The sequence below is a fragment of the Acidithiobacillus sp. HP-11 genome, assembly GCF_015100075.1.
GTDB classification, from domain to species: Bacteria; Pseudomonadota; Gammaproteobacteria; order Acidithiobacillales; family Acidithiobacillaceae; genus Acidithiobacillus; species Acidithiobacillus thiooxidans.
In genome coordinates this window covers 1-57357 of the sequence record NZ_JACKYY010000014.1, presented here as the reverse complement: position 1 = coordinate 57357, position 57357 = coordinate 1, and the positions used below count along the sequence as shown (strand labels likewise).

Genomic DNA, 57357 nt, shown 5'->3' with positions numbered 1-57357 from the left:
TGCTGGTGGTGATTATGCCGCAGTATGCCTCTTCCAGTCGTCCTTTTGTGACTCCGCCCACCGACGAAGTCGGTAAATTCTTCATGGATGCCCGTGCTGCACTTCCAGAAACCCCGGTATTGCTGGGTTGTGCGCGGCCATCAGGCGTTCATCGTTCCATTACCGATACCTATGCGGTCATGGCAGGTCTCAATGGAGTGGCCTTCCCCTCCGATGGCATGTTGGCATTGGCCAAGCATCTCGAACGGGATGTGTTCGTGACCCCGTCCTGCTGCTCCATGATTGTCGGCGAAGAAGTGCTCAGCATGGGTGATGAGTCGACGACCATGCCTCTGGATTACGTGCCTGCTGCTCCAAAGCGCCGCACCCAACTGCGCGATATTCCCATCGTCTTCACGGCCTGAGCAATGTACGTAGTACTTGTGAACAGCTTGCCGCAGCATCGGGTTCACCCGCAATGAACCCTGTTGTTCAGGCTCCCTGGCTGGTCGTGGATACGGGTTTGCGTCCAGCCGATGAAAACATGGCGCTGGATAAAGCCTTGCTGCAGGCCATGGCCGATCAGGCCATTCCCAATATTTTCCGCTTTTTGCGCTTTGAAGAATCAGCGCTGGTGGGTTACCACCAGTCTCCGGATCAGGAATTGAATCTGGATTTTTGCCGGGAAGAAGGCATTGCTGTGCAGCGTCGGCTTACTGGTGGTGGCGCGTTGATTTTTGATCCGACCCAAATTGGCTGGGAACTGGTCTGCCATCGGGATGCTCTGCCCAAAGGCGATATGGCGGCAGTCTCCCGGCAAATTTGTCTGGCGGCTGCGGCAGGTTTGTCGAAGCTGGGCGTCAATGCCCGTTTCCGTCCACGTAATGATATTGAAGTGGAAGGCAAAAAAATCTCGGGAACGGGCGGTATCATGGACGGCGATGCTTTGCTTTTCCAGGGTACCGTGCTGGTGGATCTGGACATACCCAGAATGCTGCGGGTCCTCCGGGTTCCAGTGGAAAAGCTGGATGCCCATGCCATAGCATCCGTTGCCGATCGGGTCACCAGTTTAAGAGCTTTGCTGGGCGAAGCGCCGGAGCTAAGTATGGTTCAAGAGGCCTTGCTGGAAGGTTTCCGCTTACACCTGGGGCTGTGTTTTGAAACGGGAGAAATGCCGGAACCGGTCATGACCTTGCTCCCCGAGATGTTGACTGAAATCCGCGATCCGGAATGGTTGGGTGTGAACAACCGTGCCCGCGACGGTATGCCACTGCGCAAAGCCAGTCTGCGTGCGCCGGGAGGAACCCTGCAGGCAGAAATCCTCTGGGATAGCTTTGGTAATCGGGTGCGTCAGGTGCATTTCAGCGGGGATTACTTCATCCAACCCCGCCGCGCCATCGTCGATATGGAAGCCGCCCTTCGTAATGTACATCTGAATGACGTGGATACCATTCTGACGGAGCTGTTTGTGCAGCAACATATTGATGGTTTTGGTTTGCAGGCTGAACACTTCGCCAGTGTGCTGCGTATGGCAGCGGAGCAGCCATGAATAAAGTCAAGCTGGATCTGCTGATTGTCGGTGCCGGTCCGGCGGGAACGGCCGCTGCCCGTGCTGCCGCCGATAAGGGGCTGCGGGTACTGTGTGTGGATCGTCGGGCACAAATTGGCCTGCCGGTACAATGCGCGGAATTTGTCCCCATGCCTTTGTTGCGTACTGTTCATGAGACCCGGGCGCGGGTGCAGGATGTGGCAGGGATGATGACTGTTCTTCCCTCCGGCTTAGAACATCATAGTGTCTTCCCTGGTATCATGATTGACCGGGGACGTTTTGATCAGGGGCTGGCAGAGCTCGCTCAGGCCGCTGGTGCTGAGGTGAAAACACGCAGCACCTTTCTTGCCTGGGATGGTCGCCGCGCTCAAATCAAGCTGTCTTCCGGTGAGATTCAAGCGGTTGAACCCTTGCTGATGGTTGCCGCCGACGGTCCGCACAGCCCGGTGGCTGAAGCGATTGGGCTGCCGCATCAACAGGTGGTTTATACCCGGCAATACACGGTACCCTTGAGTCATCCCTATGCGGATACGGATATTTTTCTGTCTGATGCTTTTCCAGGTGGTTACGGCTGGCTGTTTCCGCGTGGACCTGTTGCCAATTTGGGTTTGGGGGCTGATAAACGCTTTGAGGATAATCTCAAATTACCGCTGGAACATCTCCATCAGCAGATGGTGGAGCGCGGCATTATTGGCCCAGAAGTGCTCGGTAGAACCGGTGGCGCCATACCCGTTGGTGGATTGCGTCCCATGATTCACGGTAATGTTTTGCTTTGTGGAGATGCTGCCGGATTGACGCATCCCATTACCGGCGCGGGTATCCCTGCGGCGGTCATCAGTGGGGAAGCCGTCGGTTTGGCCGCTGCCGCTTTTCTGTCCGGCGATGAAGATGCACTGGAAAGTTATGAAGAAGACATGCAGGATCAGTTCGGTCCCGCTTTGCGCCGGGCTGTGCAGCGCAGAACATCTTTGGAAGCTGTGTGGCGCAAGCCTGCAGCCCGGGAAGACCAGGTAATGCGATCCGCCTGGATCGCTTTTGATGAATACTTTGCCGCTTAAGGCAGATTGACAGGAGGAACGTCCATGAGTGCGGTAGTCGAAGAAAATTCTCAGACCCTAAATTTTTATCGCCCGGATTATTTCGTCAAAACACCGACGATGCGTTCCCCGGACTATGTGCAGTTAAGTACGGCGGCAGCCATTACCCTGGGTTTGGTGCCCGGCGTGATGCATCGCACCTCCTGTACCAACTGCCTGAATCTGCTGATGACCTACCCGGAAGGTTGCCGCGCCAACTGCACCTACTGTGGTTTGGCTCGCCATCGTGAAGAAAGCCGCGATTATGCCGACCGCAACTTCATTCGGGTGGACTGGCCGACGGTGCGGGTGGACGAGATGCTCGAACGCATTGCCCAGAACAGCGACAAGGGTGATTTTCAGCGCATGTGCATCAGCATGATCACCCATCCTGATTCGGACAATGATACCATGACCATGCTCAAACGCTGGATGGAAGTTGCCCCCCATATTCCGGTATCCATTCTTTCCAACCCGACCACTATGGAAAAGCAGGATCTCATCAACCTCAAGGAAGCCGGTGCGGACATTTTCACGGTAGCTTTGGATGCCGTGACCCCGGAAATTTTTGAGCGAACCCGTGGCAAAACCGTACAAAGCCCGCATTCCTGGGATAAATACTGGCAGGCCATTGAATGGGCCGCAGAAATTTATGGGCCGGAAAAATTCGGCGCCCATCTGATTTGTGGCATGGGCGAAACCGAACAGGAAATTCTTGAAGTCTGTCAGAAAATGAAGGATATGGGCGGTCATAATCACATGTTTGCCTTTTTCCCGGAAAAGGGTTCCATGATGGAAGACTGGGATCCGGTTCCTCAGGATCATTGGCGCCGTGTTCAGTTGGGGCGCTTCCTCATTGATTATGCTGGTGGCCGCTACGATGACATGAAATTCGACGAATATGGCCGGGTAGTGGACTTCGGCTACCCCGAAGCAGAGCTGGAAGACATTATCAACTCCGGTAAGCCTTTCCAGACTTCCGGCTGCCCCGGCAAAGACGATGAAGAAGTCAGCGCCTGCAACCGTCCCTATGGAGATTCTTCGCCCTCGGATATTCGTTCCTTCCCCTTCGCCCTCAACAAGGAAGATGTGGAAATCGTGCGTCGGCAAATGCGTTTGCAGGATCTGCAATTCCCAGGCTGACAGGCTTTCGGGAAGAATATTCAGCCGATTCATGATAAATTGGTTGAAGGGAAAAAGGGGCTTCGGCCCTTTTTTTAATGGGGATTCCCTAAAATCCAGTAATATTTATTGTTGCTAATATACCCATATTTTAAGCGCTGATAATTGGATTAAAAAATTGATAGATCAATGTTCTTGCAACACTGTTCCCGTTAAGACACAATCATCGTGTCATTAGCGACACAACTGTGGGCGGAGGATACAGATGAAAAAATCACGGATTTTAGGGGTAGCAGTAGCAGCAACTCTGGCAATGGGCATTTCCAGCAGCGCCTTTGCAACGGATGGTTATCAGTTGATTGGTATTGGTCAGTACGCGATCGGTATGGGTGGCGCGGTTGTCGCCGCGCCTGATGATCCTTTGTCTGCAGCGATCAGTAACCCTGCAGGTTTGGCCAATATGACGCCGCAGGCAGCTTTTTCTGCAGAAGTGTTTAATCCAACACGTAAGACCAATTTTGGAGATGGTGAAATTGGAAGCCATAGTAATGTTTATGGTGTTCCTGCTATCGGTTGGGTGGCCCCAGCTTTTGGGGATGGTATTGTGTTTGGTGGCGGGGTATATGGCACTTCTGGTTTGGGAGTGAATTATATACAGCAGAATGTAAATGGCCCTGCATATAATATGAGAGCTAATCCACCTTCTCAGGGCTTTGCTCCGGGCACTATTACTGCTTCCAGTAGTATCACTTTTATCCAAATGGCTCCATCAATTGCTATGAAGGTCAATCCTCATCTGTCAGTTGGGGCATCATTGAATATTGCGGCAGAACAGGGTTCTTTTAGTCAAATGTTTACGCCTAATAATAATGCGTTTTTTGCTAGACAGTCGAACGCATATTATACAAGTGGAGGAATAAATTTATCTTCACCATCATGGGCTTATGGTGTCGGTCTTACTTTGGGGGCTCTTTACAAAGTCAACGATATGGTAACCTTGGGTGCAGCCTATAAATCTCCTATGATTTTCACGCCAATGACTTGGCAAGAAACTGCTCAAGTTGGTCCCGGTAACGTACAAGGATCGGCTGGTCAGTATAGTGGTCATCTCAATTATCCGCAGCAAATAGCCCTTGGTATAGCAATTCGACCTATTTCCCAGTGGCTGATCAGCGTGGAAGGGCAGTGGATAAATTGGCATAACACCATGAATAACTTTACTATTTATGGGCCATGGAATGGTGTCGGCAGTGTGCCATTACACCTTGGTTGGAGTAACCAGTGGGTTGCCAATATTGGAACACAGTACGATGTAAATAATTGGTTGCAGGTCCGAGCAGGTTACACCTATGGATCTAATCCGATTAGTGCAGATAACATACAAAACAATCTGATTTTCCCAGCGGTTGTTGAGAATGCCATTACTTTTGGCGCTACTCAGAAGTTGGGAATGGGTTGGAAGCTGACGGAGGCTTATATGCACGCTTTTGCGAATACCGTCACAGGTTCTGCAGGCTCCTCCCCTTTCTACGGTGCTGATCCAGCCAGCGCCACGCTTGCCGAAAACTCCTTCGGTCTGCAAGTAGGTTACGACTTCTAAAACCATATCCCTCCTCAGGGTACGTGGGAGACGGGCAACCGTCTCCTTTTTTTGTGTTCAGGTTACGGGGCCGCGTTGGCGGCGCAAAATCCCTTACCTTGCACCGCAGGGGGTTTTTGCGCGAAACTGGCCTGAATCCGATCAGCAAGGAATCTAAGGAAACTCATGAAGTCCATACCGATTACTGATGTCAGTAGCCTCAAAAATGAACTCAACAAATACAAGATGGGGAAAAAGCTGGAGATTCCCCGTTTCAACCAATTGGCGAGAATGGCCTATATGGGTCGTTTGGTCATGACGCCACTGGATCCCGAGGATCCTGCCTGCAAGTCATTTCTGGTGCATGTGCAGGAACCTCTGGGCATGGCCGCGCACTTTATCGAGTTGGATGAAGATTTGCAGGATACCATCCTGATTCTGGATAGTGAGCAGTCCATGGCCATGGCGGGTATCATGCAGGCGGGTGTGGAAGAACGCGTGCGCTGGCATGAAGCCCTGAATGAGCGGGATTTCTATTTTTCGGCCTTTTACCGCCCCAAGGACAAGGAAACCCGGGAAGAAAACGCCTGAGTTGATGACCTTCGGCTATCTTCCGCTCCAGTCAGGACAGCTCTGAGGGATGCAGTTACGCATCATCTCCTTGGGGGTGTTGTCTCCGGAGTTACTCCACAAAACCTATGTGGGGCTGGCAGAGGCGCAAAGTGACAGTGATCTGCCCATTTTGCTGCTGGTACAAAGCGCTGCGCATCTGAGTCCGGGTGCGGCACAATCTGCCGGAGCGGAACTCGACCTGCTGGCCTGTAAAAAGCTAGGGGTCCCGGTGCTGCAAAGATCCCTGGGTGGCGGGCTGGTCTGGGTGGATGGCGGACAGCTCAGTTACTTTTTTATTTTTCCGACGGCGTGGGGTATGCGCCGTGCTCCTGAGCTTTTTGACTATATCGCGCCCTGGATAGTGGCTCTTTATGCCCATTTTGGGGTGCTCGTTGAGGCGCGCGATGGGCACGACTTCTGGTGCGCCGGGCGTAAAATCGGTGGGACCGGAGCGGCCAGTATCGGGCGCAGTCTGGTGCTGGGCGGCAGCATCATGCTCCATGTGGACTGGCAGGGTTTTGTCCGTTGTGTGGCAGCCCCTTCGGAAGCGTTTCGTGCCTGGCTCGCAGAGGCCCTGGAGGACAGTGTCTGGAGTTGGTCGCAACTGTCCTCCTCTCCACCCACGCCCGAGGCTCTCCGCGCGGCTTTTCCTCTGGTGCTGGAAAAGTTTGGAGTGCAAGCGGTCATCGAGATGGTGCTGAGTTGTGATGAGCAGCGCGCCGTGGCAGAAGCGGAACTGGAAGAGCCGGAATGGGAAGACCGCAGAAGCCGCCGCGTAGCTGCGGGCATTAAGATTAAAGCGGGCGCTTTTTTGACAGAACGCCAATGGCCGGAAGGACAATATTTACGTATCTGGACAGAAAATGGCTGCTTTCGTAGGGTGAAAGTCTCGTTGTGGGCCGAGAGCGAGACGCAGATATTCAGCGGCTTGCAGATGGATTCCCCCGCCTTCAACGCCGCCTTGCAACAATTGGCTGGTAACGAATACGATCTTTGGGCGGCACGATTTGCCGAAACGGCTGTCTGGAAAGATTAAAAATCCGAATCCAGAATGACAGGAGATGACGAATGCCCAGTATTGATGACCGGATGCGCAAGCGTTTTATATTGATGAATAGTGATGCGGCATTGCGTCAGGCGGTGGAGTCTTCTATTCCGGAAAAGTGGGAAATGACGGAAGCCACTGATCTGGATGCTTTTGATGAATGGCAGGAAATTCTCTTGCACCGCTTTATGCTGCTGAATCTGGAAGACCCGCAAATCAGTGATCCGGTGGAGTTGATAGACATGATCCGCCGTGAGCACCAGTTGAATATCCCTATTTTCTGTTTGGGTGGGAGCCGCGAATTGCGTGATCAGGCGCGTTCAGCGCGGGCTGACCGCTTTTTTGATCGGGAAGAAGGTTTGCAACGCTTGCCGGAATTTTTCCAGCAGTTTGCCTGGTAATAAAAAGCACCAAAAAATAGCGCCGCTGGCTTTGCTCAGCCGGACGGCGCTTGCTATACCGCTTGACTCGCTGCTTCAGCCGACCTTGGCGTGGGCTTCAGTATCCAGCAGCAGATCATGGCTTTCGCTCTGGCCTTCGGCGCTGACGGTCAGAGTGGCAATGCGAATGCCGGCATCCTTGAAGGTGACTTCGTAGGAGAAAATACCCGGCAGTTCCAGGGTGCTTTCTTTCAGAGTCTTGCCTTCACAGGTTACACTGACTTTGGCGCTGCCCTGACCTTCGAGCATGGCCTGAATCCGGAAAGGATGTCCGGCGACGCGACGGTAGACCTGAGGATCGCGATTGGCGTTGTATTGCAGGTTGTTCAGTTTGACCATCTTGACGAGTTTGTTGCTCATGGTTGCCCCTTATTAATCACACTATAAAATGAATTATACACGCATTTAGCTAAAACTCTTTTATCCTAGACGAAAATCTCCCGGAGTGGTAGCGGGTTTCGCCGAAAAACCGATCAGGAGTGATGATGACCGAGTCAACACAGTTAATTACGGCACTGGATGCCGCCCATGAACGTATTGAAGCGCTAGCCAAACAACAAAGCGCAGGAATGCCCTTGCCCGAATTGCTGGCAGCGGGCATTGCCGAATCGCAGGCCATGTTGCGCATTATGCTGGAAAACGAGCATAAGCCTTATGCCAGTGATGCGGATTTGCTGGAATTGTGGAAAACCCTGGTGAAGGGCAAGCCCCACTGGAATACCATTCGCGATAATTGTCGTGAACTGATTTACTACCAGAATTGTCTGAAAGCGGAGCGTCAGGATGCACTGCCCGCCCAGCCTGAGCGGATGGTGATTCATACCCTGCGTCACATATTTCTGTATTTACGTAGTCATGCCGAACAAAATCAAGAGGGTTGAGTAATGAGTGAAATGATTATCCAGGAACCTTTTTACCAACCCGTAGCCAATGAAGTCGGGGTGTTTATGGCGGCCTGGAGCCGCCGTTTGCCGGTCATGCTCAAAGGCCCGACGGGCTGCGGCAAAACCCGCTTTCTGGAACATATGGCCTGGCGCCTCAAGCGGCCCCTGATTACCGTAGCCTGCCACGAAGATCTGACCAGTTCAGACCTGGTCGGGCGCTTTCTCATTGAAGGAGATGCCACGGTCTGGCAGGACGGACCCTTGACCAAGGCGGTGCGTGAGGGGGCGATCTGCTATCTGGATGAAATTGTTGAAGCGCGGACCGACACGACCGTCGTGATCCATCCCCTGACGGACCATCGCCGCCATCTGCCTATTGAAAAACTGGGCACGGAAATCAATGCGCATCCCGATTTCATGCTGGTCATTTCCTACAATCCCGGTTACCAGACGGTTTTGAAAGATCTTAAACCCTCGACCAAACAGCGTTTTGTGGGTATGAATTTTACCTATCCCCCGGCCGAGGTGGAAACCCGGATTGTCATGAAAGAGGCGGGGCTGGATGAATCCCGCTCCAAGGCCCTGGTGGCGGCAGCAGATAAAGCCCGGAATCTCAAGGATCAGGGTCTGCAGGAAGTGACTTCGACGCGCGCGCTGATTTACGCTGGAGCGTTGATGGTGGCGGGACTGGAATCCCTGGAAGCCTGCACCATGGCGATCATCAACCCGCAAACGGATGATCCGGAGTTGAGCGAAGCCTTGCTGGAAATTTTCCGGACTTTTTTCCCGGAACGTTAAGGAGCTTTCATGTCGGAAGCGACCGAAGAAATCCTCGAGCATCTGGCGGCCATCAGTTTTGTGGCCGGACGGGATGCCCGCGAAGCCTTGCCCGCAGTGGCGCCGCTTGGGGAAGCGGCTGCCCTGCGCTTTCTGGAAACAGGCCGAGACCTGTTTTTTTATGACCGGGAAGCCGGTAAGGCCTATTTTCATGCCACGGCCAACATGGTAGCGGCTTTTGGCGGTCTGGATCCCTGGCTGGAACAAGCGCGGCAGTTTCTGACTCAGCGCGGAACCTTTCGCGCCGTAGTCGGTTTTTTTGCGCAGGCGGCCATGGTGCGTAAAAACTGGGGGGCCGAAGGTGAAGCGCTGTGGTTCAAGCTGGGGGCGGCCTGGGTTGATCGTCATGTAGATAGTGCTGCGGCTTATTTTCGGATGCCGGTGGCGATGCTTTTTGGGGATAACGGTACCACTGGCCTGACTGCCCTGCTGCAGCCTGCTGACAGTCTGGCCAAGGGCCGTCTGGGTCTGGGGACTTATCTGGATGGCGCCATCAAGGTGCGCGGCATCTGTGGTCTGGACGGTGTAGCGGAATGGGCGCGACGCGGGGCAGATGTGCTGGCTGCCGGTCGGATTCGGGGTGAGGCCTGGTTTCGTCTGGAAAGTGATGAAGCCCGCAGCTTTCTGCTGGAGGTGCTGCCCGGTTTTCGGATGGGAACCCACAAGCGCTTGTTTGGTTTATTGCTGCAGGCCTGGACCGGATTGCATTTGCCTTTGGAAGAGGGCGACTGGAGTCTGGAAGGAGGCCGCAGTTTTCTGGAAACCGATGGCCGCAGTCTGTTTGTACCAGCGGTCATGCCGGATCGGGAAGAAGCCCTGCTGGCTTTTTACCATACGGGTGCGCATCTGGCTTATGACAGTTATGAGCAGGACGCCATCCACGCCCTGTTTGCGGAAATTGGCATGGAGCATCCACCCCTGGACCCCGATCAGCGCATTACCTGGCGACCGCTGTTTGCCCAGTTTGGCGAAGACCTGATTCGTTTCCAGATGATTTTTGATTTGTGTGAAGACCTGCGCGTAGATGTAGCGCTGGATCGGGAAATGCCAGGGTACATCTCCCGGGTTGTCCGGGCGGCCCGCAAGCACGGACTCCCTGAGGGTGTGGCTGCTGTCTACTATGAACAGGCCCAGCGTTATCTGGAAGATTACCAGCAAGGTCGCTTGAGCTCTGATCTGGCGGATCTGACCCGTAGCGAAGCCGGTATTGTGGATGCCTTCCGGGTGGCTATGGCCTTGTATGCCACAACCACTCTGCCGCCTTTGACCCTCACGGAGCGTGCCCGTGCTTATTTGCCCGGCCATTCTCCCAATGCCGCAAGGCCCGTCTATCCCCGGCAAAAACACGGCAGCGATGGACCGGAAGTAGAGGGTGACAGTGCCCTGGGTGCGGCGGGTCATCAGGAAAAACCCAAGGAAACTCCACAGGCCGCCGAGGGGAATGACCCGGATATGGAAATCCCGCCCGAAGATATTCAGGGTACGGGCGGGCGCGTGGGTGTGGGTATTCCTTTGCCGGCCAAGGTGGCGGGCAGTGGTCGGGGGGTGAAAGGCCCCAAGGGCGGCTGGCCCTACCGCGAGTGGGACTACCGCCATCAGCAGTACAAAATGGACTGGGCGCGGGTGCACGAGCGTAAGCTGCGCGAAAAAGATGAAGCCAAGGCCATTGAAATAGCGGCTGAATATGATGGGACTTTGCGGCGTCTGAAGCGCGCCTTACAGGCCCAGAAGCCGACCCGGATGTCTCCCCGTCGTCGTCAGTATGAAGGGGAGGAACCGGATCTTGAAGCTGCTGTGCAGTTTCTGATTGAAAAACGTGCCGGACGTTCGCCCAAAGCCAGCGTGTATTTGCAACGTCGTCCCCAGCAAAGGGATACGGCGGTGCTGCTGCTGGCCGATCTTTCCACCTCGATCATGGCCGAAGCGGGAGATTCCGGGGTTCGGGTGGTGGACCGGCTGCGTGCAGCCATGCTGCTGTTTGGCGAAGCGTTGCTGGAAGTGGGAGATCCCTTTGCGGTCTATGGTTTTGCGAGCAAATATCATGATGAGGTGCTGATGTATCCCATCAAGCGCTTCACCGACAGATTTGACGCACGGGCCAGGGCCCTGCTGGGAGGCTTGTCGGGGCGTCTGGCGACGCGCATGGGCGCGGCTATCCGCCACAGCAGCAAACTGATGCTGCGCAGCCCGGCCCAGCGCCGCCTGTTACTGATTCTTTCCGATGGTCGTCCGGCAGATTATGATGACGGGGGAGATGCCCGCTATTTGCAGGAAGATACCCGCATGGCGGTGCGGGAAGCGCTGGAACTGGGTATTCACGCCTTCTGTATCAGTCTTGATCCCCAGGGTGGAGAATATTTGCCGCAGGTTTTCGGGCAGGGACATTATCTGGTGCTGCCGCATCTGGATAGCCTGCCGGCGCGCTTGCCCGAAGTGTACCTGCGTCTGCGGGGGCATGGCTGATGAATGAAAAGGAATTATTGCAGCCACGACTTGCGGCTACGCGTCCGGCCCGCTTTGTTGGCGCTGCCCGATATCGCCGCGCCAGTTATGGCAGCAATCATCCGCTGGCGATTCCGCGCGTTTCCCTGACTCTGGATCTGATCAACAGTTATGGGGCTATTGCTCCCGAGGAGTATTGCCTGGGACGTCCGGCCAGTCATCAGGAGCTGTTTGGCTTTCATACCCGCGATTATATCCAGGGCTTTGAACGCGCCCAGTTTCGCGGTAATGTCCGCGACACAGATCGTAAGCAATATCAACTGGGTACCTTGGAAAATCCCTATTTTCCCGGTTTTTTTGATACGCCCAATCTGGCTACGGGCTCCAGCATATTGGCTGCAGAGCAGGTATTGCAGGGTTTCACCGCTTTCAGTCCGGCAGGAGGCATGCACCATGCGGCACCCGGTCAGGCGCGCGGATTTTGTTATCTGAATGATCCGGTACTGGCTATCCAGCATCTGCGCAGGGCCGGGCTGCGCGTGTTGTACTGGGATATGGACGCCCATCATGGCGACGGGGTAGAGGCGGCTTTTCATGCGGATCCTGATACCTTGACGGTTTCCCTGCATATGGACACGGCTTATGCTTATCCTTTTCAGGGGGGCGGGCTGGATGACCATGAAGGAATGGCAGTCAATCTGCCCTTGCCCGCAGAAATCAACGACACGGAATACGCGGCAGTTTTCGAGGCCCTATGGCCCCGGGTCATGGGGCAGTTTGTTCCGGATGTGGTGGTCTTGCAGGCGGGTACGGACATTTTGTCTCCCGATCCGCTGAGCAAATTCCGGATATCCAATGGACTGTTCTGGCAGGTGATTCGGCGTCTGCTCGCCGAAAGCCCGCGTTTGCTGGTGCTGGGTGGAGGAGGGTATCATCCCATTGCTTTGGCACGCTGCTGGACCGGGGTCTGGGCGATTTTGTCCGGGCGGACGCTGGATGAAAATCTGCCCGAGTCAGGCCGAGCCCTGCTGGAAGGCGTGGAATGGGATCTGGACGATGAAGACGCCCCCGATTACAGCCGTCAATTCCAGTATCTGGATGATCTGCCCTTGCCGGGTCCCTTGCGAAACGAAGTGACCGATCGTCTGGAGTATCTGTTCCACCATCATCCCCTTTTTGCAAACAGGAGAAACGCTGCGTGAATGCTGCGGATAACACATTGATTCCCGGAGCCGCCAATAGTGTCGGCAGTAAGGCCTATGTAGCGCGTTTTGCAGAGACTCTGGCGGAAGAACATTTCAGTGATTTTCTGAATACCCGGATCAAGCTGTCCTCCTTGGGGGTCGGCACATTCCCCGGCGCCGTGGATGATGTGACGGATCTGGCCGTGGCGGCCATTGTCGCTCAGGCCCTGCAGTCCGGGATTAATGTGATTGATACTGGTGCGAATTATCGTTTTGGCCGGGCTGGTCGGGCGGTGGGGGCGGGTATTGCCAAGGCCATGGCGGCGGGAATTCTCCGCGAGGAGTTTTTTGTGGTGGGCAAGGGCGGGTTCCTGACCTTCACGGGCGGGCGTCCCGAAGATCCTCTCGCCTTTTTTCGCGAGGAAGTGGTCGCCAAAGGCCTGGGCAAGGAAGAAGACCTCGCCCAGAATGTGCATTGTCTGAGCCCCGAATATATTGCCTGGCAACTGGATGATTTACGCAGCCAAACCGGTCTGGAAACCCTGGATGTGTTTCTGGTGGATCAGCCGGAGGTACATATTCCGCTGATTGGCAAAGAACGCATGTACCAGAAGTTGCTCCAGGTCTTTACCGTGTTGGAACAGGCGGTCAATGAAAACAAAATTCGTTATTATGGCATCTCTACCTTCAACGCCTGTCGGGTGGAAACCGATCACACCCTGTTCCAGTCCCTGACCAGTCTGATTGGGCTGGCCGAGAAGGCAGCCGGTGAAGGCAACAGACACCATCTGCGGGTAGTGGAACTCCCCTTTAATGCCCTGATGCCCGAAGCCTACACGCGCTTCAGTCAGGTTACCGGGCAGGGAAATATTGGTTCGACCATTCAGGCCGCTTTTCAGCTCAAGCTGACCGTCATGGCCAGCCATACCCTGGGCAAAGGATTGCTGGCCCGGGAAGAAATCCCCTCCTTGCAGGAAGGAATTCCCGAACTGGCCAATGCGGCGCAACGGGCCATTCAGTTTGTGCGCTCGACGCCGGGCATTGGTGTCACCCTGGTGGGAATGAGTTCACCCCTGCATCTGGCAGATTTTTTAGCAGTGGCCAAGCAGCTCCCCTTACCCAAAGAACGCTATCTGGCGATGTTTGAAAAGGAAAAGTAGTGTTGAGCGAACCGGGCTTTTCTGGTTTTTATGCGGAGGACCGTTTGCTCTGATGTTAATTCTGGATTGACAGAGGAATAAAAATGCCAGAGAAGTTTTACGTCACTACGCCGATCTACTATGTCAACGACGTGCCCCACATTGGCCATGCCTATACGACGATTATCGCCGACATTCTGGCGCGTTACCATGAACTCAAGGGGGCGCATACTTTTTTCCTTACAGGAACGGATGAACATGGCCAGAAGATAGAGCAGGCTGCCCGCAGCCGGGGAAAAACACCTGCCGAGTACTCTGGCACGATCATTAGCACGTTCCGTAGCCTTTGGGATCATTTCGGTATTCGCTATGACCGTTTATTTTGAATTGAAACAGGGGAACTCACGGCGAGCATGTACCACGTTCACGATCTCTATGCAGGTGGCCGTGACACGATGATGTAGTCTATGATGGCGGCCAGATCGGCGTCGGCCGACTCAAGCCAGAAGATGGGTAGCATCATCAGGGCGTCTTGCGCTGTCTGAGCCGTGCTAGTCCCTCGGCCATGCGCCTCTCAATCTCATCGTGCGGGATGCCCGGGCGCTGGTCAGCTATGCTGGCGGCCGTCTTGGCCTGCAGCCAAGCCGTGTAGCTGGCCTCCTGCTCGGCGGTTTCAAACTCGGAGATGATGGATGGTAAAATGGCATTCATCCTAGGTTGCTCCTTGGTATCTATCATCAGAGAGGGTTTAACGCCCTCATTTGGCCAACCATACGGCCCTTAAAGGCTATATTAGGCGCTTTTCGCTCTTGCCGGAACCATCCTAACGTCCAGACCCACCTAATGATCTTTGGGTTTTTCGCCTTTGGGGGCACTGGCAATTTCCCGCAACAGTTTTTCCTGTTCCGCAAAAGACATGCGTCTTTGCCCCGGGGCAAACCCTTTGTTGGCAGGATTTTGTGCAGCAGGATGCCCGGCCCGTTCACTTTCCTTGGTGGCTGTATAGTTTTGTAACTCCCGTTGCCACTGGGCAGGCGCCTCACCCGTATCCGTGCGCCCCTGATAACCAGCAGGTGCGGCAGGGGTTTGTCGGGCAAACCAGCTGGCCTTGCGCAACTCCTTGTTATAGGTGCTGATCCAGTGGCTGATGCGGCTGAGATCCCAAAGAGCGAACGCCAGCATCAGGACGGCCACAACAATGGCCTCCCAGAGTAACCCTAATACGGCCAGAACCACTACGGCGGTCGTCACCAGCGGAAATACCCAGGCCCAGGACTCTTCCAGATAAAAACGATGGGCGCCAGAGGGGAACAAAAACCAATATAGATAGGCCCATAGAGGTTTTTTCTGGAGTTTTTGCAAGCGAATTTGTAAACTCTGTACCCCGGCGCCTTGCAGATCGAGCTTTTCCCAAGCCTTGGGCATGGGTTATCCTCCTTAAATACTGTATTGAAGCGCTCAGATATTACCCCTAAACTCATTAAAAGTCGTGGGTGACTAAGGATTTTCATGGCAGATCGACGGTTACAGGTTTTTCACACGGTGGCAAGGATGCTCAGCTTTACCAAAGCGGCAGATACTTTGCACATGACGCAGCCTGCGGTGACTTTTCAGGTGAAGCAGCTTGAAGAGCAATTCAATACACGGTTGTTTGACCGTACCCATAATCGCATCAGCCTCACTGAAGCGGGCCTGGTGGTGTACGAATACTCGGAACGCATCATTTCCCTGTACACGGAAATGTCCAATCGGGTTGGAGAAATGACGGGAGACTTGCGTGGTCATTTGCTGATCGGAGCCAGTACCACCATTGCCGAGTATATGCTTCCCCGTCTGCTCGGTGATTTCAAAATGAAATATCCGGACGTGCAGGTACGCCTGCATGTAGGAAATACCGACAAAATTGTCCACATGATTGAAGACAACAGCATTGATTTGGGACTGGTGGAAGGTGTGGTGACCAATAAAAGTCTGGCCACGCTCAAATGTTGCATGGATTCCATGATTGTCATCGCCCAGCCTGATCATGCCCTGGGTCTCCATGAAAGCGTGTCTGCTCAAGAGTTGCTGGATTATCCTTTTGTTTCCCGCGAAGAAGGTTCCGGCACCCGGGAAGTCACCATGGAATATCTGCATCAGGCCGGCATAGATACGGATGATTTGCATATCACCATGGAATTGGGCAGCCCTGAGGCGGTCAAGGGCGCGGTAGAAGGGGGGCTCGGCGTGGCCATTGTCTCTGAGGCCACAGTGCTGAAAGAACTGGCCCTGGGGACCTTGCTGGCCCGGCCCTTGAGCCCGGCCCTGGCAAGGCCGTACTTTTTTGTGTACCAGAAACAAAAATTCCGCAGCCTGGTTATGGATGAATTTCTGGAGTTTGCCAAGGAACGTTGCAGCAAGGACATGTTGGCCATGCCGGTGCGTCGCGAGGTCTAATCAACGAGAAGTTTTGAGGAGTATGAATGAAGCATTTTGCAGTCGTGCAGCACAGTTATTCCGAATTTCTGGGAATCGTGGAAAGCCAACTGGAAAAGCGCGACATCGGTTTCAGTTATTTTCGGGTTTTTTTGAGTGGTGAATTACCGGGGAATGCCCTGACTTTTGATGCCCTGTTTTTGTTGGGTGGGCCGATGTCTCCGCTGGAAACAGAAAAATACGAATGGCTGGAGCAGGAAATCAAAACCATTGCCATGTTCCGTAAAAACCGCAGACCGGTAGTGGGTTTCGGGCTGGGGGCGCTGCTGCTGGCTAAATATGAAGGCGCTGAATTACAACTCGAACCTTACCATAACGCTTATTTTACAACGGCGCATGCCACGGAAGCGGGTAAAAACGATCCTCTGGCTCAGGCTGTGGACGGTGCCAAAGTGATGGTCTGGTCGCCGGGAACCGCCATTTTGCCGGAAGGCATCCAGCCTCTAGTAGTAGATGATGAAGGCCGCTGGATTGCTTTCCGCCCTGAAGAGGGTGCGGTAGGTCTGCTGTTTCGACCGGAAATGAAACCGGGTCTGATTGAAGACATTCTCATGGAAGAGGATCGCGAACCCCCTGAAAATGTTGGTGAGTTACTGGAACAATGCCGCAGTCTCTGGCCGGAAATGCAGAAAACCACTGACCGCGTGATTGTTGCCCTAGTTCGCGAGCTGGCGCTGATGACCGAAAAGCGTAAGCCTCCGGTATTTTCCCTGAAAGTGGATACGGGTAGTGATGTATGAATAGTCGTGAGCGTCAGTTCCTGAAAGTGATGCGCAAACTGGATGCTGCCGGGCAGGAACAGGTAGTGGCTTTTGCCGAGTTTATGCGCAGTCGCCAGAAACCTGAAGCGCCGCAGGAAAAAGTGATTGAAAAGCCCAACCTGTTGCCTGCCCGCGAAGGCGAAAGCGTAGTGGGTGCCATCAAGCGGCTGCGGGAGAGTTACAGCATGCTGGATGCCAAGGAAATGCTCAATGATACATCCAGCCTGATGTCCAGGCATGTCATGGGCGGGATAGAGGCAGAAACGGTGATCGCCGAAATGGAAATCATGTTTGAGCGCCACTATCAACGCTACTGCGGAGTTTCGGAAGACAGCTGATGTCGGATGTTCATCACTTGCTGCAGATGCTTCTGCACTTTGACCATTACCTGCTTTTGTTTTTGCAGGAGTACGGGGCTTGGGTGTATGCCCTTCTTTTTCTGATTCTGTTTGCAGAAACGGGGCTGGTCATCATGCCCATTCTTCCCGGGGATTCCATGCTTTTTGTGTGTGGCACCCTGGCCGGAGTGGGAGCCATGAGCGCACCCTGGCTACTGTTTTTGCTGGTGACAGCGGCGGTACTGGGAGATGCAGTCAATTACTGGGTGGGCAAGCGCTGGGGTGTGCATCTGTTTGGCGGTAAGCTGTTGAACATCCGCCATCTGGAAACCACCCAGCGTTTTTATGCCCGGCATGGCGGAAAAACAGTAGTCATCGCCAGGCTGCTGCCCATTATCCGCACCTTTGCACCCTTTGTCGCCGGTATTGCCGCCATGCCTTATCGGCGTTTTGTCATCTTTAATCTGACCGGGGCATTTCTCTGGGTGGGCGGACTGCTCGGTGCTGGCTATTTTCTGGGTAGCTTCCCCTGGGTGAAAACCCATCTGAACCTGGTTTTGATCGCCATCATTGTGATTTCCCTGTTGCCAGCGGGTTTTGCCTGGTTACAACAGCGTCTGCAGCCCGCCGGTAATCCTGCACCCTGAATCTGTGTAGAGTTCGGCTGAAGCCTGCAAGATTAACCGTTCAGCTCTTGTTTTCCTGTCGTTCGATGGTCCGCACAATGCGGCGCTCGGCACGTTTCACCAGCCAGTTGAAAAGCGCCTGCTGATGGGGATCACCAGCGGCAGTATGTTCCGGGTGCCACTGTACGGCGAAAATATCCGGGTTGTCGGGCATGTCCACGGCCTCAATCACGCCATCTTCGGCGATGGCGTTGATACGCAGGGACGGGGCCATGTTGGCAATAGCCTGATGATGCCAGGAAGAAATTTCCAGGGTTTCCCGACGAACAATGCTGCCCAAAAGGGTATCCGGCAGGACAATGACTTCATGCATGATGGGATCCCCGTCATTGTTGCGATGACAGATGCGGGTACCAATATTTTTGGGTAAATCCTGCAGGAGGTCACCCCCCAGCGCGACATTGATGATTTGCAGGCCACGACAAATACCCAATACCGGAATGCGGCGGGCGATGGCTTCCCGTGCCAGGGCAATTTCTGCTGCATCGCGATCTGGATGCACCATGTACACACTTTCATCACAGGTAGCGCGATAAAACTCCGGGGAAATATCTCCACCACCCGTCAGCACCAGGGCATCGCAGCGCGACAAAATAATCCGGGCTTCCGGACATTGGGGTGGAAACAAAACCGGCAGACCTCCCGCCTGGCATACGGCTGCGGCGTACTGGGGCGCAAGGGAAAAAGGTTCGCCGTTCCGCTCATAAGCGCTGAGGGCGATGACCGGGGGTTCCGGAGGTAAAATCTCATCCATCGGAAGGGTTTCCATCCAGGCTGAGGATGGGCGCGTACAACTCCGGGCGGCGATCCCGGAATAATCCCCACTCGGCCCGTTGTGCCGCCAGTTTGGATAAATCCAGATCAGCATAGAGGATGCATTCCTCCTGGTCAGCCTGGGCGAGCAGGGCCCCGGTCGGATCACTGATAAAAGAGCCGCCATAAAAGGTGATGCTGCTTTCCGCGCCTATTTCGTGGCCGATCCGATTCGCCGCTACGAGCGGGACCAGATTGGCAGCGGCATGTCCCTGCATCACCCGGGTCCAGTGCCCACGACTATTGATTTCCGGGGCACGGGGTTCGGAACCGATGGCGGTGGGATAAAACAGGATTTCCGCCCCTTGCAGTGCCATCACCCGGGCGGCTTCGGGAAACCATTGGTCCCAGCAGATGGCGACGCCAATTCGGCCATATTGGGTGTCGAAAATTTTGAAGCCGGTGTCGCCGGGACTGAAGTAAAATTTTTCCTGATAGCCGGGACCATCGGGGATATGGGCTTTACGGTACAGCCCCAGATCCTTTCCGTCGGCATCAAAAACCACCACACTATTAAAAAAGGCGTTGTTGGCGCGCTCAAAAAAACTCACGGGCAGGACCAGATGCCGGTCTTTCGCCAGCTTTTGCAGGGCGAGTAATGCGGGATGGGAGCTGCGCGGCTGAGCCAGTGCCAAAAAATCCGGGTTCTGATCCTTGCAAAAGTAGGGTGTGCTGAATAACTCCTGGAGGAGGATGATGTTCGCTCCAGCATCTGCAGCACAATGTACCTGCTGCAGTGCCTTGTCGATGTTTTCCGCTTCGTTGTCGCCGACTGCCATCTGAATGGCAGCTACTTTTACCTGCATGATGCACCTCTGTCCGCAAACTTCTGGCCGATTCTCCAAATTGGAGTATAGAGGAGCCACCGGGAGGGGCAAGAGGGCCTGATGATCCGAGCAGTTTTCGGGATTTGGCTGAACTCAGGGATGTTGTGGCGGGTGAAAAGTCATGACGCTACCCGCAGAAACTTCGGACGGGTCCCGCCAACGCCAGGCTTGCAGTGCCGCATTTTGTGCTGGGCTGGCGCAACTGCTGCAACTTCCAGACTGGCACGAACTCCCACAGCTTTTAGCTGAAGAGAGTGAAACAGCCTCGACGCGCCCCCGGCTTTGCCAGTAAAGCAGCATATCTTCTACCGTGCTTTTGGGCAGGTTCAAAATTACGGCAATCTGGCTGCTGGTCAGCAGAGTGTGATCACGCAGGCTGTCGCGCACGGCAAACAATGTGCTCATACCGCAGCCTGCTTTTTGATGCTGGCTGCGGGACTCGCTTCCTGGCGTCGCCCATAAATGCGCAGGGCAATGATCAGCAGTCCGAAGCTCGTCAGAATCCCGGCTATCCAGGCCAGTGATGCAGCAGGGTGGGCGACGAAAGTTCCTGCCTGAAAAATGAGCGTACTGGTACCCCAAGCGAGACCGGTGCCGTAAAGCAGGGAAAACCCCATCCATCCCCAACCGACTTCCCGGCGCAGGGCTCCCATGGTGCTGGCGCAGGGTACATAGAGCAATACAAACACCAGGTAAGCAAAAGCCGAGAGCGGCGTAAAGCCTGCGGCAATGGCTTGCAGGGTGGCGCTTTCTGCGCCGGAGGCCTGCTCCGTTTCAGTGGTGGAAGTCATGGCACTCAAGCCCAGAGGATCGTCCAGTGTGCGTATAAAGGTCAGGGCATTAGCCGGAATGGTCATTAGCGCATCCCGCAGTTGGCCGATAATGTCGGGCTGCCGGTAATCCGCCATCAAATCCGCCGCATTTTGGCGTTGATAAATACCATTGAGGGTGCCGATGACGATTTCCTTGGCTGCCGCACCGGCAATGAGGCCGGATACGGCGGGCCAGTTGTCAGTCTTGATGCCCATGGGTGCGAATATCGGAACCAATGCCTGACTGCCTTGGGCCAGCAGGGAGTGATCAATGTCCGTGCTGCGCAGTCCCTGACTGGTCCAGCCGATGCCGGGCAGGATGAAGAGCACCAGACCGATGACGGCGATGACCTTGCCGACCCGGAAAATAAAGACCTTCAGGCGCTGCCAGCTTTGCAGGACGGCGCTGCGGAAACTGGGCAGGCGGTAGGGCGGCAGTTCCATGACAAAAGGCATGGCTTCACCGCGCAGGGCCGTTTTCCCCAGCAACCAGGCCGTGAGCAGCGCGACCACTATGCCCAGAACATATAAGGCAAATACGACCTGACCACCATTGCTGCGGAAAAATACGACCGCAAAAGCCATGTAGATGGTGAGACGCGCCGAGCAGGACATGAAGGGTTGCATCAACACGGTCAAAATGCGTCCACGCGGATCCTCGATAATACGCGCACCCATAATGGCCGGAACATTGCAGCCAAAACCAATGACCATGGGCACCAGCGCGTTGCCGGGTAAGCCCATGCGTCGCATCAGGCGATCCATGGCATAGGCGGCACGCGCCATATAGCCGGAGTCATCCAGAAATGCCAGAAAGAGAAAAGTAAGGCCAATGGGGGGGATAAAGGAAATCACCAGATTGAGACCGCCGCCAACCCCGCCGGCAATCACTGAAATCAGCCAGTCCGGTAAACCCGTCAGCAACAGGAGATGCCCGGTTCCATGGATGAGCAGAGCCGCAGAAGCCTGATCAAAAAAATCCAGGAAAATATTGCCGCCACTGAAACTTACGACAAACACCAGATAAAGAACCAGCAAAAATATCGGTACACCCAGCCATTCATTGAGCACAATGCGATCCAGATGGTGATTGATTTTTTCACGCAGACCCTTCTTCCCGTGGTCTTGCAGGGCAATACCCGCCATGTCGTGAGCCCAGGAAAAACGCCGGTCCATGACCAGGTCAGCGGGATCCTCATCACTGATCAACTCAATATGCCGGCGCAAGTCTTTCAGGATTTTCGCGTTCTGCTCTGAAGAGGGTTGCGCAGAGCCATCCAGCAGACGCAGAGCGTCCACCCTGGTTCTGGCCGTATTTGGTCCGCTTATTGCTGTCCCCAGTGTTTGCAGTGCTTCTTCCACAGGGACCGGATAAACGATTGGATGACCCTGCGGCTTTTTTTGCAAGGCTTCAATCATCCTCTGGAGTAAATAGTCCCGTCCTTTGTTTTTTCGCGCTACCATAGGCACTACGGGAATTCCCAAAGCATTTTCCAGCTCAGCACAATGTAACTTCCAGCCTCTGGCTTCTGCCTCGTCCGTCATATTCATGATGAGCAGCATGGGGTGGCCGGTTTCCAGCAATTCGGCGGTCAAGGCGAGATGGCGTTCCAGATTGGAAGCATCAACAATGTTGACAATCAGGTCTACCGGGGTATCCAGCAGAAAATCCCGGGCGACCCGTTGATCCTCTCCGCCACCACCCATCAGGCTGTAAACGCCGGGAAGATCGATAACCGAAACTTTCTTCTTGGCAAGCTGCAGGCTGCCGCTGCGTTTTTCTACCGTGACCCCCGGCCAGTTGCCGACCTGCTGGTGAGCGCCGGTGAGCAGGTTGAACACCGTGGTCTTGCCACAGTTGGGATTACCCGCAAGAACAATGCTTTGTTCGGACAGGACTGGGGCTGCTCTTCCCTGATTTTCATGACAGGCGCTCATGCGGATAGCTCCGTAACCCATATTTTCTGAACCATGCTGTTGCCGATGGCAAAACGCGCCCCGTTGATTTGAATGACTACCCCACGTTTGTTGGGGCCGTGGACAATATGCAGTGCGACGCCCGGACGAATACCCAGCATTTGCAGACGTTGCTGCATGTTCCGATCACCAGCAATTCGGTCAATGCGCGCGGAGGCAGCGCCGGGTAACTGATCGAGGCTGCGTGAAGGATTTTCAGAAGTAAGATTGTGCATGTTCATGGATGAATAGGCTTCCTGATTCAACATTCAAAAAAATTCGAGGTGCAGACGCAAAATACCGACCAGAGCATCCGGGTAATAACCGGAAGGATGCTGGATGTATTGCAAATCCGGCTGAATATTGATGTGCTCCGTTACTTTTGCCAGATAAGTGAGTTCATAGCTGGTTTCAGCGGGATGGATGCTGGCTGGTTCCACATCCAGTCCCGCAGCGACGGCCTCAGGGCGTAACCAGGCTCTGGCCATACCAATGGAAATGCTGTCGTCCGGGCGGTCTGCAAAGGGATGCCCGAGCCGCAAGCCCACGCCCAGGTACCAGGGGACGGGATTGAAGTTTTGCGGCGCTGCCCCGGCCTGCACAAATGCGCCGAGCTGGCGTTCACCCGGCAGTGTCCAGTTTCCTTCGACGATGCCATAGGCACCAGCGGTGCTGGGTGATAAGCCATAAAGTTCGGGGTTGGCCTGCTGGTAGTGCCAGGCACCGATTTTTAATTCATATTGGCCATATTCATCGGTATTGTCCTCCATGTCTTCGTCGGCTTTGTGACCCCAGTGCAGAGCGCCTTCCCACAGGGCCATGTAGCCTCGTTCAAAAGCAGAAGTCTGATGCTGTGGGTCACCCTGAAAAATTGCTAATTTGTTACTCACATTTTGCGTGTGTGTGCTGACCAGCAGGCCGAGGCCGGAATAGGGATAGGTGGCAGTGCCGGGGACGTTGACCGTGATGGTGGGCGATATGCCAAAAGAGCTGTTGATCAATTGCAGGGCATTGGCGGCAACATCAAAATAATAGTTGACGTCCATATAACCGACCCGGGTGTTGAGCCAGTCATTCCAGCGTTGCCGATAGGCGGCATCGTAAAAACGGACGGCATTGGGCGCCCAGATATTACTGGCAGTCTGAATATCACCACTATAGTTTTGCTGAATGCCACTACTGTAAATGCCCATCAGGGAGAGGGTGAATTTGCCTCCCTTCCAGAGCCCGGCTTTGTCGGTGTCATATTCAGCCCCGATTTGTCCGACAATATTGCCTTCACTGCCTTGCTTGATTCCTCCCGAAAAATTGGAAAAAATCTCGCTGTCCAGATGTCCCGCCCAGGATAGCCCGTTGCCGATGTGGGAGTAAGCAGGTAAGTACTTTGCAGAAAGTCCGGGGGTGTTGGGTATGGAGGATTCCGGGTTGCTGTCAGCAGCATCAGCGTAACCGATTACTGGACAGCCCAGAAAAGACGCCGCACAAAGTGCAGTCGCCAAGGAAAAAGACAGGCGAGACATTGCAGATACGCTCCGTTATTAGAATATTAACGATAATGATTCTTAATATTATAGAGGCTGTTGGCAATGTCAATATTTTTGGATTATTTTTTTGCGGGAAGCTGGAGCCGATGCCGGGCTGGGAAGCTTTTTGCTCCAACGCCCCTTGCCTGTTGTTCTAAGGCTCATCCTGCTGTCAGGAGAGAACTCGCCCTTTGGGCTCAGACAGCTCTCCTGACGGGCGCAGGATTTCACCAAGAACAACAACGGCGCGGGCCAAAGTCGCTGCAAAGCTTCCCAGTCCGGCATCGGCTCCAAATTTGGCTAGTGAAGTCCCTTTAGGGTCTGGGCGAGATTTTTAGCATCCAGAACCTGCCAGACAATTTGTGGCTGATTGTGGCTATCCATGTAAAGCATGGTAGGGACAGTTTTCTGGCCGGTGGCTTCGAGTATGCTCAGGTTGTTTTTCAGTGCTTTTTCAGTTGCCGTACTGGGCAGAATTTCCCGGATGGCACCATCATGACCTTTTTCCGTAAACCCTTTTTCATTTTCCCATAGGGCCTTCAGTGGGTTTTTCGCCTCCAGAATCGCGGCAGCTTTGCCGGTACTGGAAGGTTCCAGAAAGCCCACGGGAACATAGCGTATGCTGAGTTGATCGGGTTTGATCAGAGATTGCAGTTCCTGGATGAGAAGATGGCAATAGGGGCAGTTCGGATCAAATATCAGATAAATGATGTGTGGCCCCGAACCTTGGACGAACCAGCGGGCATGATTGAGTCGCTGCCAGATCTGTGCAGAGCTGGCCACTGTGCGCTTTGGGGCAAAACTGGCTGCCATCTGGCCCAGCGTCGAGGCTTGGCCAGACGGGCTGAAGCCGCTTGTCATGAGGGTCATGGAAAACGCTAAGCCTATAGAATAAAGCCAACTTTTTTTGCTCATTAAGACAGAAGAGAACATGCATGCGCTCCTTGATTTTTGCTATCTCCTTGTATTAAAGCAATACTCAGGCCAGTTTTAAGTATTTTTCGGAAATCAGGAAAAAAATTGCTTTTCAGACCTTGCCTGTCCCGGCAATTCCACCTATATTCCCAAATACGGACTATGGAGCATCGATTTTACTAATGGCTAATATTCGAATTGATTCGGGAGAAGACTGTCTGGTTATTTGGGGCTTGGCGCCCCAAACTGCCGGCAGTTTTGATTCGGTGTCGGCCCGCGTGTTCCGTAGTCCGGGTAATTCTCATCGAGCCGAACCAACGTTCGGCTTTTTTGTTGGGTTCAGGGGGTAGCCTCGAAGTTTCTCTTTCAACTTTATGAGAAATGGCAATGTCTCTGCATAATCAGCCCTTGGGCAGATTACGCAGCGGCGATTCCCAGGTGATTCTGGAGATAAGAATGAAGAAGAAGCATCGCTGGCAGATTGCTTTAGCGGTATGTTTGTGTACAGGAGGTGTTGCTGTGGCTCAGGCCGCGCCACATCATGTTAAGACGGCAGCTCATCGAGTGGATGCGCATCGGTATCATCGGGAGACCTCTCCCAGGCATCTCTATTCGAGACGTTATCATGCCGTCAAATCGGTCCGAAAAGTTTCGCATAGGCATAAGGCTTTACCAGTCGAAGCAGCCGATTATACGGCTTTGACGCCAACGGCCCTGCAGTTGATGCATCTTTCCCCGGTGGAATTTGCGGGAGTAGGTGCAGCACCTCAGCCGGTAACAAATTACCAATTTCCTGTTCATTCGTTTCCGGATGCCCCTGACAATTCGGTCACCAGCCCCGACTTTGTGGATCAATCCCTGGTGCTGGTGAAAACCGGTCTCGCAGCCAGCACGATGACTACAGATTCTCCGGCCAAGCCAGCGGCAGCCCCGGTGGATGCAGTGGTCGCCACTTCCGCGCCGGAACAGTCACATCTGCGCATTGCCCTGGAAATGTTCGCCAGTCAGGCCTATCACTGGGCCCGTCATCCGCTGCAGGCTTTAGAGTCCAGCGGCGACGCCGCCAGCGGGCCTCAGGCTGCTGCTGAATTGGCAGACGATATGGCCCAACAACAGGCGGATCAAACTAATACCGGGAGCAATGCTTCGTCGTCCTCGGGCGATTCCTGGCTTTCGCCCCGGGCCATGGTGGTTTCGGCCTTGAAGTTTATTGGTGCCCCCTATCGCTGGGGCGGGATGAGTCCGGCTTCAGGTTTTGATTGCAGTGGCTTCGTGAAATACATACTGGCCAAATTTGACATTCAGGTGCCGCGCACTTCTTATGCCCAGGCTGCGGAGTTGCACAAGGTGTCCCGGGAAAACCTCAAGCCCGGAGATCTGGTGTTTTTTGATACCATGCATCGGGCTTATTCTCACGTAGGTATATACATCGGTCACCAGCGTTTCGTCAGCGCCCAGACACCCAGCACTGGTGTCCAGATTGGCAGCCTGAATGATCCTTATTGGGCAGCGCATTATGACGGCGCGCGCAGCTTGCCGGTAGCCAACTCTTATTAAGTTTGCTTTACCGACAGAGCATTGCACAAAAAACCCGCAGACTTGAAGCTGCGGGTTGTGCTTCTTTGATGTTTGGCTTTACGGTTCATCGTAAAGGCGGCCGTGGGCCGGGAAGCTTTTTGCTCCAACGTCCCTTGCCTGTTGTTCTAAGGCTCATCCTGCTGTCAGGAGAGAACTCGCCCTTTGGGCTCAAGCAGCTCTCCTGACGGGCGCAGGATTTCACCAAGAACAACAACGGCGCGGGCCAAAGTCGCTGCAAAGCTTCCCGGCCCACGGCCGTCTGTCTGACAATTCAGAGTTTGCCGTAGGAGTGCAGCCCACCCAGGAACAAGTCGACGCCGATGAAACAGAAGGTAACGACGATCAGGCTGATAAATGCCCACCAGGCCATGGGGCGTCCTTCCCAGTTGCGCTGACTACGGGCGTGCAGGAAGCCGGCATAATTCAGCCAGACAATCAGAGCCCAGGTTTCCTTGGGGTCCCAGGACCAGAATCCCCCCCAGGCCTTGGCAGCCCAGACTGCACCGAGAATGGTGCCGACCGTAAAAAACAAAAATCCGAAGGCGATGGTTCCGGAAAAGGTCTTGTCCAGTAATTCCAGGCTGGGCAGGCGATCACGCAGGAAGTTACCGCTGCTGATGGCGCGTTCTTTCAGCAAATAGGCCAAACCGGCCATGGCTGAAATGTAAAAATTGGCGTAGGCAATGAACATGGAGGGTACATGGATTTTCATCCAGAAACTCTGCAATGCCGGAATCAGTGGTTGAATACGGTTCAAATGATAAGCCGCACCCACCCAGATCAGAAAAATATCAGCGACCAGCACCAAAGGCAGAACAAAAGCCCCCAATCCCCGGTTTTCTGTGCGATTTTCGTGAAACAAGTAAAACAGGATGGTGGTCGCACAAAATAACACCATCACATCATATATATTGCTGACGGGAATATGTCCCCAGGATGGGTGGCCGATATAGGTTTCTCGCCAGCGAATGGCCAGACCGGTAAAGCCCAGAACAACGGCAATCCAGGCCAGGCGATGCCCCCAGTTGCCCGCATTCTGGTTACCGGCAAACAAATACAAATAGTAGCCGGCGGCACTGAGCAGAATCGCGCCACTCATCCAGTAAAACATTGCATTACTGTGGAAAAAATAACGTATTGCGAGGCTGTTGTGCGTTGTGAAACCCCATTGATAAAGCCCTACTCCGGTGCCGGCAATGGCCATGACGACCAGAAACAAAGCCCGGAAAGCCGGCCATTTCAGACCAAACCACATAAGCCCGGCATACCACATACCGAGGATGATGAATTGCCACATCCAGAATTCGGCACGAAATACGGCCCAGGTGGCAACGGCGCCGACGCTCAGAAAAATGGCCCAGGCAATACGCTGAGCTTTGGAGTTTTCTATGGATGCGGGCTCTTTGAGTGAAAAATAGGGTGATTGGAGTTGCGCTGACATCTTGTTGGCTCCTGTTTCGCGGTAGTGTTTGGCATCTGTTTACAATTTTATAAGGGCTTTAAGCAATAATTAAGCCCGAACAGTCAGGGCTTTTTATCTATCCGCAAGGGTCAAGATGCTCGCTTTCAGAATGCGCTAACTTACACATAATTTTAAACTTTTGGGCCTAATCGAACAATCGGGACAATACGCCTGGTTCCGAAAGGGCCAGCTTGTTCACCCGGGCTCAGGCTTGCGGCGGTGTACTTTGATCCAGTCTGGCCAGTAAGCGAAAACCGCCGATGACACCCAGAATGCGTTCTCGCAGGTTATTTTCAGGATCCGTGGAGTAAACTGGCCAGAATTTGCATTGGGTATGAGTTGCCCGTTCCAGATCAGGGATCCCATCACAGTCCAGCGCAATAATAAGATCGGGCCATAAGTATTCTGCCGAATTGGCTTTGGCGATCAGCCACTCACCGCCAAGTTCAGCGGCTAACTGGGCAGCATATTGGGCCTTTTCAGGTTGGCTCGGATGCCAAAAGAGTATGTGTGCACGTCGTTTATACATGAATGCCCTATTTATGGCGGAATTGTGTAAAAATAGCAGGACAGAGCGCGCAGCGGGAGTAGGCATGAAATTCAGGCGTTGTCAGTGACAATAACAGACTGGTCAGAAAATCTGGGACAAAATGGGGCCTTGGCACAACGCTTGCCGCAGTTTCGGGCGCGTGCCCAGCAGCAGGCCATGGCCGCGCAGGTTGCCCAAACCTTGCAGCAGGGTGGGGTTGCATTGATTGAAGCGGGTACGGGTACAGGTAAAACGTTTGCCTACTTGTTGCCCGCCATGCTTTCCGGACGCAAGGTGCTGGTTTCCACCGGGAGCAAGGCGCTGCAAGACCAGATTCTCGAAAAAGACATTCCCTTGCTCACGGATGTGGTGGGTAAGCCGATGCGCGTCAGCCGTCTCAAGGGGCGATCCAACTATCTTTGTCTGCACCGTCTCCAGCGTTTCAGCAGTGAGGGCGTTGCGCCATTGCTGGCGGCTCCTCTCGCCAAAATTGTGGATTGGGCGGGGCGCACCCGGGAGGGAGATATAGCGGAAGTCAGTGGGGTCCCGGAAGACTCGGCGGTGTGGCCGCTGGTGACTTCAACCCGGGATAATTGTCTGGGTAGTGAATGTCCTGATTATCAGCGTTGTCATGTCGTGGAAGCACGGCGCAAGGCTCACGAAGCCGATTTGCTGGTGGTGAACCACCATCTGCTTTTTTCCGATCTGGCACTCAAGGCCAATGGCATGGGCGATCTGCTGCCCCGGGTGGAAGCGATGGTGCTGGATGAGGCTCATCAGGTTTTTGACCTGGCGGGCCGCTACTTTGGGCGGCAACTCAGCAGTCACCAGTTGTGGGACTGGGCCAGGGACAGTCGTGTGGAAGCCCTTGGTGAAGCGGCAGATGACGCGCTCCTGCTGCAGGCCGCTGCCGAACTGGAGACGGCGACCAGTGCCTGGCGCACTGCCCTCGGGGCGGGTGAGGAACGGATTCTGTGGACCCTGACACCGGGTTCTCCCGAGGAAGCGGCTTTTATCCATTTACGTCAGGCCGGAATCACCTTGCTGCACGCCCTTCATCAGGCCTCCGCCCGAGGCAAGGGGTTGGAACAATGTGCGGCACGGGGCGTGGCGCTGCTGGCCAGCGTCGAGTTTTTTTTGCTGCATAATGCCCCCGAAATGGTGTTCTGGCAGGAGAAGAGAACGCGTACTGTGCAGTTACACGCCACCCCCCTGGATGTGGCTGGACCGCTGCAAAAATATCTGCTGGAGCCTATTGAGGCACTGGTGTTGACCAGTGCGACCTTGCGGGTGGGAGACAGTTTTACGGTCACCGAGCGGGCGCTGGGTCTTAGTGGCGCACAGACTTTCAATGCCGCTTCACCTTTTGATTATGCCCGCCAATCTTTACTGTATTTACCCTCTGGCCTGCCTGAGCCCAGTCATCCAGGTTATACGACAGCCTGCTTGCAAGCCGCCATACCAGTGATTGAGGCCAGTGCCGGGCGGACTTTTATCCTGTTTACCAGTCATCGCGCCCTGCAGGAGGCCGCATCCTTTCTGCCCCGCCAACTGGGGTTTCCCGTGCTGGTACAGGGCAGCATGCCGCGTTCGCGCTTGCTGGACCGGTTCCGCAGTCTAGGCAATGCCGTGTTGCTGGGCGCGGCGAGTTTCTGGGAAGGTGTGGATGTGCAGGGAGAGGCTCTGTCCTCGGTCATTATTGATAAACTGCCTTTTGCCAGCCCATCTGATCCGATTTTGCGCGCGCGTACCGAACAATGTCAGGCAGCGGGCGGCGACCCCTTTCGCGAACTGCAAATACCCCAGGCCGTCATTGCCTTGCGCCAGGGCGTAGGGCGCCTGATACGCTCAGAAACTGATCGTGGTGTGCTCATGCTCTGCGATCCGCGTCTGCGCAGCAAAGCTTATGGCAAGATTTTTCTGGAAAGTTTGCCACCCATGCGGCGCGTGAGCGATCTGGAGGCCGTGCAGCAATTCTGGAAGGCATCGCTGTCATGAGTGATCCGATTATTCTCGCGATAGATACGGCTACCGAAGCCTGCTCGGTCGCCGTGAATGGCGTTGCGGAGTGTCAGGTGGCGGCAAACGCCCACAGCCAGATCTTGTTGCCGATGATCAGCAGGGTATTGCAGCGTGCCGGACTGGTTCTTGCCGATCTGGATGCGATCGCCTGCGGAGTAGGACCCGGCGGCTTTACTGGTGTCCGTATTGGGGTCAGTACCGCCCAGGCTCTGGCGATGGCGCGGGGGTTGCCCGTATATCCGGTTTCCAGTTTGCAGGCGTTGGCGGCAGCGACCGTCCAGCCATCAGTTTTGACGGCCCTTGATGCGCGTAAAGGCGAGGTCTATGCCGCCGTCTATGTGCAGGATGAGCGTACCGGGCTGCCAGTATTGCAGGGCGAGGAGCGCGTTTGCCCGCCCGGGGCAGTGGCCTGGCCCCATGAGGGCGGGTATTGGGGGCTGGGTAGCGCTTGGCCCCTGTATCATTCTGAATGGCAGCAGGATAACGTCCTGGGGTGGACGGAAGACGCCTATCCGCAGGCAGAAGCGGTTCTGCGTCTGGCACTGGCCCGTCATCTCAGAGGCGAAGACGGTTGTCGTCCTGACCAGCTCGAACCCCATTATATCCGGCCCTTTCTGCCCCAGGACCAACAAAAATGAAGTTGCGACCGATGCAGGCGGAAGATCTGGATGCGGTGGCGGCACTGGAGTCGCACATTTCCCCTGGACCCTGGACGCGGGGCATATTCCGGGATTGTATGCAGGCCGGATATGATGCCTGGGTGCTGAAGGATGAAACGGATCTCCTGACTGCCTTTGGTGTCTTGTCTACCGGAGCCTCTGAAGCGCATGTGTTGAATCTGGGGGTGAGTCCGGCACAGCGCCGCCGGGGGTATGGGCGTAAAATGCTTATGCACCTTTTGTCGCGTGCCGGGCAACTGGGTGCAGAACGCGCCTTTCTGGAGGTCCGGGTATCCAATACGGCCGCCCAGCAGTTGTACCGCTCGGCGGGTTTTCATGAAATCGGGGTGCGCTTGAATTATTATCGAAATACCGAGGGTCGCGAAGATGCTCTGGTTTTGTCCATGTCTTTGGTTCGTGATGTGCATTTTTTCAAAGAAGGTTAAAAAAGCTTATGTCTTCCTCACCTGAAGCACTGGTTCCGTCAGTGGATGCCTTTCTGGAGGCTATTCAACGGCGCCGGACTTTTGCGATTATTTCCCATCCTGATGCGGGTAAAACTACCCTGACGGAAAAACTGTTGTTGTTTGGCGGTGCCATTCAACTGGCAGGGACCGTCAAGGCGCGTAAAAGTAGCCGCCATGCTACCAGTGACTGGATGGCTATTGAAAAAAATCGCGGTATTTCCGTGGCGAGTTCGGTGATGCAGTTTGAATATGCGGATCATGTGATCAATCTGCTGGATACGCCCGGTCACCAGGACTTCTCCGAAGATACTTATCGGGTGCTGACGGCCGTGGATTCAGCCCTGATGGTCATTGACGGCGGTAATGGTGTGGAAGCCCAGACCATCAAATTGCTGGAAGTGTGCCGGTTGCGCGATACGCCCATCATCACCTTCATGAACAAGTTTGACCGCGAAAGCCGGGATCCTACGGAACTGATGGATGAAGTGGAGTCGGTGCTGGGCATTCAATGCGCCCCCGTCACCTGGCCGATTGGTATGGGCAAGCGTTTTCGAGGGGTCTACCACCTGTTGCGGGATGAGGTGCTGGTGTTCGCCCCTGGTGAGGAAACCCGTGAGCATCAGCTGGAACGGATTGCCGGTCTGGATAATCCGGAGCTGGACCGGCGCTTTCCTGAGGAAATGCCCGAGTTGCGGGAACAGGTGGAGTTGCTGCGAGCCGCTTCCAACCCGTTTTCACTGGAAGATTTTCTGGCTGGACAGCAGACTCCGGTATTTTTCGGCTCCGCCATCAACAATTTCGGCGTCCGGGAATTACTCGGAGCCCTGATTGACTGGGCACCCTCGCCGCGTCCAAGACCAACGACTGGCCGTGCGGTGCAACCCGATGAACAGGCTTTCAGCGGCTTTGTATTCAAAATACAGGCCAATATGGATCCCCAGCATCGCGATCGGGTAGCGTTTTTGCGGGTTTGTTCCGGTCATTTTCAGCGTGGCATGAAAATCAAGCATCTGCGTATAGGGCGTGATATTCAGGTGCACAATCCCATCACTTTTCTGGCCCAGGAAAGAGAACTGGTGGAAGACGCCTATGCTGGGGACATCATCGGCCTGCATAACCATGGCAGCATTCAGATTGGTGACAGCTTCAGCCAGGGCGAGGCGCTGCAATTTACGGGAATACCCTATTTTGCGCCGGAATTGTTCCGGCGGGTGCGGCTGCGCAATCCGCTCAAGGCCAAGCAACTGCAAAAAGGCCTGCAGCAGTTGGCAGAGGAGGGCGCGACCCAGGTTTTCAAGCCACTGCAGGGTGGCGATATGATTCTGGGGGCAGTGGGCGTGCTGCAATTTGATGTGGTGGCAGAGCGCCTGAAAACTGAATACGCGGTGGAAGCCATTTTTGATCCGGTTACCGTCCAGACGGCCCGCTGGATTCAATGTGAGGATGCCAAAATCCTCGCAGAATTCACCCGTAAGCATGAAGATCATTTGGCTGAAGATGCGGGGGGGCGCCTTGCCTATCTGGCCCCCTCGCGGGTGAATCTGGATTTGACCATGGAACGCTGGCCGCAGGTCATCTTCCATGCCACCCGGGAGCATGCGGATACCTGAGATTATAGACAAAAGGAGATTGCACGGATGAAAAAATCCACCCTGATGGTCCTGATGCTGCTGATTTGGCCCCTGGCAGCGGCCGCCCAGGACCTGGAGTCATTGCGCAATCAGGCCGAGTCTGATCCGGCCACTTTAGCACAGTTGCAGGCGCTCGCCCGTGGGCATGATGCCAAGGCGGCATTTTATCTGGGGACCCTGTATTCACCGCTGATCACCCGTAAGGAAGTCACCGTCCATAAAGGCTGGCCAGAAACCCTCCATTGGTACCGTAAAGCTGCAGGATTGGGTCTGGCTCGTGCTGATTTTGACCTGGGTCTTGCTTACGAAGAAGGCCTGGGTGTGCGCAAAAATCCGCAACAGGCCAAGGCCTATTTTGCGCGCATGGCCCATATTGCCCAGCTTGAAACAGCCCTGCCAGCCGCTGCTCAGCTTCCCGCAAACCCGCAGGAGTCAGCGCGGCAGGATTGATGGTTGTTGTGACTGGTCGTATCGCTCATTTGCGCGTCAACAGAAAAACCACTATCCCGAAAAATACCAAGCCTCCTGATAAAGCCAGTAATATTAAAGGATTGCTTAAGCCTGCGAAGGGACTGGCACCGTACATGATCGCTCCTCTGATAGTAAATGCGGAAACTGACCTATACTGAATTTTATCACAGAAGCGCAAAGCATTTGACAACGATTTATAATTAGTCTAAATATATATTTAGTTTTATTTGTGATCTGGGTAATGTGTCGAGGTTCGTGGCTGTCTGTCTATATCAATAAGGAGGATGTGATATGTCTGAAGAAATGACTTGTCCGTTTCGTAAAACCATGGCTACCGGTGATTTACAGTCAATTCGCGATTGGTGGCCAGAGCGCTTGAATCTTGGGCTCCTGCGTCAAAATTCGGCTTTATCCAACCCCATGCCAAGCGATTTTGACTACGTCAAAGCGTTTCAGGCGTTGGATCTGGAAGCAGTCAAGGCAGATCTCCGTACTTTAATGACAGAATCCCAGGATTGGTGGCCAGCCGATTTTGGTCATTACGGACCTTTTTTCATACGCATGGCCTGGCATTCAGCGGGTACTTATCGTACGGGTGACGGGCGGGGTGGTGCGGGTGCTGCCCAGCAGCGTTTTGCCCCCATCAATAGCTGGCCGGACAATGTCAACCTGGACAAGGCCCGGCGTTTACTTTGGCCGGTCAAACAAAAATATGGGCACAGCATTTCCTGGGGTGATCTCATGATGCTGACCGGCAATGTGGCTCTGGAATCCATGGGCTTTAAGGTATTTGGTTTCGGCGGTGGACGTCGGGACGTTTGGGAGCCTGATGAATCGGTTTACTGGGGTGCAGAAAATACCTGGTTGGGCGATCAGGATCGTTACACCGGCAAGCGAGACCTGGAAAATCCTCTGGCAGCGGTGCAAATGGGCTTGATTTATGTGAATCCGGAAGGTCCGGGAGGCAATCCAGATCCGGTGGCAGCCATTGAAGACGTCCGTGAGACCTTTGCACGCATGGCCATGAACGATGAAGAGACTGTAGCATTAATTGCCGGCGGGCATTCTTTTGGGAAGACACATGGGGCCGGACCGGCCACCCATGTTGGTCCGGAACCAGAAGCCGCACCCATTGAAAATCAGGGTTTGGGCTGGAAAAGCAGCTTTCGCAGTGGCAAGGGAGAAGATCAGATTGGTAGTGGTCTGGAAGTCACCTGGACGAAAACCCCCACGCAGTGGAGTAATAATTTTTTCGAAAATCTGTTTGGCTTCGAGTGGGAACTGGAAAAAAGTCCAGCGGGGGCCCATCAGTGGGTTGCCAAAAATGCTCCCGAAATCATTCCCGATGCCCATGATCCATCAAAATTTCATCGTCCAACCATGTTGACGACGGATCTCGTCCTGCGCTTCGATCCCGTTTACGAGAAAATTTCGCGGCACTTTTACGAGCATCCGGAAGCTTTTGCCGATGCTTTTGCGCGCGCCTGGTTTAAGCTGACGCACCGGGACATGGGACCTAAAAGCCGGTATTTGGGGCCTGATGTGCCGCAAGAAGATTTGCTTTGGCAGGATCCCATACCGGATGTGAATCATCCATTGGTGGATGATCAGGATCTAGTTGCTCTGAAGAGCAAAATCATGGATTCAGATTTGACGGTTTCGGAAATGGTGACAACCGCCTGGGCATCTGCCTCAACTTTTCGTGGGTCTGACAAACGTGGTGGTGTAAATGGAGCGCATATTTGTCTGGAACCGCAAAAGCAATGGGAAGTCAACCAGCCCGTGCAATTGATCAAGGTATTAAATACACTTGAAGGTATTCGTGCCGACTTCAATGCCAAGCAAAGCGGGGGCAAACAAATATCCATGGCAGATCTGCTTGTTCTTGCAGGTAATGCAGCGATAGAAGACGCAGCCCGCCAAGCTGGTCACCAGATAACGGTGCCGTTTACTCCGGGACGCATGGACGCTACCCAGGAGCAGACGGATGTGGTCTCCTTTGCCGTATTGGAGCCAGTCGCAGACGGTTTCCGTAACTACCGCAGTGCCCGTTGTTCCAACATCCCAGCAGAGGCTCTGTTGCTGGACAAAGCTCAATTATTGACCTTAACTGTTCCGGAAATGACGGTTCTGTTAGCTGGTTTGCGCGTATTGGGCGGGAATTTTGCCGCAGCCGAACACGGTGTGTTTACAGACAGGCCTGGTGTTCTCAGTAATGACTTTTTTGTGCAGCTTCTGGATATGCGGACAGAATGGAAAGCAGATGCGGAGGAGGCTGAAACCTTCACCGGCTATGATCGTAAAACGGGGGCTCGCAAGTGGTCTGCGACCCGGGTGGATCTGGTTTTTGGATCGCATTCCGAGTTGCGGGCAGTGGCTGAAGTGTATGCCAGCGCCGATGGGCAAGCTCAATTTGTGGAGGATTTTGTAAAAGCCTGGACCAAGGTCATGAATCTCGATCGTTTTGATTTGGCTGGATAAAAACTAGCAGGCAGGCTCAGGTCAGATTAATGAATGAACCTTTGCGCCAGCCGCCGATACTGGATGGCCTCGGACAGATGCTGCAGGCTGATCGTGGTGCTTTCTTCCAGATCGGCAATGCTGCGGGCCAGACGCAAAATGCGGTGATAGCCACGGGCGGAAAGATGCAGGGTGTCAGCGGCGCGCGTCAGTAAGCGGGCGCCCTCGGGCTGTAGTGCACAATGCTGGTCCAACGCTTCGCCCTGCAGTTGGGCATTACGGCAGGACTGTCGTTGCCACTGTCGATTTATGGCCGCGCTGATCCGTTCGCGCCAGTAGGCAGAACTTTCGCCTTCTGGCGCTTTTTGCAGGAGTTCTACCGGAAGACTCGGTACTTCTATTTGAATGTCCATACGATCCAGCAGAGGGGCGGAAAGACGGCCACGATACTGGGAAATTTGAGTTGGGGTGCACACACAGGCCTGATGTGGATTACCGAGATTGCCGCAGGGGCAGGGATTCATGGCGGCAATCAACTGAAAACGCGCCGGGAAGGTGCTTTGCCGGGCGGCTCTGGAAATATGGATTTCGCCGGACTCCAGAGGTTCCCGAAGCACTTCGAGAACACTCCGCGAGAATTCCGGCATTTCATCCAGAAAAAGAATGCCATGATGCGCAAGACTGATTTCTCCGGGGCGGGGGCGCGATCCCCTGTGATTTCCTTTAATTGATGCTACACTCGGAACGGTGAATCAACTGGTTATATGGCTTGATTTACAGTAATTGTTGCTACAAAATACCAACAATAGGTGCTACAAAGTTTGATATGAACACTAATAGGCGCTACAAAACTGACAATTCTCCCAGACGCAAGATCGGTACAACCCGACGTAGCGTATCCGGGTTGTATCCATTTCGAGGGATGGGGCCTGTGGACTTTGAATCCACGCTGGAACGGGATTTCCTGATCCGCCTGGAAACGGAAAGAGGTGTGTTGGATGTGGTTTCCCAACCATTGACCATTGAGTTTATCGGTTCTAATGGGCAGATCTATCCATACACACCGGACTATCTGGTGACATATAGGGCGTATCCGGCACCTTACCGCGCCCCCGTCCTTATTGAGGTCAAGCCCGTCAGCGAACTTTGCAAATATCTGTCCGAGTGGAAAGTTAAATTTCGTGCAGCGATGGCTTACTGCAAGGCTCATGGATATTTGTTTCATTTGCGGCATGAACCTCGTATCCGCGATCAACGCTGGAAAAATGCCATGTTTTTGCAACGATATCGGCAGATGCAGTTCGTGCCGGAAGAATCAGAATGGATTATCGGGAATTTGAACCAAATGGGAACCGCAACTTTTGATCATCTGTTGGCCCGACATTTTTTCGGTGAAGCGGATCGTTCCAGGGGAATCAGTCATCTCTGGTATCTGCTGGCAACATCCCGGATAGAGTGTGATTGGTCACAACCCTTGTCCAACAACAGTGAACTATGGATTCCTGAATATGCGTGATTCAGGCAGACAAACCTTCCGTCCCATACCTGGATCAATGGCTGTTTCTGACGGTGCTGTTTATCGCATAACGGAAGTCATCGATTTTGAAACGATTATTGGAACTGATGTGGAATCTGGCCGGAGTGCAAGCCTTCGCATCGCCGATCTGGCCCCCGTGGTGGATGGGTCTAAAAAAGTTCAGGATATTGACTCTATTGCTGACGAAAACTGGAAAATAGCGCAGGAGCGACATGCCGCGATACAACCTCTTATAGGCCAGTTTGATGTTGGACGGCGCGAGGTTGAGGCCCGTGCTCAAGAAGTGGGTGTCAATTTCACCACGCTTTACCGCTGGCTTAAACGTTACCGGGATGCAGGAACCCTCGATAGTCTTATGCCAGAAAAAAGAGGCGTCAGAAAAGGGGCCAGGAAAATCTCCGTGCATGCTGAGCAAATCATTCAGCAGGTTATTGATGAATTGTATCTGACGGTACAACGACCCTCTGTTCAGAAAGTGGTTTTGGAAGTGCGACGACGGTGTAAGGAAGCCCAACTGCCGGAAGTGCCACATCCTAATACCATCCGTGCCAGAGTTTCGGAAATCAGTGAGCGTGACTCATTACGCAAACGGGGATATCGTGAAAAAGCCAAAAATAAATTTACCCCGGTTCCCGGTCAGTTCCCCAACGCAGACTATCCATTGGCTGTTGTGCAGATCGACCACACCCCAGCTGATATTATTCTGGTAGATGATATTTATCGGAAACCTATTGGCCGACCCACCGTTACCATGGCAATTGATGTGTTTAGCCGTATGGTTGTAGGTTACTACTTGTCTTTTGATGCTCCCTCAATTACTTCTGTCGGAATGTGTGTGGCACACGCTATTTTACCCAAAGAAGATTGGCTGGTTTTGCATAATGTGGATGCGACATGGCCCGTATCTGGCCTCATGACAACGATTCATGTGGATAATGGGTCGGATTTCCGTTCTGAAAGTTTCCGAAACTCTTGCGCAATGTATAACATTCGTCTGGAATACCGTCCGGTAAAACAAGCCCGGTTTGGAGGACACATCGAACGCCTGCTGGGCACTTTTCTAAAAGAATTTCACGGCCTTCCTGGGACCACTTTTTCGTCGATCAAGGAACGTGATGAATATGATTCCGAGAAACACGCAACCATGACCAAGTCAGAATTTGAGACTTGGCTGGTGACACTGATTTGCAAGGTGTATCACAAGCGGATTCACTCGGGCATTGGCATGACGCCTGAAAAGAAGTGGGAGTTGGGCGTCTTTGGCGATGAGGATACGCCGGGTCGTGGATTGTCATCGATTCCAGCAGACCGCGAAGTTTTGTTATTGGACTTCTTACCGATGTTCCGGCGGACCATACAGGCGGATGGCGTCTCGATAGATGGGCTGACTTACTATGCAGATGTGATAAGGCAGTGGATCAATGCGGATGATCCGGACAAGCCTGGTACAAAACGGCAATTCATTTTTCGTCGTGATCCCCGTGACATCAGTATCATCTGGTTTCACGACCCGGATTTGGGCATGTACTTTCGTATTCCTTTCGCTGATCAGTCGATGCCGAGCATGAGTATCTGGGAGTACACACTGGCAGCAAAACGCGCTCGCCAAAATGGTATGAAGTCCATGAATGAAACCATGGTACTTCAGGCATTAAATGACCTGCGTCAACAGGTGGATAGTTCATCAGAGAAGACGAAAAAGGCCCGTCGTCAGCAACAAAGGCGTAAAGAACATTCCAAAAAGATGTCTCCATCACGGCCGCTGGCGGCAAAGACATTGGAGAAAGCGATTCCTGTCCCGGCCTTGTTGGAAGGCGTAGTTAAGCCACTGGATGACATTGCATGATAGACCTTACTCATATTCATCCGGAATTCCGCCATGTTTTAGGCATGTCGGATAAGGACCGCATGGCATTTCTTGATGAGCCGCGCTGGATAGGTTACGCCCAGGCTAATCGCCTTTTGGATAACTTGCGCGGTTTAATGGAAAAGCCCGTGCGCCCACGCATGCCTAATCTGCTCATTGTTGGTGATTCCAACAATGGCAAGACAACGATTATTCGGCGCTTTCAGAAATTGCATGGAGAGGGCTACGTCAATGAGAATGCGGAACCCGTCAAGCCGATTATTGTCAGCGAAGCGCCGCCCAGCGCGGACGAAAAAGGATTATATATAGCGATCCTGGAGCGTTTCTGGACGCCGTACAGAGCCACGGACCCCGCTTCTAAGCTCCGCTATCAGGTGGTTCATCTGATGCGAGACTGTCATGTGCGCATCCTGGTTATCGACGAATTTCACTCTCTCCTGACGGGGACGGTGACCAAGCAGCGCGAGGTCATGAACGCGATCAAGCTGCTCTGCAACGAATTAGCGATTCCCATTGTCGGGGTGGGCACCAGAGAGGCCGTTCGGGTTTTGCATACGGATCCACAACATGCCAGCCGGTTTGATGTCGTCACGTTGCCGCCATGGGAATTGAACCCAGAATTTCAGCAACTGGTAGCGAGTTTTGAACAAGTATTACCACTTAAAAAGCCCTCTTTGTTACATCAAAGCGAAACGGTCAGTCTGCTTTTCGCTATTTCTGAAGGGAATCTGGGTAATCTGCACCGCCTTTTGGTGGAGTGCGCCGTGGAAGCCATTAAAACGGGTGCGGAGAAAATCGACAAGTCTATCATAGAGAAAAAGCAATGGCTGCGGCCTACACGTGGCATCAGGGAACAGGTGTAGGCCGCCCGCGTTGGGTGCGTTCTGTGCCAATGTTACCCGATGAGATCATCTCATCGTGGCTGGTGCGCGCAGCTTTGGCCCAGGGCTGCGATCCCATGGTGCTTACCGGCGAAATATGGCCTAAGTGGCGCATATGGACGAGAGACGTGGACCGATTTCTGGATGAAAATCCTTTAACCAGGCTAGTTGTTCCATCTGGGATTCCCTTGTCGTTCTTTCGTGAGGCAACCCTTAAAAATGTCGCCGAAAAAATCAGTGGGAAGACCCTGCCTGCCAAAGCTGTGTGGCCATGGATATTGGCGCTTGGCGCACGCAATACGAAGCGGAGAAGCGGCCTGCAATATTGTCCAGCCTGTCTTCGCGCTGATAGCATTCCTTATTACCGCCTGCAATGGCGTTTCGCCTGGCATGCAGGCTGTGCTCAGCATCATTGTGTACTTCTGGATCGTTGTCCCCATTGTAGAGCGCCCTTGGAACCGCACCGCTTGCAGGCGGAAGACGGCCTGGTGGCTGTTTGTGCAAGTTGTAAGGGCGATTTGAGGAATGTGGATGACCTGACGCCCTGCTCTGATGATGCCCTGGCTTTTCAGAATGCAGGAGATGGTGCCGTCCGTGATGGTAAAAATCTGTTCATGGCTCAACGGACTGAAACGGATGCGTGGTTCGCTGGATCTTCCTTTTTGATTTCACTTTTGCGTAGGGCAAATCGCAGCAATACAGAGGCGTTACATGTGTTTCTGGGAAAGATAGGTGTTGTAATCCCGGAGTTGCCGCTGGACCCAGGTACGGGGGTTGAACTGCTTTCAGCTTCGGAACGGCAGTTGTTGCTGGATGCGTTATGGAAACTGATAAAAACTGACCTTGCCGATGTGTCCACGCATTTGGAAGAGTCTGGCATTACCCGGCAAGGATTTGTGAGTAAGGGGGAACAGATGCCGGATTTGTTCACCGAGATTTATGCCCAGCTGCCAGACAACGCCAAAGGTCCCAGAAAACCCTTTATTCGTGATCCAGGTCAGCCACGATCGCGTCACGAAGTCATGCGTATGTGGCGTCGCTTACAGCGCAAAATGGAGATGCAGCTGCGATGACGGAGTCAGTGAAGACTCCAACGGCCGAGATCATTTGCGATGAATGTGGTAGGCGGGTTCGGAAAATAATGCGGGTTCATAAGGGGCATAAGTATTGCTCCACATGCTACGCCAGGGAGTTCAAGCGCAGACTCTGCGCGAAATGTGGCAATTATAGACGGTTGCCGCGCCGTGATTTTGCCGCCGTGTGCCGCCATTGTGAAGTGGACCGCCCCTGTCTGCGTTGTGGAAAAAAAGATTACAGAATCGGAAGGGTGACACCCTCCGGCCCGGTCTGCAATTCCTGCGCGAAATATTTTAAGGAAGCGGAAGCCTGTGAGCTTTGCGGTCAGCTGTCGAAAAGGCTGACTCGGGTTTCCCGGTTCAAGCATGACCTTCGTCTGTGCCCCAAATGTGCTCGTGCGGATCATGGCAATTGCCAGGCCTGTCACCATCATCGACTGCTGATGGTGAGAGGTGATGGACGGCGCTTATGCAAAACCTGTTTTGAGGGTGGATTGATACCCTGCCAGGAGTGCGGACAGCCCATGCCGGCAGGCAGAATTGCCGAGTGCGAGGCATGTTACTGGCGGGGTCTTCTGAAAAAGCGTATTGCCATGAATCAGGCAGCATTTTCTGCGCAGACGATGGCGAGGCACTTCGAGCATTATGCTGCCTGGTTGGCTGCTACAGTCGGTGAGAACAAAGCGGCCATTACTTTGAACAAATATCTGTCCTTCTTTCTGGAGATGGAGAAAGTCTGGAAGGATCTTCCGGACTATGCTCGGCTGGTTGCTCATTTCGGCGCGGAAGGCTTACGCAGGGTGAGGCTACCCATGCGATGGATGCAGGAAACTGGGTTGGTGTCTAAAGATGATGCCGTATTGCGTGATGACTCTGAGAAACGGCAAATTGAGCAGTTGCTTAAGACGTTGGAAGGCAATACGAAAGGGTCCAGGATTCTGAAAGAATATCACGATGCGCTGATGTTAAAGGCCAACTCTGGAAAACTGAGGCTACGTTCAGTACGTCTTGCTTTGACCCCTGCCAGGGCATTACTGTTGGAAGCGCAAAAAATGGGGTTGAATTTTCCTAGTCAAAAAGCGGTGGAAAGGTACTTAGGTAGGGTACCTGGGCAACGGGCTGCTCTGACGGGTTTTGTGCGGTTTTTGCATGAAATGCATTCTGCGAATATAGCTATACCTCAGCCCATGGACGGAGCGGTGCAAAAAGCACGTCAGATCAAATTGGAAAAAGAACTGATGGCGATGATGCGTGATGGCGACGAGAGCGACGAGTTTATACGTCGGTGGGTGTCGGTGGGGTTGGCTTATTTTCATGGGTTGCCGAAGAACATTGGGCGGAACGTGGCATTGAATCTATTGGAAAATGAGGATGAAGGTATTGTCATAAAATTTTCTGGAAAATCATACTGGTTGCCTTCTGTTGCGCGTAAAAATCACAAAATTAACGTGAGTTATGATGCTGTCTGCTGTCCAAAATTATGAGCAAGAAGTATCTGCATCCGTAAGATCAAACGTAACGATGACCTGGTATGAGACTCGGGAATTAAGCAACTCTCGAAATTTCATATATCTTGGTTTCCTGTCAGTACCAACATTGGGACGGTTCAGTTGGAAGACTTGTTAGCCATGTAACTTTCTGCCATCTTCGCGAGCCAATGCAGTTTACTGCAGAATTCCACAAGTTCACGCATGTTTGGATCATTCGCGGGCATGGGTTCATGGGTTAGCTCATTCCGCCTATTGATAGCGTATTCGAGATTGGGTTCCTCCCTTTTGTCGAGGAACGTCCAGCCTTTCATCTGCTTCTTGTTGAATGGGTAGCTGACCAACCTAGCGTAATCCTTCCACAGTTCGAACTGCACCACTATGCCGGCTCTGGCGATTACCGCGCCTACACGGGGTGAGTTGCCATCGAGGAAGGAGATCGGTGTCTTCCCGGTTGGATGCCCAGCGTAGTTTGACCCCATTGCGAGCTCCGCTGCTTTCCCCGCTTCAAGACTGGTTTTGATCGAAAGCGGGACCGCTGCTTGAATTCGCTCGGTCCCGTTCCATGAACCGAGACAAGGCCCATCATCCCAGGTTGGATTTTTTGGTACTACATAGTCGTGTTGCATTGCACGCTCTGTGCTGCGTGCAAGGTCATAGACTGAGGTATGGTCGATGAGCCAGCCTTTGGAGAGTTCTAGATATGCGTCGAGTTTCACGGTATGCCTGCCGCTCGAAGTAAGGGTTGGATTTCAAGCCACCGCTGAGGATTCTGCGGAACAGTGAGTGTGAATCGATACCGATTCCCTAGTCAATTTCCAACTGAGTTCCGCCAAAGTTGGCTGTTCCGCATTAAGAAGCAGACGGTTTAATGACATGATTGGACAAAAGGTGAGTGCCCGCTTTTGGCCGATACTACTCGTTCCCAAGCTGGGTGGGAATGACCGCCTACGCTGCCATGCCGCCGTTGAGACTTGATGGTCGGCAGCAGACTGATTGCGGTCATTCAGCGGCAAGCAAATGATAATGTCCGACCTGTACTACCAGTTGGCTGCATACAACGCTGTGGAAGAGCAATAAACCCATGGCCGCTATTCTCCTAAAACAGCAGCGGGAACAGATCGGCAAGTCGTTAGAGATTTTCTACACCGTCAGCATGGAGTTCTGCGGAAATTGGCGGGCGATCACTCATTGGCGTTTCTTGAGGCATAAGGTCGCGAATCACCGGCAGTAAAAAGCAGAGCGATGATGAACGTGGAGCGCCGGACCATCGGCCAAGTACACCAAGCTTCGCGATGACCATGATGGCCGTGACCTACAACATCAAACGCCTGACCTTTCTCGTAACGGGGCCGATCAGAGCTGCAGTGTGCCTGTAATGCGGAAAATCATGGAAATATGGCCTTGAAAAATACCGTTTACTACAAAAACCGTAGGAAAATGTCCTACATCCTGATTTTAGAGGCTAACATCCGTCAGGAAAGCGGGTTTTTCGAGCTGCTCCTCACTTTGTTCCTCAATCACTGGACTGATCTGCTGGATAACATGAAGCGTTTTTTAGCCCCGCCAGTATCTCGCCTCGTCCAGGTTTCGATGCTTTATATTCAAAAATCACTGACACTGTTTGGCAGACAACTTTCAGTAATGACTAAACAGTCCCAGAAAATACCTCAAACTGTACAGTAACCCTGCGAGAGCATCTCTGCCATTACGGAAATCGCGCTGCAGGCGACGCCAGAGAGGCCTTTTACCATTTCGCATGGCATCCCAGCCACGGCAAGAAATGGCAGAAGGTAAATCTTGCCTGATTTGAACAACGAATGGCTCCAAAACCAGTACACGTAAACCATGAAGCCAATATTGATCCAGCACCTTATCCACGGGCTCGGCCATTCGAGTGCTGAACGCCAGCAAGCGTTTTGCAGCGGCGGGGCGAATCAGATAAGCGGCCGTTCCCATAGCAGGCCTGACGTAATGCATCAAAGTATCAGTGTCATCCAATTTTTTGTAGGGTAATCCTTTGCGATCATAGCGTTCCGCCATCAGGCGGAGTACGTCCCAGTCTGTCACATGCGCCAATGCCAATTGTAGCTTGGCCGAAAATTCAGGATCCAACTCTACATCATCTTCCAAAATACACCATGCTGGATCTTGTGATTGTGCACAAAGCTCCCAAAGTGCACGGTGGCTCAAAAAACAACCCACTTCTCCCGGGGTCAGGTCATAACCATAATGCCATTGTCGATAACGCGCATCGTAAATCGGCGGGTAGGCGTCTCTCGTACGAGGCGTAATAGCCGGAAAGATTTTCATGGGTATTCCGGCGTTCCTTCGTAAATCTTCTACATGGTTACGGCGATCCATATCCTCAGTAAGCGTAATAACATAAACCGGCGGCAGAAAGGTTTGGGTGGATGACTTTCGGTGAAGGCTATCGGTGGACATGAGTCATCTTCCACCAGAAAGTGCGGCGTCTGCGCCGTCGTTCGCTTTCGTGATCTATCAAGTCCAGGATACCGGATAAATTTTGATGTTCATTTTGCAGGAGCTTCCACGCCTGCCAAAACTGGGCATCGGGCGATACACCACAGTTTCCCAGCACCTGCATCGTTTTGTGTACCAATGGTAAGATGAGTGGGTTTTCTGGGGAATCATTCCCTGCCTGATGATGGCGCAATTTGCCAGTCAAAAAGTGATGCTTATAGGTATGAAGTCGCTCGGCATGAATCGCAAATCCAAGATGCTCTCCTGCGCGCTGCATCGTCTGTGCAGGATGTTCTAACACCTGATCATAATGGAGGATGGCAATTTTTTGGTTTTCCAGCAGGTTCAGGAAAGGCACCCAATGCGCTAACCACATCAATTGGCTGCGCACGGCATCCATACCATTGCGAGTCTGCAGAGAGGCCACCACGGAAATCGGGTGCCTGAGGGCTAAAACAAATTGTATGTCTATTCCCCCCAGATCCGCTACACGCAACCAGAAAGGAAGTGTGCGCAAGGTTCTGGGATCCTTGAATCCCCAGTTATTCCAAACAGCGATTCTTTGTTCCAGTAATTTGAAGGCTTGTTCGGTCAGGTCCTCGTGACGTCCATCAAGAAAAACTTCAGTTGATAAGATACGCACATCGTTCCATGCCAAATCACAGCGCTGCATCAATTTCTGATTAATTGCGACAACTTGTGCGTCTTCCCAATACCCGCGTGGATTATCCATTCCTGGGGAGATGAGAGCATCCCCCATATGGATACCCCAACATTCCAAACCTTTGGCAATGGCACTGGTCCCGCTACGGTGCATACCGAGTACGCAGACTACGCGGCGCGTAGTGGGAGACATCTCCCCTGATTTCAGGGCAAGTTCAGACATGGCTGATGTGCTCGCTGATCGACCAGGAAGCCCGCAATGACGGCAGCTCCTGATTCAATAGGGTCTCCAGTTTCAGGACATCAGCTGCGTAAATGCTCTCTAGATAGTGGCGCACTGCTGGATCCAGCTGCGGTTTGGAAGAAGATTTTAAAATCAGGTGCTGATATAACCACCACTGCAGGTTTCTAGGCATAAGCCGATAGCCAATCCAGCGGGCCAACGGGCTCGCGGCGCAACGTCTGGACCACTTGCCACGCGGGGCTTTGTAAGCATTATGTACGGTGTTCAGATCCATCTGTAAAAACGGGTCAAAAGCAATACCCAGGTGCTGGGCAACGCGCTGTAAGGTATCTTCCGGAGCTCGAACCAATTCATCGAATTGCAGAATCTGCACATTGAAAGCGCCAAAGGTTTGGAAGTAGCGTTGTACAGGATCCGCATACAGGCCCAAGTCCACGTACATCCGCGAAATCCCCCAGCCTTTTTCGCGTTGCTCAAAATCACGTTTCAGTAATTCCACACTCAACGGCTGATCAACTATTCCCTCACGAAAATCCATCAGATAATGGGAATGAGCGCGAGCTACTGGATCACGCAGCATGATAATGATTTTGGCATCGGGTGCCACTTGATGAATGCGCTCTGGCACTTCGGGGTACCAGAGGTTGGAAGTGCTGGCATCCCCAACGGCAGAGAATTTCAGGGCGCTGCGGTAAAGTTTGAGATAATCTGCCTCGTCTTTAATAAATTCTACCAGGTGCTTACGATTCGATTTTGGTTGGATTTGCGCAAAGAAATGGGGTTCCTTGAACGCCGGTAAAAAAACATCGGGATGCTGCTGAAGATGGCGATAAAGGGAAGTTGTCCCACCCTTGACGGTACCCACCATATAAAAATTGGGCCAAAGCGCTGAAGATGAGGTTGGGTATGATAAAGGCATGGATGACTCCAAGGACAAAACTGATAAAAATTCATCTGGGTAATGTTCCGTGGTATCGAGGAACAGATACCATGGCAAAACCAGTAGGGGTTAAATGCTCACAGTTTGAGTGTTGAGCTTTCCTGTGGCTGTGCTAAAGCCGACACTTTTTCAGGGGCCTGCATGCCTAACCAACGTTTCACCCGATCCCCAAACGACTCCATCCAGAGATAAAAAGCCGGAGTGATGTAGAGGGTCAGAAATTGTGAAAACACTAGCCCCCCAACCACCGCGACGCCTAAGGGCACGCGCGAACCCGACCCAGCCCCAAGGCCAATGGCGATCGGGAGAACACCCAGAATGGCGGCGAAAGTTGTCATCATGATAGGGCGATAGCGCACGGCACAGGCATCCACAATCGCTTCTAAAGCACTTTCTCCTTCGCGCCGCCGGCTGACTGCAAAATCCACAAGAATAATGCCATTTTTCTTGACGAGCCCCATGAGCATAATGATCCCGACGAAACTATATAAATCGAGTGGCTGATGAAAAACCAGCAGGGACAATAGCGCGCCAAAGCCTGCGAGAGGTAAGGCCGAAAGAATAGTGAAAGGATGTAAAAAATGTTCATATAATATGGCGAGCACCACATAGATCAGCAAAATGGTGGCTACCAGCAGCAGGGGCAGCGATGAGAATGCAGACTCGAAGGTGGATGCACTACCTCCAAATTCTCCTGTAACACCCGCAGGTAATATCTGCTGTGCGGTGGCATCAACCTCTTTGGTCACCGTCCCCAGACTGGCACCCGGAGCCAGATTGAAGGAAATGGTCGTGGAGGGTAGTCCATTGTACTGTTCCAGGCTGAGTGGGCCTGCGTCATAGGTAAAATTGGCCACTGCAGACAATGGTACCAGGGTGCCACCGCTTCCCGGCACACTCAATGAAGATAATGCATTAATATTTTGCTGATATTTTGGAGACAATTCGAAAATCACTTCATATTGGTTCGAGTTTCCGTAAATAGTCCCTACTTCCTGTCCCCCATAAGCCAGTGCCAAGGTCTGTTCGATAGATTGCGCTGTCACCCCCATGGCTATCGCCCGGGGACGATTGATCGTGATGGAAACTTGTGGATTGTTGGTTTGTAAATCACTATTAGCTGATTGAATTAGGGTGTTTTTGCGCAACGCAGTCACCAGATTGTGTGTAGCGGTATCCAGGGTGTTCCAATCCTGTCCCTGGAGGACATATTGATATTGCGCATTTGAGGAAATAGGTCCGACCTGAATAGCTGCCGGTTGCTGGAAAAATATTTCGGTATTGGAAAACTGGCGGGTTGCCTGGCGTAGAGAGGCGATAACGGCATCGGTTTTCCCGGAATCTCCGGATTTGAGGCGTACAATCAGACGACCAGAATTGCTTCCGCCAAAGGCTCCAGCACCCTGTCCGGCCGAAGAGATAACCGATTGCACGCTGGAATTTCGCAAAACAACTGCCTCAATTTTTTTCTGCTCCGCCGCCAGTTCGGCAAAGGACATGCCGGTGGGATACTGAATACTGGCAAAAAAGGAACCATTATTTTCATTGGGGATAAAACTTTTGGGTACAATCAGAGCCAACCCTACACTGCCCAGGAGCATCAATCCTGCGACACCCAGTAACCAATTACGGTGTTGCAGCGCCTTGCGCAAGCTGCGGATATAAAAATCACGGCTGCGTGAGAATCCTCGTTCAAACCGGCTTTGTTGGTCCCGGTCTTCCGCAGCACCCCGATGCAAAAAACGACTGGCTAACATGGGGGTAACGGTCAATGCAATCAGGCCGGACAGCAGAATCACCACAGCAATTGTAACGCCGAAGGCCGCAAACAGATGCCCGATAAAACCACCCATCAGGATTAATGGCAGAAAGATGATGGCTAAAGAAAGGGTCATCGCCATGACGGTAAAACTGATCTCCCGAGAGCCGTCCAAGGCGGCCTGCATGGCAGAGGTTCCCCGTTCCAGATGGCGATTGATATTTTCCAGCATGACCACCGCATCATCGACCACAAAGCCTACAGACAGGGTCAGTGCCAGCAAGGTCAGGGTATTGAGGCTATAGCCCAATAACATCATGACCAGAAAAGTAGCCAACAATGACAAGGGGATAGCCAGTGCACCTATCAGAGTAGCCGTAGCTCTGCGTAAAAATAACCACATCACGCCAGCGACGAGCAGACTGGCCAGCAATAAGGTAAAAACCACGTCTTCGATAGCTGCCCTGATGTAATCGGCGTTGTCAAAAACAACCGAAAGCTGCGCACCACCAGGGGCAGATGCCATCAAGGACGGCAGCATCTTCCGGATCCCCTGCGAAATAGCCACCGTGTTACTACCGGGCTGACGAACAACCGCCAGAACGATGCCGGGAGAACCATTAATCCAGGTTTTTTGCAGATTGTACTGCGTGCTGTTTTGCGCCTTGGCTACCGCGCTGAGAGGAATGGGTTGCCCCCCTGCGTACGCCAGAATCAGATGATTGAAAGCTTTGGCCGTATGCAGCTGCCCATGTACCTGCGCGGCAAAATTCACTTTGCCGCCCTCAAGCGTTCCCTCTGGCAAGTCCACATTGGCCGATTCAATCGCGGATTCTACCGCATTCAAGCTGAGCCCACGTGCCGCAAGAGCAAAGGGATTCGCGTAGATGCGCACGGCATAGGTTTGCGCGCCAAAGACCTCGACATCGGCAACGCCCGGAACCGTGGATAAAGAAGTGGCTACTTTCGTTTCCGCATATTTATCCAAATCGTACAGCGGCATATTGGCCGCTGACAGACCGATATACATGATCGGTGTTGCGGTCGGGTTGATGTTTTTGACCAGCGGTGGTTCCGGCATCCCCGGAGGCAAAAAATGTTCTGCCTGCGAGACCGCATCGGAAACGTCCTGAGTGGCCTCAGCGGCTGACTCGTTGAGGGAGAACTGCAGGATAATCCGGGTAGACCCGTTTTGGCTGGTTGAACTCATCGCCGTCAATCCGGGAATACTCGAAAATTGCCGTTCAAGCGGGGTCGCTACGGCACTGGACATGGTTTGCGGACTCGCACCAGGTAGAGAGGCGGTCACCAATACCGTTGGGAAACTCACATTGGGGAGCAAAGCGGAAGGTAATTGCAGATAGCCAAAAATCCCCAGGATCACAATAGCCAATGCCAGTACTGTCGTCGCTACGGGCCGACGGATAAACGGTTCGGAGAGATTCATGCCATACCCCCGGATTTTTTCGGGGTCCTTGATGCAGCCTTAGTGTTGGAGGAAATAGCGCGTACGGGCGCACTGGGTCGCAAGCGTGCGGGTGCGCCTACAATGACTTGAGTGCCTACGTGAATAGGCCCAGAAATGGCTGTCTGGCCCTTATTTTGGCCCAAAAAAGTGACAGGTTGCATGATCGCTTTACCTTGCCGAATCACATAGACAAAAGGCCCAGATTCGCCTTCCTGCAGGGCAAGCGAAGGAATCAATAAAGCATCGTGTAAGCGTTTTTTAGTAAAGACGACCTGCAGATACTCACCTGACCAGATGGCATTCTCCGGATTCGGCATGGTGGCCTGAACCGTCACTGTCCCAGAGCTTGAACTGACGCTGTTATCGATAGCGGTGATCGGACCATGACCGAGAAGTTTCTGTTGATCTTCATTCCATACCTGGACGGTATCGGCCTTACTCTTCAACGCATCACGCAAATCTCCAAGGTTTTTTTCCGGAAGACTGAATTGTGCTTTGATAGGCTGGGTTTGATTGATGGTCGTCAGGGTAGTGCTGTTGGCCGCGACCAGATTCCCCGATTTGATGGTCAACAGGCCGACCTGCCCGGAAATGGGGGCATTGATCCGCGTATAGGAAAGATTCAGTTCCGCCTGTTGGAGGGCTGCCTGATCCGCAGCTACGGTCGCATTGGCCGTCTCTGCGGAGGCCACCGCTTCCTGATAGGTCTGCATGGTCACGTAATTTTTGGCGATGAGCGGCTTATAGGCCTGGACCTGGAGCGCATCATAGTGCGCCTGGGCTATTTCCCCTTCCAGGTTCCCCTTATCCTGAGCCACTTCGGCAGAATACATGGCAGGATTTATTAAAAATAAAGGCTGCCCTCGGGTGACCCATTGTCCAGAATGTACATAGACTGCCTGTAGGGTACCGCTCACTTGCGGCGTCACGGTTACGCTGTGTATAGGCACAGCCTGACCCAGCGTATCCACGGTGATGGGCAGATTCCCTTGGGTCACTGATGCTACCTCTACAGGAAGAGCGGGAACCTTGCGGTGGTGGGTTTCCTGGCAACCGGAAAGATTGGTCATAATGACCAGTCCCAGCACCACAAAAGCGCTCTGTCGAAGCCAACGCAATGAAGGGGTGGCAAGAAGCGTGACGCGATTGCGCGTGAGATGAATGATTTTCATGATTGATCCTGCAAGGATGTCAGATCGTGCGGAATTTCTATGTAACCCAACGCATTGGCCAGATTGGCCAGATCAATGTAGCCGGTCGTAATGTCCTGAATCTGGGTTTGTTGCGCCGTGGTCAGCGTTGCTTGAGCCGTCAGTAAATCCACCATGGTGGCCAATCCTACTTTATATTGCGCCCGAACAGCTTTCAGTGAAGCCTGGGCACTGGCTACGGCCAGTTGCGCGGCCTGAGCGGCCTCGCGTGCGCCCAATACCGTCTGATAGTCTTGATAAACAGTGAGAGAAACCGTTTGCGCTTCTTCATTCAAACTGGCCTGTGCACTGTTGACTTGGGAGCGTGCTTCTTCTACCTGGTAGCTGTCTTTGAAGCCAGAGAAAATGGGGACGGTGAGGGTAACGCCGATGGACCAGTTTTGCGAAGGAGATAACTGATTCTGGAACCGCTTACCGCCGCTGACCCCCAGGCTCAGTGTCGGTAAGCCCACCGCCTGATCAGACTGGACGTCCGCACGGTCTGCAAGAATCTGGGCCGCATCGGCAGAAACAGAAGCATTGTGACTGATCGCATAGTGAATCAAGGTTTGTACGGCAGGGGTAACGATTGGTGGAAGCACCTGGGGGTTCAATGGTTGAAGCGGTATAGGATTGTCCGCCGACAAGCCACAGGATTCAGCCAGGGCACCCTGATCCGAACGGACCTGTGCCCGCGCCGAAATCAGTTCGGCTTTCGCCTGGGCCAGTGCCGCTTTGGCTTGCAGTACATCACTGATCGTGGCCATGCCTGATTTCTGCTGAATAGTGGCCGTATTCAGGCTGGCGAGGTCTTCTGCGACCGTCTGTCGATAGGCGCGTACCAAGGCTTGTTCCCCGATCAATTGATAATAATTTTGTGTGACGGAAAGGGAAACATTTTGTAGAGCGAGGTTGTTATCGAAGCCGGATATAAATAACTGGGCCTTTGCGGCGTTGCGTTGGGCCGCACGTGCACCAAAATCCAGCAAAACATAACTGAGGCTCAGACTCGTAGAGTCTGCATTCAAGGCGGGTATGGCAAACCCTGCGGTGCTGTTTTGCTGAGAACGATTTGCCGAACTGGTGAGGGTCAGGGTCGGTAAATATCCCGAAGTAGCCACACCCAATCCCGCCGCTGAAGCTTGGAGATTGGCGTAGGCCACCTCGGTAGCAGGATTATGACGCAGAGCATAAGCGGTCAGTTGGGCAAGGGTCATCCGATGGGTGAAATGCACATTATTCGGCCGGGTGGCGGTGGGAAGCTTGAGGGCGTGATCACTCCATGCCGCCCCTGCTCCCGAGCTCAACCAAGCCTGCGTGTCAAACGGATCTGAAAAAAACGTATCCAACGGCGCGGCACTGGCGGCCAAGCCCCAGCAGCACAGGGTGGTACCCATCATGATCCGCAGAATTTGTATCGAAGTCACGGCATCCCCTTTATGCAACTCAAGGCTATACTAGTGGCTTTAACCCTGTCTGTGCAGACTTCCTGACCCGCTGAATTATGAATAGATGTAAATGGATGGAGGGTCAGTATTGAAGTTATCTATTGTTTATCAAAAAGATGTTGTAAATATGCCGCTGCGGTTAGCTCTGGAAATTTACAATCCTTAACATCTTCTCACTGTAGAATCGCTTTCTGCCGCAGCTATGATGCTTTCCAGAGATTCTCGCCGGAATCTGCTGGTGACTCTTTCACGCAAGGGGGCAAATCATGTTACTGCGTCATACGGAACTTGTTCTTACGGCTATCCAGTCATTCGGCTGGACGCAAAGTGAAGCATCAAGGGGTACCCGATCGGTAACAGAACCCGAAATCCTTGACCCGTTCCCCAATGGCAAAACCCGGCTCAATGGTTCTCAACCGCCGATTCCAAGGATGCTGGGATTAATTGAGCGCCATAAAAATTTTCTGACGCTGGATGCGCATCAGGTCAAAGCGCTGAAGGCCATTAAACGGAGCTATTGGTTGCAATATCGACGGCAGTTTCAGCGGTCACTCTTACATGGTGCAGCCCTACACAACGCGATTACCACCGGAAATCACGAACAGGATATTCCAGACCTTTCCCGGGCCTTGGAGCAGGATCGCCGAATGATCGGTCAGATAGTGGCACGCGTGACCACAAAGTTGGATGCGCTGCTCTCGTCGGCGCAAAAACAGCGCTTGCATGTGTTTTCTTCTGACAGCCCATGCACGCATTTTGGGTTCCAATGACAGAAAGGATGGTGGTGTAATGAACCCATTACTCTGGCTGGTGAATTGTACAGATACACAATCCGCACTGCTCGCAGATTATTTGCGGGATAGAAGCTTTGACATTCGTCATCTGAACAAAACGGCGGTGTATGGTCCTCCCCCTAAAAATATGCCCCTGCCTGGTGCGTGCCTGATTTTTGGCTCACAGAATAGTGAGCCATTGATTCATCGAATGAGATCCTGGGGTTTTGATGCGCCGTTGATTTTTCTTTTCCAGTACGGCGGCACAAGAGATTGCATATCCGTTCTCGAAGCGGGGGCGGACGAATGTGTGCACATGCCCATTAGTCATTTTGCCTTTCTGGCACGTCTGCATGCCCTGTTACGAAGGGCGTCCGTGGCTTCCTGGCTACCACCTGAATCCGTCGAGCAACCACACGAAAACGCTCATTCTCATCTAGCCAGGAGATTAGCCGCTGAGGAGGAGCAGGCGATTTTCGCGGCTTTGCCGCAGGTCATACCACAATGAAAAACTTACTGGCGTGGTTCAACACCACGTTTGTCCGTATGGCATTGATGATAGCCCTTTTATTGATTGGTAGTCAGGTCAGTATTTTTTTTCTTGTACAGCACTTCATGAGAGACAGCCATGCACAGGATCTCGCCCGGCGCTGGGCTCAGGTCCTCGTGTTGGCATCCCATCTCCCCGTGGCTCAACACGAAGCTGCCAAGGAGCTTTTGGGACTCAATGTGCATGTTTTGACCCCTGACCAATTTCCTGTGCCGCAACCTCAGCCGAATCCATTCCTGATTCAGGTCTCACAAAATTTAAGGGGCATCCTGGGGTCGAGTGTGCGTATTGAGGCCGACCCCGCACAACATGTTATCCGCTTGTTCTGGGCTGGGCCACGTGCTGTAGAAGTCAAGTTGCCTATACGCGAAGCCATTCCTAAATCGCTGCCTTGGATCCAATTGTTAGCGATTCTGCTGGTCTCTTTGATCGGTGGTTTCTTGGCCGCGCGCCAGAGTACGCGTCCCCTGATTCGTCTGGTCGACCGCCTGGAAAAATTCCGGCACGGTGAAAAAAAATCCACGTTGATTGCGCGAGGACCGCGTGATATCCGTCAGTTGATTGAGCGTTTCAACCGTCTTGTTACGGAAATTGATGCGTTGATTGATGAGCGGGAACTGGTGCTGGTGGGGGTTTCCCACGACCTGCGTACACCACTCACGCGCATGCGCCTTGCCGTGGAGCTCCTTGAGAAAAGTCAATCGGAACTGCGCGACGATCTTATTGAAAACGTTCGTGAAATGGATGAGATCATTCAGCGCTTTATAGCTTATGTTCGGGAAGGGACCGAAGAAGAACTGGAGCCCACCAATTTGGTCACTTTGATAGTGAATACCATAGAACGCTTTCAGGAAATCCACGCGCTTGACGTGTCCTTGCAAGCGGTCCCGGTTCCTGATCTACATCTGGGTAAAACGGGTTGCGAAAGGATTTTCAGTAATATTCTGGAAAATGTTGTACAGCATGGACTTGGGCCGGTAGAAATCCAACTCATAGTAGACCGGTCTCTGAATCGGGTGATCGTAAAAATCCGTGACCATGGTTCAGGCATCCCCGCCCATTTAATAGCGGATGTGACCAAGCCCTTCTTTATGGCTGGCAAGGGCGCAAATACTGGGCTTGGTCTGGCCATTGTCGAGCGATTGATGCGTCACCAAGGTGGGGACGTATCCCTCAGTAACCATCCTGAAGGAGGTCTCCTGGTTACGCTCATTTTCCCTGTAGACGCCAGTCATCAACTCGGTTCTTAAGGAGAAACTCGTCACTTACAACAGTCCACTATCGGCAATATTCAAAAACGCACTCAATAAGTTATAGGAGCGTATCATGAAAGCCTTACATTTTCTTTGTAGCACATTTGCCCTTGCTCTGATCTATCCCGTCGCAGCCTGCGCCCAGGAGGCAAACAGCACCATTCTTGCGGCAAACAACGCCATCGGCTTTGCCGCTTCCGACATGTTGATGAACTACCAAGAACACATCACCCCGGGTCCGTCTGATACGGAATCGGGCTGGATGCCGGGCTTCGACATCCAGCTGGACAACATGAACAACGCGTTTGTACCCAATCTCTACTGGGCCATTCACTACCAATACGCCTCCGGCAACATCCACTACCTGGGAAGTTACATGGATGGGACGCCTGCGACTGGACTGGATGCAGCGACCACCAATCGGGTATTGGCCAAATTCGGCATCGGGATCCCCTGGCAGTCTAGCGTCGTCGTGACCCCCTACCTGGCGGGAGGTTATCAGGACTGGCAACGCAATTTACTGGGCACGGGAGGCTACGATGAAACCTACAGCGCCGGTCTGGTTGGGGCCGGGTTACTGCTACAAATCGCCCCTACGCCGCGTTGGGTGCTTGGACTGGATACCGAATTGCTGGCGGTAGTAGATGGCGAAAACACGTCTACTGGATTGATGCCCTATCCGGTACCCATCGCATTTGGCACTTCTGGAGAGGAAAAAATTGGCCTGCAAGCCAATTACCATCTCCGGGGACCCTGGCATTTTTTTGCCGGTACTGCCTTCACGCATTTTAATTACACGGGGGGCACCAATCCATCCGCAGGCATTGAAGAGCCCTCTTCGTCAACAAACCAGTTCGCGACAGACGTCGGCGTCGCCTACCAGTATTGACTGTATCCGTGCACGGTTAAAAGGAAAATCGATCCCCCATGGCTACCATGTCACCACGTCTCCAGATTCTCCTGCCAGAATATCGTGCTGAACCTGGATATCGCCTGACTCCCTGGGTACTCCTTTCGGCGTTGCTGATTGGCAGCGGGTTAGTCCTGCTACTATGGCATCGGCCTTCCCTGAAGCTGATCACGAAAACCGGCTATCCGACCCAGCATACCTTTCAAATTCTGCCTGAACCGCTGCAAGGAGGACGCGCAGTACCGACTGCACGTCCGCACTCCACCCCCGCCATACGACCAACCAGGCCAACTCGAACATTCAGCCATCCCGGAGGCTACCCATCTGTCCGCCCACAGGTGGTGGTGCCCACAACGCCAATGGTACCCGGCTCTACGCGCAAGGCAACTAGCAGCTTGTCGGACTTTCATTTTGCCTAAAATTATCGTATAATTACTTACGATTCAATGTGATGAGTGATTTTATGGCCCACTTCCTCGATACTGACCGCAAGACTGATTATCTTCTGCCCCCTTCCATGGACGACTGGCTCCCAGAAGGGCACCTGGCCCGCT

General features: G+C 53.3%; 55 protein-coding genes and 1 pseudogene (1 of these 56 only partly in view). 36 read left to right on the top strand and 20 right to left on the bottom strand.

The genetic code is table 11. The features are described from left to right. From H7F08_RS06130 to H7F08_RS06095, 8 genes are all read left to right on the top strand, one after another. Positions 1-404, top strand: partial view of a radical SAM protein gene (locus H7F08_RS06130; RefSeq protein ID WP_024892999.1) — the end only. The gene continues 718 nt to the left of window position 1, outside the view; the window shows 404 of its 1122 coding nt (coding positions 719-1122); the start codon falls outside the window, past its left edge; it ends in the stop codon at positions 402-404. A 53-nt stretch (positions 405-457) separates the two neighbouring features. After that, a complete protein-coding gene (locus H7F08_RS06125) occupies positions 458-1528 on the top strand; it encodes a biotin/lipoate A/B protein ligase family protein (RefSeq protein ID WP_193640108.1) in 1071 nt (356 codons plus the stop codon). Next, positions 1525-2586, top strand: coding sequence for an NAD(P)/FAD-dependent oxidoreductase (locus H7F08_RS06120; protein WP_193640107.1), 1062 nt, complete (start codon positions 1525-1527; stop codon positions 2584-2586). Before H7F08_RS06125 ends, H7F08_RS06120 begins: the two co-directional genes overlap by 4 nt. A gap of 24 nt (positions 2587-2610) precedes the next feature. Next, a complete protein-coding gene (locus H7F08_RS06115) occupies positions 2611-3747 on the top strand; it encodes a radical SAM protein (RefSeq protein WP_142087337.1) in 1137 nt (378 codons plus the stop codon). Positions 3748-3991: 244 nt separating this feature from the next. Beyond that, complete coding sequence (locus tag H7F08_RS06110; RefSeq protein ID WP_193640106.1) at positions 3992-5326, top strand: OmpP1/FadL family transporter; 1335 nt, start codon at positions 3992-3994, stop codon at positions 5324-5326. A 165-nt stretch (positions 5327-5491) separates the two neighbouring features. Then, on the top strand, positions 5492-5896 hold the full coding sequence (locus tag H7F08_RS06105; RefSeq protein WP_024893003.1) for a hypothetical protein: 405 nt from the start codon (positions 5492-5494) through the stop codon (positions 5894-5896). Between the two features lie 49 nt (positions 5897-5945). After that, a complete protein-coding gene (locus H7F08_RS06100) occupies positions 5946-6953 on the top strand; it encodes a biotin/lipoate A/B protein ligase family protein (RefSeq protein ID WP_193640105.1) in 1008 nt (335 codons plus the stop codon). 32 nt (positions 6954-6985) lie between these two features. Beyond that, the gene (locus H7F08_RS06095; protein WP_075323203.1) at positions 6986-7363 is read left to right on the top strand and encodes a hypothetical protein; all 378 of its coding nucleotides are present in this window, start codon (positions 6986-6988) and stop codon (positions 7361-7363) included. A 75-nt stretch (positions 7364-7438) separates the two neighbouring features. Here the strand turns inward: H7F08_RS06095 and H7F08_RS06090 are convergent, their stop codons facing one another. Next, complete coding sequence (locus H7F08_RS06090) at positions 7439-7762, bottom strand: hypothetical protein (protein ID WP_024893006.1); 324 nt, start codon at positions 7760-7762, stop codon at positions 7439-7441. Between the two features lie 125 nt (positions 7763-7887). Between H7F08_RS06090 and H7F08_RS06085 the strand changes: the two genes are divergently transcribed. The 6 genes from H7F08_RS06085 (at position 7888) to H7F08_RS06060 (ending at position 14274) form a co-directional block, all read left to right on the top strand. Continuing rightward, on the top strand, positions 7888-8283 hold the full coding sequence (locus H7F08_RS06085) for a hypothetical protein (protein WP_193640104.1): 396 nt from the start codon (positions 7888-7890) through the stop codon (positions 8281-8283). A gap of 3 nt (positions 8284-8286) precedes the next feature. After that, positions 8287-9084, top strand: coding sequence for a CbbQ/NirQ/NorQ/GpvN family protein (locus H7F08_RS06080; RefSeq protein ID WP_010637306.1), 798 nt, complete (start codon positions 8287-8289; stop codon positions 9082-9084). 9 nt (positions 9085-9093) lie between these two features. Continuing rightward, on the top strand, positions 9094-11586 hold the full coding sequence (locus H7F08_RS06075; RefSeq protein WP_193640103.1) for a nitric oxide reductase activation protein NorD: 2493 nt from the start codon (positions 9094-9096) through the stop codon (positions 11584-11586). Then, complete coding sequence (locus H7F08_RS06070; RefSeq protein WP_193640102.1) at positions 11586-12767, top strand: acetoin utilization protein AcuC; 1182 nt, start codon at positions 11586-11588, stop codon at positions 12765-12767. Before H7F08_RS06075 ends, H7F08_RS06070 begins: the two co-directional genes overlap by 1 nt. After that, positions 12764-13909 (top strand): aldo/keto reductase, encoded by a 1146-nt coding sequence (locus H7F08_RS06065; protein ID WP_031572242.1) that lies wholly within the window; start codon positions 12764-12766, stop codon positions 13907-13909. Before H7F08_RS06070 ends, H7F08_RS06065 begins: the two co-directional genes overlap by 4 nt. 83 nt (positions 13910-13992) lie before the next feature. Continuing rightward, on the top strand, positions 13993-14274 hold the full coding sequence (locus tag H7F08_RS06060; RefSeq protein ID WP_303646312.1) for a class I tRNA ligase family protein: 282 nt from the start codon (positions 13993-13995) through the stop codon (positions 14272-14274). Between the two features lie 136 nt (positions 14275-14410). Here the strand turns inward: H7F08_RS06060 and H7F08_RS06055 are convergent, their stop codons facing one another. Both H7F08_RS06055 and H7F08_RS06050 read right to left on the bottom strand, forming a co-directional pair. After that, the gene (locus H7F08_RS06055; protein WP_193640101.1) at positions 14411-14599 is read right to left on the bottom strand and encodes a stability determinant; all 189 of its coding nucleotides are present in this window, start codon (positions 14597-14599) and stop codon (positions 14411-14413) included. 129 nt (positions 14600-14728) lie between these two features. Then, positions 14729-15313 carry a TM2 domain-containing protein gene (locus tag H7F08_RS06050; protein ID WP_193640100.1) on the bottom strand — a complete coding sequence of 195 codons (585 nt, stop codon included), beginning with the start codon at positions 15311-15313 and terminating at the stop codon, positions 14729-14731. 84 nt (positions 15314-15397) lie between these two features. Between H7F08_RS06050 and H7F08_RS06045 the strand changes: the two genes are divergently transcribed. From H7F08_RS06045 to H7F08_RS06030, 4 genes are read left to right on the top strand one after another with little or no spacing between them, the layout of a single operon-like run. Further along, positions 15398-16324 (top strand): selenium metabolism-associated LysR family transcriptional regulator, encoded by a 927-nt coding sequence (locus H7F08_RS06045; protein ID WP_010637323.1) that lies wholly within the window; start codon positions 15398-15400, stop codon positions 16322-16324. Between the two features lie 26 nt (positions 16325-16350). Then, positions 16351-17103, top strand: coding sequence for a type 1 glutamine amidotransferase (locus tag H7F08_RS06040; RefSeq protein ID WP_031573206.1), 753 nt, complete (start codon positions 16351-16353; stop codon positions 17101-17103). Then, positions 17100-17462 (top strand): hypothetical protein, encoded by a 363-nt coding sequence (locus H7F08_RS06035; protein ID WP_031573209.1) that lies wholly within the window; start codon positions 17100-17102, stop codon positions 17460-17462. The genes H7F08_RS06040 and H7F08_RS06035 overlap by 4 nt, the downstream gene beginning before the upstream one ends. Next, positions 17462-18109: a VTT domain-containing protein gene (locus H7F08_RS06030; RefSeq protein WP_024893016.1), complete on the top strand. Its 648-nt coding sequence runs from the start codon at positions 17462-17464 to the stop codon at positions 18107-18109. Before H7F08_RS06035 ends, H7F08_RS06030 begins: the two co-directional genes overlap by 1 nt. 40 nt (positions 18110-18149) lie before the next feature. Here H7F08_RS06030 and H7F08_RS06025 read toward each other — a convergent pair whose 3' ends face one another. From H7F08_RS06025 to H7F08_RS05995, 7 genes are all read right to left on the bottom strand, one after another. Continuing rightward, a complete protein-coding gene (locus H7F08_RS06025) occupies positions 18150-18902 on the bottom strand; it encodes a gamma-glutamyl-gamma-aminobutyrate hydrolase family protein (protein WP_024893017.1) in 753 nt (250 codons plus the stop codon). Then, positions 18895-19767, bottom strand: coding sequence for an N-carbamoylputrescine amidase (gene aguB / locus H7F08_RS06020; RefSeq protein WP_031573213.1), 873 nt, complete (start codon positions 19765-19767; stop codon positions 18895-18897). Before aguB ends, H7F08_RS06025 begins: the two co-directional genes overlap by 8 nt. A gap of 114 nt (positions 19768-19881) precedes the next feature. Further along, the gene (locus H7F08_RS06015; protein ID WP_010637335.1) at positions 19882-20193 is read right to left on the bottom strand and encodes a FeoC-like transcriptional regulator; all 312 of its coding nucleotides are present in this window, start codon (positions 20191-20193) and stop codon (positions 19882-19884) included. Further along, positions 20190-22538: a Fe(2+) transporter permease subunit FeoB gene (feoB, locus tag H7F08_RS06010; RefSeq protein ID WP_193640099.1), complete on the bottom strand. Its 2349-nt coding sequence runs from the start codon at positions 22536-22538 to the stop codon at positions 20190-20192. The genes H7F08_RS06015 and feoB overlap by 4 nt, the downstream gene beginning before the upstream one ends. Further along, a complete protein-coding gene (locus H7F08_RS06005) occupies positions 22535-22798 on the bottom strand; it encodes a FeoA family protein (protein ID WP_226842555.1) in 264 nt (87 codons plus the stop codon). Before H7F08_RS06005 ends, feoB begins: the two co-directional genes overlap by 4 nt. Before the next feature lie 27 nt (positions 22799-22825). After that, positions 22826-24076 (bottom strand): carbohydrate porin, encoded by a 1251-nt coding sequence (locus H7F08_RS06000; RefSeq protein WP_031573218.1) that lies wholly within the window; start codon positions 24074-24076, stop codon positions 22826-22828. A gap of 303 nt (positions 24077-24379) precedes the next feature. Next, positions 24380-24949 carry a thioredoxin fold domain-containing protein gene (locus tag H7F08_RS05995; protein WP_158006105.1) on the bottom strand — a complete coding sequence of 190 codons (570 nt, stop codon included), beginning with the start codon at positions 24947-24949 and terminating at the stop codon, positions 24380-24382. 432 nt (positions 24950-25381) lie between these two features. Here H7F08_RS05995 and H7F08_RS05990 point away from each other — a divergent pair, with 432 nt between their 5' ends. Continuing rightward, complete coding sequence (locus tag H7F08_RS05990) at positions 25382-26551, top strand: C40 family peptidase (protein ID WP_226831102.1); 1170 nt, start codon at positions 25382-25384, stop codon at positions 26549-26551. A 292-nt stretch (positions 26552-26843) separates the two neighbouring features. Here H7F08_RS05990 and ccsB read toward each other — a convergent pair whose 3' ends face one another. Together ccsB and H7F08_RS05980 are read right to left on the bottom strand one after the other, a co-directional pair. Further along, positions 26844-28013, bottom strand: coding sequence for a c-type cytochrome biogenesis protein CcsB (gene ccsB / locus H7F08_RS05985; protein ID WP_226831100.1), 1170 nt, complete (start codon positions 28011-28013; stop codon positions 26844-26846). A gap of 226 nt (positions 28014-28239) precedes the next feature. Continuing rightward, positions 28240-28563: a hypothetical protein gene (locus tag H7F08_RS05980; protein ID WP_031574028.1), complete on the bottom strand. Its 324-nt coding sequence runs from the start codon at positions 28561-28563 to the stop codon at positions 28240-28242. Positions 28564-28647: 84 nt separating this feature from the next. On the opposite strand from H7F08_RS05980, the gene H7F08_RS05975 reads away from it, so the two are divergent. From H7F08_RS05975 to katG, 6 genes are all read left to right on the top strand, one after another. Next, positions 28648-30561, top strand: coding sequence for an ATP-dependent DNA helicase (locus tag H7F08_RS05975; RefSeq protein WP_193640098.1), 1914 nt, complete (start codon positions 28648-28650; stop codon positions 30559-30561). Further along, the gene (tsaB, locus tag H7F08_RS05970; RefSeq protein ID WP_075323188.1) at positions 30558-31223 is read left to right on the top strand and encodes a tRNA (adenosine(37)-N6)-threonylcarbamoyltransferase complex dimerization subunit type 1 TsaB; all 666 of its coding nucleotides are present in this window, start codon (positions 30558-30560) and stop codon (positions 31221-31223) included. Before H7F08_RS05975 ends, tsaB begins: the two co-directional genes overlap by 4 nt. Further along, on the top strand, positions 31220-31690 hold the full coding sequence (gene rimI / locus H7F08_RS05965; protein ID WP_031574019.1) for a ribosomal protein S18-alanine N-acetyltransferase: 471 nt from the start codon (positions 31220-31222) through the stop codon (positions 31688-31690). Before tsaB ends, rimI begins: the two co-directional genes overlap by 4 nt. A gap of 8 nt (positions 31691-31698) precedes the next feature. Then, positions 31699-33321 (top strand): peptide chain release factor 3, encoded by a 1623-nt coding sequence (locus H7F08_RS05960; protein ID WP_193640097.1) that lies wholly within the window; start codon positions 31699-31701, stop codon positions 33319-33321. A gap of 27 nt (positions 33322-33348) precedes the next feature. Continuing rightward, complete coding sequence (locus H7F08_RS05955; RefSeq protein ID WP_193640096.1) at positions 33349-33792, top strand: SEL1-like repeat protein; 444 nt, start codon at positions 33349-33351, stop codon at positions 33790-33792. Between the two features lie 312 nt (positions 33793-34104). Further along, complete coding sequence (katG, locus tag H7F08_RS05950; protein ID WP_193640095.1) at positions 34105-36294, top strand: catalase/peroxidase HPI; 2190 nt, start codon at positions 34105-34107, stop codon at positions 36292-36294. Positions 36295-36320: 26 nt separating this feature from the next. Here katG and H7F08_RS15725 read toward each other — a convergent pair whose 3' ends face one another. After that, the gene (locus H7F08_RS15725) at positions 36321-37001 is read right to left on the bottom strand and encodes an ATP-binding protein (protein ID WP_193640112.1); all 681 of its coding nucleotides are present in this window, start codon (positions 36999-37001) and stop codon (positions 36321-36323) included. Between the two features lie 194 nt (positions 37002-37195). Here H7F08_RS15725 and H7F08_RS05940 point away from each other — a divergent pair, with 194 nt between their 5' ends. The 5 genes from H7F08_RS05940 to H7F08_RS15425 all read left to right on the top strand — a co-directional run bounded on the left by H7F08_RS05940 (position 37196) and on the right by H7F08_RS15425 (position 43118). Continuing rightward, a complete protein-coding gene (locus tag H7F08_RS05940; protein WP_227487818.1) occupies positions 37196-37789 on the top strand; it encodes a heteromeric transposase endonuclease subunit TnsA in 594 nt (197 codons plus the stop codon). Beyond that, a complete protein-coding gene (locus H7F08_RS05935) occupies positions 37782-39656 on the top strand; it encodes a Mu transposase C-terminal domain-containing protein (protein WP_193640093.1) in 1875 nt (624 codons plus the stop codon). Before H7F08_RS05940 ends, H7F08_RS05935 begins: the two co-directional genes overlap by 8 nt. Continuing rightward, a complete protein-coding gene (locus H7F08_RS05930) occupies positions 39653-40540 on the top strand; it encodes a TniB family NTP-binding protein (protein ID WP_193640092.1) in 888 nt (295 codons plus the stop codon). The genes H7F08_RS05935 and H7F08_RS05930 overlap by 4 nt, the downstream gene beginning before the upstream one ends. Continuing rightward, positions 40501-41631 carry a TniQ family protein gene (locus tag H7F08_RS05925; RefSeq protein ID WP_227487817.1) on the top strand — a complete coding sequence of 377 codons (1131 nt, stop codon included), beginning with the start codon at positions 40501-40503 and terminating at the stop codon, positions 41629-41631. The genes H7F08_RS05930 and H7F08_RS05925 overlap by 40 nt, the downstream gene beginning before the upstream one ends. A gap of 527 nt (positions 41632-42158) precedes the next feature. Beyond that, on the top strand, positions 42159-43118 hold the full coding sequence (locus H7F08_RS15425) for a hypothetical protein (protein WP_227487816.1): 960 nt from the start codon (positions 42159-42161) through the stop codon (positions 43116-43118). A 122-nt stretch (positions 43119-43240) separates the two neighbouring features. Here the strand turns inward: H7F08_RS15425 and H7F08_RS05915 are convergent, their stop codons facing one another. Further along, on the bottom strand, positions 43241-43840 hold the full coding sequence (locus H7F08_RS05915) for a hypothetical protein (RefSeq protein WP_193640090.1): 600 nt from the start codon (positions 43838-43840) through the stop codon (positions 43241-43243). Positions 43841-44384: 544 nt separating this feature from the next. Between H7F08_RS05915 and H7F08_RS15855 the strand changes: the two are divergent. Beyond that, positions 44385-44500: pseudogene (locus tag H7F08_RS15855) on the top strand (IS5/IS1182 family transposase); the annotation flags it as partial. Between the two features lie 259 nt (positions 44501-44759). Here H7F08_RS15855 and H7F08_RS05910 read toward each other — a convergent pair. The 6 genes from H7F08_RS05910 to H7F08_RS05885 all read right to left on the bottom strand — a co-directional run bounded on the left by H7F08_RS05910 (position 44760) and on the right by H7F08_RS05885 (position 53296). Next, positions 44760-45566: a glycosyltransferase family 25 protein gene (locus H7F08_RS05910; RefSeq protein WP_193640089.1), complete on the bottom strand. Its 807-nt coding sequence runs from the start codon at positions 45564-45566 to the stop codon at positions 44760-44762. Then, positions 45553-46491, bottom strand: coding sequence for a sulfotransferase family protein (locus H7F08_RS05905; RefSeq protein ID WP_193640088.1), 939 nt, complete (start codon positions 46489-46491; stop codon positions 45553-45555). Before H7F08_RS05905 ends, H7F08_RS05910 begins: the two co-directional genes overlap by 14 nt. Further along, a complete protein-coding gene (locus tag H7F08_RS05900; protein WP_193640087.1) occupies positions 46484-47431 on the bottom strand; it encodes a sulfotransferase family protein in 948 nt (315 codons plus the stop codon). Before H7F08_RS05900 ends, H7F08_RS05905 begins: the two co-directional genes overlap by 8 nt. A gap of 98 nt (positions 47432-47529) precedes the next feature. Next, positions 47530-50658 (bottom strand): efflux RND transporter permease subunit, encoded by a 3129-nt coding sequence (locus H7F08_RS05895; protein ID WP_193640086.1) that lies wholly within the window; start codon positions 50656-50658, stop codon positions 47530-47532. Continuing rightward, entirely contained in the window at positions 50655-51851 is a 1197-nt protein-coding gene (locus tag H7F08_RS05890; protein WP_193640085.1) for an efflux RND transporter periplasmic adaptor subunit, read from the bottom strand. The genes H7F08_RS05895 and H7F08_RS05890 overlap by 4 nt, the downstream gene beginning before the upstream one ends. Beyond that, positions 51848-53296, bottom strand: a complete 1449-nt coding sequence (locus H7F08_RS05885; RefSeq protein WP_319803964.1) for a TolC family protein — start codon at positions 53294-53296, stop codon at positions 51848-51850. The genes H7F08_RS05890 and H7F08_RS05885 overlap by 4 nt, the downstream gene beginning before the upstream one ends. Positions 53297-53583: 287 nt before the next feature. Here H7F08_RS05885 and H7F08_RS05880 point away from each other — a divergent pair, with 287 nt between their 5' ends. The 5 genes from H7F08_RS05880 (at position 53584) to H7F08_RS05860 (ending at position 57222) form a co-directional block, all read left to right on the top strand. Further along, a complete protein-coding gene (locus H7F08_RS05880; RefSeq protein ID WP_193640084.1) occupies positions 53584-54087 on the top strand; it encodes a hypothetical protein in 504 nt (167 codons plus the stop codon). Between the two features lie 19 nt (positions 54088-54106). Continuing rightward, positions 54107-54598: a response regulator transcription factor gene (locus tag H7F08_RS05875; RefSeq protein ID WP_193640083.1), complete on the top strand. Its 492-nt coding sequence runs from the start codon at positions 54107-54109 to the stop codon at positions 54596-54598. Beyond that, positions 54595-55890 (top strand): ATP-binding protein, encoded by a 1296-nt coding sequence (locus H7F08_RS05870; RefSeq protein ID WP_193640082.1) that lies wholly within the window; start codon positions 54595-54597, stop codon positions 55888-55890. The genes H7F08_RS05875 and H7F08_RS05870 overlap by 4 nt, the downstream gene beginning before the upstream one ends. A 76-nt stretch (positions 55891-55966) precedes the next feature. Beyond that, the gene (locus H7F08_RS05865; RefSeq protein WP_193640081.1) at positions 55967-56782 is read left to right on the top strand and encodes a hypothetical protein; all 816 of its coding nucleotides are present in this window, start codon (positions 55967-55969) and stop codon (positions 56780-56782) included. Positions 56783-56820: 38 nt separating this feature from the next. After that, positions 56821-57222 carry a hypothetical protein gene (locus H7F08_RS05860; RefSeq protein ID WP_193640080.1) on the top strand — a complete coding sequence of 134 codons (402 nt, stop codon included), beginning with the start codon at positions 56821-56823 and terminating at the stop codon, positions 57220-57222. Positions 57223-57357: the final 135 nt, after the last annotated feature.

Bases quoted from the DNA above. Each gene is read 5' to 3' on its own strand.
- H7F08_RS05960 (WP_193640097.1), top strand. From the start codon at position 31,699: ATGTCTTCCTCACCTGAAGCACTGGTTCCGTCAGTGGATGCCTTTCTG.
- H7F08_RS06080 (WP_010637306.1), top strand. From the start codon at position 8,287: ATGAGTGAAATGATTATCCAGGAACCTTTTTACCAACCCGTAGCCAAT.
- H7F08_RS05895 (WP_193640086.1), bottom strand. From the start codon at position 50,658: ATGAATCTCTCCGAACCGTTTATCCGTCGGCCCGTAGCGACGACAGTA.
- feoB (WP_193640099.1), bottom strand. From the start codon at position 22,538: ATGAGCGCCTGTCATGAAAATCAGGGAAGAGCAGCCCCAGTCCTGTCC.
- H7F08_RS06100 (WP_193640105.1), top strand. From the start codon at position 5,946: ATGCAGTTACGCATCATCTCCTTGGGGGTGTTGTCTCCGGAGTTACTC.
- H7F08_RS06090 (WP_024893006.1), bottom strand. From the start codon at position 7,762: ATGAGCAACAAACTCGTCAAGATGGTCAAACTGAACAACCTGCAATAC.
- H7F08_RS06055 (WP_193640101.1), bottom strand. From the start codon at position 14,599: ATGAATGCCATTTTACCATCCATCATCTCCGAGTTTGAAACCGCCGAG.
- H7F08_RS06120 (WP_193640107.1), top strand. From the start codon at position 1,525: ATGAATAAAGTCAAGCTGGATCTGCTGATTGTCGGTGCCGGTCCGGCG.
- H7F08_RS06015 (WP_010637335.1), bottom strand. From the start codon at position 20,193: ATGAGCACATTGTTTGCCGTGCGCGACAGCCTGCGTGATCACACTCTG.
- H7F08_RS05930 (WP_193640092.1), top strand. From the start codon at position 39,653: ATGATAGACCTTACTCATATTCATCCGGAATTCCGCCATGTTTTAGGC.
- H7F08_RS06035 (WP_031573209.1), top strand. From the start codon at position 17,100: ATGAATAGTCGTGAGCGTCAGTTCCTGAAAGTGATGCGCAAACTGGAT.
- H7F08_RS05925 (WP_227487817.1), top strand. From the start codon at position 40,501: ATGGCTGCGGCCTACACGTGGCATCAGGGAACAGGTGTAGGCCGCCCG.
- H7F08_RS05990 (WP_226831102.1), top strand. From the start codon at position 25,382: ATGTCTCTGCATAATCAGCCCTTGGGCAGATTACGCAGCGGCGATTCC.
- H7F08_RS06095 (WP_075323203.1), top strand. From the start codon at position 6,986: ATGCCCAGTATTGATGACCGGATGCGCAAGCGTTTTATATTGATGAAT.
- tsaB (WP_075323188.1), top strand. From the start codon at position 30,558: ATGAGTGATCCGATTATTCTCGCGATAGATACGGCTACCGAAGCCTGC.
- H7F08_RS05980 (WP_031574028.1), bottom strand. From the start codon at position 28,563: ATGTATAAACGACGTGCACACATACTCTTTTGGCATCCGAGCCAACCT.
- H7F08_RS05995 (WP_158006105.1), bottom strand. From the start codon at position 24,949: ATGACCCTCATGACAAGCGGCTTCAGCCCGTCTGGCCAAGCCTCGACG.
- H7F08_RS05935 (WP_193640093.1), top strand. From the start codon at position 37,782: ATGCGTGATTCAGGCAGACAAACCTTCCGTCCCATACCTGGATCAATG.
- H7F08_RS05900 (WP_193640087.1), bottom strand. From the start codon at position 47,431: ATGCCTTTATCATACCCAACCTCATCTTCAGCGCTTTGGCCCAATTTT.
- H7F08_RS06075 (WP_193640103.1), top strand. From the start codon at position 9,094: ATGTCGGAAGCGACCGAAGAAATCCTCGAGCATCTGGCGGCCATCAGT.
- H7F08_RS05955 (WP_193640096.1), top strand. From the start codon at position 33,349: ATGAAAAAATCCACCCTGATGGTCCTGATGCTGCTGATTTGGCCCCTG.
- ccsB (WP_226831100.1), bottom strand. From the start codon at position 28,013: ATGTCAGCGCAACTCCAATCACCCTATTTTTCACTCAAAGAGCCCGCA.
- H7F08_RS05870 (WP_193640082.1), top strand. From the start codon at position 54,595: ATGAAAAACTTACTGGCGTGGTTCAACACCACGTTTGTCCGTATGGCA.
- H7F08_RS06050 (WP_193640100.1), bottom strand. From the start codon at position 15,313: ATGCCCAAGGCTTGGGAAAAGCTCGATCTGCAAGGCGCCGGGGTACAG.
- H7F08_RS06110 (WP_193640106.1), top strand. From the start codon at position 3,992: ATGAAAAAATCACGGATTTTAGGGGTAGCAGTAGCAGCAACTCTGGCA.
- H7F08_RS06085 (WP_193640104.1), top strand. From the start codon at position 7,888: ATGACCGAGTCAACACAGTTAATTACGGCACTGGATGCCGCCCATGAA.
- H7F08_RS06030 (WP_024893016.1), top strand. From the start codon at position 17,462: ATGTCGGATGTTCATCACTTGCTGCAGATGCTTCTGCACTTTGACCAT.
- H7F08_RS06060 (WP_303646312.1), top strand. From the start codon at position 13,993: ATGCCAGAGAAGTTTTACGTCACTACGCCGATCTACTATGTCAACGAC.
- H7F08_RS05890 (WP_193640085.1), bottom strand. From the start codon at position 51,851: ATGAAAATCATTCATCTCACGCGCAATCGCGTCACGCTTCTTGCCACC.
- H7F08_RS06000 (WP_031573218.1), bottom strand. From the start codon at position 24,076: ATGTCTCGCCTGTCTTTTTCCTTGGCGACTGCACTTTGTGCGGCGTCT.
- H7F08_RS06005 (WP_226842555.1), bottom strand. From the start codon at position 22,798: ATGAACATGCACAATCTTACTTCTGAAAATCCTTCACGCAGCCTCGAT.
- H7F08_RS05865 (WP_193640081.1), top strand. From the start codon at position 55,967: ATGAAAGCCTTACATTTTCTTTGTAGCACATTTGCCCTTGCTCTGATC.
- H7F08_RS05905 (WP_193640088.1), bottom strand. From the start codon at position 46,491: ATGTCTGAACTTGCCCTGAAATCAGGGGAGATGTCTCCCACTACGCGC.
- H7F08_RS06040 (WP_031573206.1), top strand. From the start codon at position 16,351: ATGAAGCATTTTGCAGTCGTGCAGCACAGTTATTCCGAATTTCTGGGA.
- H7F08_RS05880 (WP_193640084.1), top strand. From the start codon at position 53,584: ATGTTACTGCGTCATACGGAACTTGTTCTTACGGCTATCCAGTCATTC.
- H7F08_RS06115 (WP_142087337.1), top strand. From the start codon at position 2,611: ATGAGTGCGGTAGTCGAAGAAAATTCTCAGACCCTAAATTTTTATCGC.
- H7F08_RS06045 (WP_010637323.1), top strand. From the start codon at position 15,398: ATGGCAGATCGACGGTTACAGGTTTTTCACACGGTGGCAAGGATGCTC.
- H7F08_RS06105 (WP_024893003.1), top strand. From the start codon at position 5,492: ATGAAGTCCATACCGATTACTGATGTCAGTAGCCTCAAAAATGAACTC.
- H7F08_RS06070 (WP_193640102.1), top strand. From the start codon at position 11,586: ATGAATGAAAAGGAATTATTGCAGCCACGACTTGCGGCTACGCGTCCG.
- H7F08_RS06125 (WP_193640108.1), top strand. From the start codon at position 458: ATGAACCCTGTTGTTCAGGCTCCCTGGCTGGTCGTGGATACGGGTTTG.
- H7F08_RS06025 (WP_024893017.1), bottom strand. From the start codon at position 18,902: ATGGATGAGATTTTACCTCCGGAACCCCCGGTCATCGCCCTCAGCGCT.
- H7F08_RS05940 (WP_227487818.1), top strand. From the start codon at position 37,196: ATGGGGCCTGTGGACTTTGAATCCACGCTGGAACGGGATTTCCTGATC.
- aguB (WP_031573213.1), bottom strand. From the start codon at position 19,767: ATGCAGGTAAAAGTAGCTGCCATTCAGATGGCAGTCGGCGACAACGAA.
- rimI (WP_031574019.1), top strand. From the start codon at position 31,220: ATGAAGTTGCGACCGATGCAGGCGGAAGATCTGGATGCGGTGGCGGCA.
- H7F08_RS05910 (WP_193640089.1), bottom strand. From the start codon at position 45,566: ATGTCCACCGATAGCCTTCACCGAAAGTCATCCACCCAAACCTTTCTG.
- H7F08_RS15425 (WP_227487816.1), top strand. From the start codon at position 42,159: ATGCCGGCAGGCAGAATTGCCGAGTGCGAGGCATGTTACTGGCGGGGT.
- H7F08_RS05860 (WP_193640080.1), top strand. From the start codon at position 56,821: ATGGCTACCATGTCACCACGTCTCCAGATTCTCCTGCCAGAATATCGT.
- H7F08_RS05875 (WP_193640083.1), top strand. From the start codon at position 54,107: ATGAACCCATTACTCTGGCTGGTGAATTGTACAGATACACAATCCGCA.
- katG (WP_193640095.1), top strand. From the start codon at position 34,105: ATGTCTGAAGAAATGACTTGTCCGTTTCGTAAAACCATGGCTACCGGT.